We start from the raw sequence: 55,551 nt of genomic DNA on the forward strand, positions 1-55,551 counted from the left end.
CCATATCTCGCTTCGAGGAGTTTACCAGCGCCGTCAGGCAGCTTAAAAGCGCGGGCATCAGCGTGACCATCGATCACTTTGGTGCGGGGTTCGCCGGGCTACAGCTGCTGGCGCAGTTCCAGCCGGACAGAATCAAGATCAACCGCGACTTGATTATGGACGTCCATAAGAGCGGCCCGCGGCAGGCGATTATTCAGGCGATCATCAAGTGCTGCGCGTCGCTGGAAATTCAGTTTTGCGCCGTCGGCGTGGAGAAAGCCGAAGAGTGGATGTGGCTGGAGTCGGCGGGCATTTCTCAGTTTCAGGGCCATCTGTTTGCCAGCCCGCGCCTGGGAGGCATTCCGGCTATAGCCTGGCCCGAGAAAAAGTTCGGATTTTAATGAAGTTGTACACATTGATGACGGCTTAGCTGTACGTGACGTCAAATTTATACAACAATGTATTAACGAGTGAATGGTTTTTTGCACCATTCACTTGTCTCTGAGTGAGGTATTAGTTATACAAAAGCGTTGTACAATCTGATAAGGTTGGTTCGGTTGGGTATGGAAGTGTTAAGCGTGAGGGAGTTAATGGCCTATTACAGTATCGGTGAAGTCGCCGAACGATGCGGTATCAACCCCGTTACGCTGCGTGCCTGGCAGCGTCGCTACGGGTTATTGAAACCCCAGCGCAGCGAGGGGGGCCATCGTCAGTTTGACGATGAGGATATCCTGCGCATTGAAGAGATCAAGCGCCTGATGAAGTCCGGCATATCGGTCGGAAAAGTGAAAGCGCTGTTGGGAAACAGCGAAGTGTTGACCCAGGGCAGCTGGGCAACGCTGCAGGAAGAGATGATGACCGTCCTGCGCTACGCAAACCCTGCGAAGCTTCGCGCGAAGATCGGCGAATTCCGCCGGGACCACGCGATGGATGTGCTTATCGATAACATTATCACCCCGGTTCGTCAGCGAATGAATCAGGACCAGAACACGGTGCGCCACATGGCGAGCCTGCTCGACGGTGTGCTGATTGAGTTTGCCATTGCAAGCCTGACGGAATCACGTAAAAAAGCCGGAAAAGACGCCCTGCTCATCGGCTGGGAGTGCGACGATCGCACGCATCTCTGGCTTGAAGCCGCCCGTCTTGCGCAAAAAGGCTGGCACATCGACGTGCTGGCAGACCCTATTGATTCACCGCGTCCGGAGCTCTTCCCCGGGCAAAAAATCTTCGTCTGGACGGGAAAACCGATGACGCCTCGCCAGCAGGAACAGCTCGACCACTGGCGGGAACAGGGTTTTGCTATAGCGTTTCATCCAGCACTGTAACGGGTCCGAAAGGGCCTTTTGTATTTTTTCCTCTCATTCCCTCATTTCGTGACGTTAACTTTCGCTGCCATCAATCATCTATTTCAAAAATAGGCATTTTCGATGCATATTTTGTCTTTCACCATTACCGTCTCTTTCTGTAAATAAAATACATTATCTATCAATGTATTGAACAAATAATTCCATCCCAGCCTTATCTCCGTACAGGGTCTATGCTTAGTAAAAGGTGCCAAAAAGGGCGGTTAAGCACAAAGCCCCTGCTGTCAGGGGGTTGAAGTGATAATCGTTATCACTAACATGGTGTTATGCCCCTGTGGCTCTCGACATGAGGTGGAACTATGGAATTGCATTCAGAAACCTTTAACCCTGCCGACTTTGCCTGGCGTGGCCTTACGCTCACGCCAGCGGCAGCGGCACATATACACGAGCTGGTGGCGAAGAAGCCGGAGATCCTCGGCGTGCGCCTTGGCGTTAAGCAAACTGGCTGCGCGGGCTTTGGCTATGTTCTTGATACGGTCACCGAGCCTGAAAAAGACGATTTAGTCTTCGAAACCGACGGCGCAAAGCTGTACGTGGCGCTGCAGGCGATGCCTTTCATTGACGGAACCGAAGTCGATTACGTGCGCGAAGGCTTAAATCAGCTTTTCAAATTTCATAACCCGAAAGCCCAGAACGAATGCGGCTGCGGCGAAAGCTTTGGGGTATAGGCGGTACTATGTCTCGACAGACTGAAGCAACTGACGATGTAAACACCTGGAGCGGCGGACACCTCAACTATAAAGAGGGTTTTTTCACGCAGCTGCAAACCGACGAGCTGGCGAAGGGCATTAACGAGGACGTCGTCCGCGCGATTTCGGCCAAGCGCAACGAGCCGGAGTGGATGCTCGAGTTTCGCCTGAGCGCGTTTCGCGCCTGGCTGGAAATGGAAGAGCCCCACTGGCTGAAAGCGCACTACGATAAGCTCAACTATCAGGACTACAGCTATTACTCCGCGCCGTCCTGCGGCAGCTGTGACGATACCTGCGCCTCGCAGCCCGGCGCGATCCAGCAAACGGGCGCCGAGAACAGCTTCCTGAGCAAAGAGGTTGAAGAGGCCTTCAACCAGCTGGGCGTTCCGGTACGTGAAGGCAAAGAAGTCGCGGTAGACGCCATTTTTGACTCCGTGTCGGTGGCGACGACCTATCGAGAAAAGCTGGCGGAGCAGGGGATCATTTTCTGCTCGTTCGGCGAGGCGATCCACGATCACCCCGAGCTGGTGAAAAAGTACATCGGCACCGTGGTGCCGAGCAACGACAACTTCTTCGCGGCGCTCAACGCGGCTGTGGCTTCTGACGGGACGTTTATTTACGTGCCGAAAGGCGTGCGCTGCCCGATGGAGCTTTCCACCTATTTCCGCATCAACGCGGAAAAAACGGGCCAGTTCGAGCGCACGATCCTCGTCGCCGATGAGGGCAGCTACGTGAGCTACATCGAAGGGTGCTCCGCGCCGGTGCGCGACAGCTATCAGCTGCACGCGGCGGTGGTGGAGGTCATCATCCATAAAGATGCCGAAGTGAAATACTCCACTGTGCAGAACTGGTTCCCCGGGGACGGGAATACCGGCGGCATCCTCAACTTCGTCACCAAGCGCGCGCTGTGCGAGGGCGAAAACAGCAAGATGTCCTGGACCCAGTCGGAAACCGGCTCGGCCATTACCTGGAAATACCCGAGCTGTATTCTGCGCGGGGACAATTCCATCGGCGAGTTTTACTCGGTGGCGCTGACCAGCGGCCATCAGCAGGCGGATACCGGCACCAAGATGATCCACATCGGTAAAAACACCAAATCCACGATTATCTCGAAAGGGATCTCCGCCGGGCACAGCCAGAACAGCTATCGCGGGCTGGTGAAAATCATGCCGACGGCCACCAACGCGCGCAACTTTACCCAGTGCGATTCGATGCTGATTGGCGCGGACTGCGGGGCGCATACCTTCCCGTACGTCGAGTGCCGTAATAACACGGCCCAGCTCGAGCACGAGGCCACCACCTCGCGGATTGGGGAAGATCAGCTCTTCTACTGCCTGCAGCGCGGGATCAGCGAAGAAGATGCGATTTCAATGATTGTGAACGGCTTCTGTAAGGACGTGTTCTCTGAACTGCCGCTGGAATTTGCCGTTGAAGCTCAGAAACTCCTCGCCATTAGTCTTGAACACAGCGTCGGTTAAGGAAAGCACATGTTAAGCATTAAAGATTTAGAGGTTGGCGTCGACGATAAAGCGATCCTGCGCGGCCTCAATTTTGACGTTAAGCCGGGCGAAGTCCACGCCATCATGGGGCCAAACGGCTCCGGGAAAAGCACGCTTTCAGCGACCCTGGCGGGACGGGAAGATTACGAAGTGACCGGCGGTTCGGTTGAGTTCAACGGTAAAGATCTGCTGGAGATGTCGCCGGAAGATCGCGCGGGCGAGGGCATTTTTATGGCCTTCCAGTACCCGGTGGAAATTCCCGGCGTCAGCAACCAGTTCTTCCTGCAAACCGCGCTGAACGCGGTGCGCAAATACCGCGGCCTTGAGGCGCTGGACCGCTTTGACTTCCAGGACCTGATGGAAGAGAAGATCGGGCTGCTGAAGATGCCGGAAGATCTGCTGACCCGCTCGGTGAACGTCGGCTTCTCCGGCGGCGAGAAAAAGCGTAACGACATTCTGCAGATGGCGGTGCTGGAGCCTGAGCTGTGCATCCTCGACGAAACCGACTCCGGGCTGGACATCGACGCCCTGAAGATTGTCGCCGATGGCGTAAATTCTCTTCGCGACGGCAAGCGCTCGTTCATTATCGTCACCCACTACCAGCGTATTCTGGACTACATCAAGCCGGACTACGTCCACGTGCTCTACCAGGGCCGCATTGTGAAATCCGGTGATTTTACGCTGGTGAAACAGCTGGAGGAGCAGGGCTATGGCTGGCTTACCGAACAGCAGTAATGCGCTCCAGCAGTGGCACCGCCTGTTTGAAGCGCAGGGCGTTGCCCGTTCTGAACAGGCCCAGCAGCACCTGCAGCAGATGCTGCGTCTGGGCCTGCCCACGCGCAAGCATGAGAACTGGAAATACACGCCGCTGGATGGCCTGCTGAACGGCGAGTTTGTCACCCGGCGGGCAGCGATCGGTTCGGTCCAGCGCGACGCGCTGGCGCTGAACGTGGACGCGGTGCGGCTGGTCTTTGTCGACGGCGTCTATTCCCCCGAGCTGAGCGACGACGCGCGGGAGAGCGGGTTCGAAATTGCGATTAACGACGAGCGCCAGAGCCTGACCGCCGCCGTTCAGCCCGAGGTGTTCCTGCACCTCACCGAGAGCCTCGCGCAGACGGTCACGCATATTTGCGTGAAGCGCAACCAGCGCCCGATGAAGCCGCTGCTGCTGCTGCACATCACGCAGGGGCTGGAGGGCGACGAGATCAACACGGCGCACTATCGCCACCATCTTGAGCTGGCAGAGGGCGCGGAGGCGACGGTGATTGAGCATTACGTCAGCCTCAACGAGGTCCGCCACTTTACCGGTTCGCGTCTCACCATGAACGTGGCGGCCAACGCCCAGCTACACCACATCAAGCTGGCGTTTGAAAACCCGGCGAGCCACCACTTCGCCCACAACGACATCGTGCTGGGCCAGGACGCCGCGGCCTATAGCCACAGCTTCCTGCTCGGCGGCGCGGTGCTGCGCCACAATACCAGCACCCGGCTAAACGGCGAAAACACCACGCTGCGCGTTAACAGCCTGGCGATGCCGGTTAAATCGGAAGTGTGCGACACGCGCACCTGGCTTGAGCACAACAGGGGCTACTGCAACAGCCGCCAGCTGCATAAAACCATCGTCAGCGATAAGGGCCGCGCGGTGTTTAACGGCCTGATCAACGTGGCACAGCACGCCGTTAAAACCGACGGGCAGATGACCAACAACAACCTGCTGCTGGGGCGCCTGGCGGAAGTGGATACTAAACCGCAGCTGGAAATCTACGCCGATGACGTGAAGTGCAGCCACGGCGCAACGGTTGGGCGTATTGACGACGAACAGATGTTCTACCTGCGTTCGCGCGGTATTGACAGGCGGTCGGCGCAGAAGATGATTATCTACGCCTTTGCGGCCGAGCTGACGGAAGCGCTGCGGGACGGCGAGTTGAAACAGCAGGTGCTGGCGCGCATTGGCCAGCGTCTGCCTGGAGGCGATGCATGAGTTTTCCGGTAGAGAAAGTCCGGGCAGATTTTCCGGTTCTGGCCCGTGAGGTAAACGGCCTGCCGCTGGCGTATCTCGACAGCGCGGCCAGCGCGCAGAAGCCGAATCAGGTGATAGAGGCGGAAGCGGAGTTTTATCGCCACGGCTATGCCGCGGTGCACCGGGGCATTCACACCTTGAGCGCCGAGGCGACCCGGCGCATGGAGAACGTGCGTACTCAGGCGGCGACTTTCCTCAACGCGCGCTCGCCGGAGGAGCTGGTTTTCGTGCGCGGCACCACGGAGGGCATCAACCTGGTGGCCAACAGCTGGGGCAGCGCGCAGGTCCGCGCGGGCGATAACATCATCATCACCCAGATGGAGCACCACGCGAACATCGTTCCGTGGCAGATGCTCTGCGAACGCACTGGCGCGCAGCTGCGAGCGATCTCGCTGAATCAGGACGGCACGCTGCAGCTTGAGCAGCTTGATGCCCTGCTGGACGAGCGTACGCGGCTGGTTGCCGTGACGCAGGTCTCTAACGTGCTGGGCACCGAAAACCCGGTGGCGGAGATTATCGATAAAGCACACCGGGCGGGCGCGAAGGTGCTGATTGACGGCGCGCAGGCGGTGATGCACCACGCGGTGGACGTTCAGGCGCTGGACTGTGATTTTTACCTCTTCTCCGGGCATAAGCTCTACGGGCCGACCGGCATCGGCGTGCTCTACGTGAAGGAAGATATTCTCCAGGCCATGCCGCCGTGGGAAGGGGGCGGCTCGATGATTGCCACCGTCAGCCTGACCGAGGGCACCACCTACGCGCGTGCGCCGTGGCGCTTTGAGGCCGGTACGCCAAACACCGGCGGCATTATCGGGCTCGGCTCGGCGCTGTCTTACGTCTCCGCGATTGGCCTTGACGCCATTCAGGCGTACGAACAGCAGCTGATGCGTTACGCGCTGCAGGCGCTGGCCAGCGTGCCGGATCTGACCCTCTACGGCCCGCAGGATCGCCAGGGCGTCATTGCCTTCAATCTGGGGAAACATCACGCCTATGACGTTGGCAGTTTCCTTGATAACTACGGCGTCGCCGTGCGCACCGGACACCACTGCGCGATGCCGCTGATGGCGTTTTACCAGGTGCCGGCAATGTGCCGCGCGTCGCTGGTGATGTACAACACGACGGAAGAGGTCGACAGGCTGGTGGCAGGGCTGAAGCGCATTCACCAGCTGCTGGGCTAAGGGAGAGCAAGAGATGGCAGAGCTGCCGGACAAAGAAAAACTGCTGCGCAACTTTGGGCGTTGCGCAAACTGGGAAGAGAAGTACCTCTACATCATCGAGCTGGGGCAGCGTTTACCGCCGCTCGGCGCTGAAGCGCACAGCCCGGAGAACATTATTCAGGGCTGTCAGAGCCAGGTGTGGATTGTGATGAAGCAATCTGACGACGGGACCATTGAACTGCGCGGCGACAGCGACGCCGCGATTGTCAAAGGCCTTATCGCCGTTGTGTTCATCCTTTACCATCAGATGTCGGCGCAGGACATCGTCGCGTTCGACGTGCGGCCGTGGTTTGAAAAAATGGCTCTGACCCAGCATCTTACGCCGTCCCGATCGCAGGGGCTCGAAGCAATGATTCGCGCCATTCGCGCCAAAGCCGCAATCCTTAGCTAGACTTAAAAGACAGCATTCATTCTGTTCCGCGAGGTGGTTCCTGCCTCGCTGGTTTTTCAGCTTTCTGGCGTCCTGTCAGTGAATAAGGAATCTCAGCATGAAGCGCGCGTCTCTTATAACTCTATTACTCCTTGGTTCGCTCAACGCCCTTCATTCGGCCTGGGCGGTGGATTATCCTTTGCCCCCTGCGGGCAGCCGGCTAATTGGTCAAAACCAAACCTATACGGTGCAGGAGGGGGACAATAAGCTGCAAACGATCGCTCGCCGGTTTAATACGGCCGCGCAGCTTATTCTCGAAGCCAATAACACCATTGCGCCGGTTAATCCCGCGCCCGGTACAGCGATCGTCATTCCTTCGCAGATGCTGCTGCCCGATACCCCGCGCGAAGGCATCGTCGTCAACCTGGCGGAGCTGCGGCTCTATTATTTCCCGCCGGGCGAGAATATCGTTCAGGTTTATCCGCTGGGCATTGGACAGCTGGGGCTTGAAACGCCGGTGACGACGACGCGCGTCAGCCAGAAGATCCCCAACCCGACCTGGACACCAACGGCGGGCATCAGGGCGCGTTCTCTGGCGCAGGGGATTAAGCTGCCCCCTGTGGTGCCAGCGGGGCCGAATAACCCGCTAGGGCGCTTCGCGCTGCGTTTAGGCGTGGGAAATGGGGAATATCTTATCCACGGGACCAGCGCGCCGGACAGCGTTGGGCTGCGCGTGAGCTCCGGCTGCATGCGGATGAACGCCCCGGACATTCAGGCGCTGTTTGCGCAGGTGCGCGTTGGTACGCGCGTGCAGATTATCAATGAGCCGGTGAAATATGCCGTCGAGCCGGACGGTAGGCGCTATATCGAAGTGCACAGGCCGCTGGCGCAGGAGGAGGGAGAAAATCCTCAAACCTCGCCAATTACGCACTCGGCGGCGTTTGCGTCGTTTGTTTCGCAATCCGGGAGCGATAAAGCGCTTATCGATAAAGCCCTGTCTCGCCGGGCGGGTATTCCCGTGGCGGTGAATGCGCAGAGCGGCGCATCGGCCAGCACGAGCGTGCAGTCGGTGCAAAACAGTCGGATATCGGACGCTATTGCAGAAAACGAAGGGGAAAAGGTCACGCAGTAAATGTCAGCGGAATGAGATAAAAAAAATGGCGCACAATGTGCGCCATTTTATTAACAGGTACTATTACTTACGGTATTTAGTAGCCTGGTTGTCCAGACGCTGGTTAGCGCGAGCTGCGTCGTCTTTAGCAGCCTGAACGTCGGAACGCATTGCGTTCACGTCGTTGCTCAGCTGGTCAACTTTAGCGTTCAGAGTCTGAACGTCAGAAGACAGCTGATCGATTTTAGCGTTGCTGGAGCAACCTGCCAGCAGAGTAGAACCCAGGATTACCGCGCCCAGTACCAGTTTAGTACGATTCATTATTAATACCCTCTAGATTGAGTTAATCTCCATGTAGCGTTACAAGTATTACACAAAGTTTTTTAGGTTGAGAATATTTTTTTGATGGGAATACGCCTATTTTTGATCGTTCGCTCAAAGAAGCATCGTATTCGGCGTTTTTGAACAAAAAGCTATGTTAAAAAAGGCATTTTTCATCGGATTCATCTTAGATAAATCGCAATTAAATAGAAAAACCCGATTTGCTTTTTGAATGAAATTGGCTATTACCGGAAATAAAAAAAGCGCCCACAGGGCGCTTTTCGCAAAATTAATTCGTTCAGGAATTATTACAGTACGTGAACAGATGCAGTATTGGTTGTTCCGCTTGGTACCAGCGCGCCGGAAACCATCACGACAACGTCACCTTTCTGAGCCAGGCCGCTTTCCAGCGCCAGCGCTTTACCCTGAATGTAGAAATCGTCAGTAGAGGCGATCTCTTTGACCAGATGAGCCACAACGCCTTTGCTCAGCACCAGCTGACGCGCGGTAGTCTCGTTAGTGGTCAGCGCCAGGATGGTGGCATCTGGGAAGTATTTACGCACGGCGCGAGCTGATTTACCGCCCTGGGTCGCAACCACGATCAGCGGCGCGTCCAGTTTTTCTGCGGTTTCAACTGCACCACGGCACACGGCTTCGGTGATACGCAGCTTGCGGCTGTCGTTGTTGAAGTCCAGACGGCTGGTCATCACGCGGTCAGTACGCTCACAGATGGTTGCCATGATGCTAACGGCTTCCAGCGGGTACTTACCTTTAGCGGATTCGCCGGACAGCATAACCGCATCGGTACCGTCGAGGATGGCGTTCGCCACGTCGCCTGCTTCTGCGCGGGTAGGACGTGGGTTTTTGATCATGGAGTCCAGCATCTGCGTCGCGGTGATAACCACCTTACGCGCGCGAACGCATTTCTCGATCATCATCTTCTGCGCGAAGATTACTTCTTCAACCGGGATTTCAACGCCCAGGTCACCACGTGCAACCATGATGCCGTCAGACGCTTCGAGGATTTCGTCGAAGTTGTTCAGGCCTTCCTGGTTTTCAATTTTGGAGATGATCTGGATCTTCTCGCCGCCGTGGGCCTTCAGGTGCTCACGGATTTCCACCACGTCGGAACGCTTACGGATGAAGGAGGCTGCCACGAAATCAACGCCTTGCTCGCAGCCGAAGATCAGGTCCTGCTTGTCTTTTTCAGCCAGTGCTGGCAGTGCGATGGAAACGCCCGGCAGGTTAACGCCTTTGTTTTCGCCCAGGTCGCCGTTGTTCAGCACTTTACAGATAACTTTATTACCTTCGATCGCGGTCACTTCCATGCCGATCAGACCATCGTCTACCAGCACGGTGTTGCCTACGGACAGGTCGCTGGTGAAGCCTTCATAGGTCACTGCAACGATTTCGCTGTTACCGACGACGGATTTGTCGGTGGTGAAGGTGAAGGTCTGGCCCGCTTTCAGAGAGACGTCGTTGCCGCCTTCCAGCTTGATGGTGCGGATTTCAGGTCCTTTGGTATCCAGCAGGATAGCGGCTTTTTTGCCGGTCTTGCTCATCACGTTGCGCAAGTTCTGGATACGCTGGCCGTGTTCTGCGTAATCACCGTGGGAGAAGTTCAGACGCATAACGTTCATGCCGGCATCCAGCATTTTGCTCAGCATCTCTTCGGATTCGGTTTTTGGGCCGATGGTACAAACAATTTTCGTCTTTTTCATGACAGTCTTAGTCTTTAAGTTGGGAAGGATATGGAAATCTCGCTCCGGGGGCGCACCGCCGCAGAGCCAAACCTGTGTTGCAAAATTGACTATGGCACGCAGTAAGGATAGGTGACATCAAATGAGCGTGCAGAAGAAAGTGTGCCTGAGTTTCAGCCCAAGGAGAGAGAGCAGAGTGTGTACGTTGTTTTTTATAGTCCAAGCGCTGAAACCATTCACCAGGGATTAGGCGCGCATTATACGCCGATTTCGAGATAAAAGGAAAATGGAAACAGCGTTTCAAAAACAATCTGTGCAGAACCTCACAATATTGTTATCAAGGCGTTAAGGTAGATTGAAATCTTATCGCGGCGTAAGAATGACCCGCCGCGTTTTGCTCATTAATCCAGCGCTTGAAGAAGCTCGGCAATCAGGTCGCGGCTATCCTCAATGCCCACAGAGAGACGGATTGGCTCAGGCACGATGCCGCTAGCAAGACGTTGCTCCAGCGGAACAGGCGCGTGGGTTAACGCTGTGGGAATATTCATACCCGGTATGCTCCCCCGTGCGAGTTGCGCAAACGTCGAGGTCGGATAATCATTGCCGAAATTCTTCTATTGGCTTCTCGCCGCAGAATTCGCTTCTTATTCCCGGGCGCTATAAGACATGCCTTTTTGTTCATTTAATTCCGTAGATAGCCTGATTAGTATCGTTTGGACATCCATACTGCTAAACCGCTATATGTACTACGGATATTAATAAGAATGATTGAACTCAGGAATATTTCGAAGGTTTTTGACAACGGCAAAGTCGCGCTGACCGCTGTCGACAACGCGAATTTAACGGTTGAGCAGGGACAGATTTACGGAATTATTGGCTACAGCGGGGCGGGGAAAAGCACCCTCATCCGGCTGCTGAACGGCCTGGAGAAACCAAGCACTGGTAGCGTGACCATTAACGGGCACAACATCTCGGCCGCGAAGGGCGAGGCGCTGCGTCAGGCGCGTCTTAAAATCAGCATGGTGTTCCAGCACTTCAACCTGCTGTGGTCGCGCACGGTGAACGAGAACATCGCCTTTTCGATGCAAATCGCGGGCGTACCTAAAGCGAAAATTAAGGCGCGGGTGGCCGAGCTGGTGGATCTGGTCGGCCTGAAGGGGCGCGAAAATGCCTATCCGTCGCAGCTGAGCGGCGGGCAAAAGCAGCGCGTGGGCATTGCGCGCGCGCTGGCCAACAGCCCGGACGTGCTGCTCTGCGATGAAGCGACCTCTGCGCTTGACCCGCAAACCACCGATCAGATCCTTGATCTGCTGCTGGACGTTAACCGTCGCTTTCAGCTGACCATCGTTTTGATTACCCACGAAATGCACGTGGTGCGCAAAATCTGCGACCGCGTGGCGGTGATGGAGAACGGAAAAGTCGTGGAAGAGGGCGACGTGCTGCGCGTCTTTACCCATCCGCAGCAGCCGATCACGCAGCAGTTTGTCCGCCAGGTTAGCCAGTACGCCGAAGAGGAAACGTTTAACACGGAGCTGGCAAACGACCTGGAAGGCGCGGTGATCAGGCTGACGTTTACCGGGCACAGTACGCACCGGCCGATCGTAGGGGAGCTTACGCTGCGCTACGGCCTGCCGTTTAACATCCTGCACGGAAAAATGACGCAAACCGCCCACGGCGTTTTCGGACAGCTTTGGGTCCACGTCGTGGCATCAGATGAGCAACTGAACAATATCCTCGCCGACCTGAAGCAAAGCGATATTGACGGCGAGGTAATTAAGCATGGCTGAGAATCTTTTTCCGCACCTGAAGTGGGACCAGCTGTGGTCGGCCACCCAGGAGACGCTGTACATGACCGCGCTTTCCGGCGTGGCGACCTTTGTGCTCGGCATCGTGCTGGGGCTGGCGCTGTTTTTAACCGCCCGCGGCGGTCTGTTCCAGAACCGCACGGTCTACAGCGTGATGTCGATCGTGGTGAACGTGTTCCGCTCCATCCCGTTCATTATCCTGATCGTCCTGCTGATCCCGTTCACCAAGACTATCGTCGGGACCATTCTCGGCGCAAACGCGGCGCTGCCGGCGCTGATTGTCGGTGCGGCGCCGTTCTACGCTCGCCTGGTCGAGATCGCCCTGCGCGAAGTCGACAAAGGGGTTATCGAGGCCACGCGCTCAATGGGCGCGCGGCTGAGCACGCTCGTATTTCGGGTTTTACTGCCGGAATCATCACCTGCACTGGTTTCAGGTATTACTGTGACGCTCATTGCGCTGGTCAGCTACAGCGCCATGGCGGGGGTGATTGGCGCCGGCGGGTTGGGAAATCTGGCTTATCTGGAAGGATTCCAGCGCAACCACGGTGACGTCACGCTGGTGGCAACGGTGACCATTTTAATCATCGTTTTCATTATCCAGTTCTGCGGCGATGTCATTACTTCACTGTTAGACAAAAGATAATCTCTAATAACACACGGGAACCATCATCATGAAAAAAACGCTGACGCTGATCGCCGCCGCAACCCTGAGCGCCCTGAGCTTTGCCGCCTGGGCCGACACCCTGACCGTGGGGGCGTCCAACACGCCGCACGCGGAAATTCTCGAGCAGGCGAAGCCGATTCTGGCGAAGCAGGGGATCGACCTGGAGATCAAGCCGTTCCAGGACTACATCCTGCCGAACACCGCGCTGGCGGGCCGCGACATCGACGCCAACTACTTCCAGCACATTCCCTACCTGAACAGCGTGCTGAAGGATCACGCGGGTGATAAGGATTACGATTTCGTCAGCGCGGGCGCGATCCACATTGAGCCAATCGGCATCTACTCGAAAAAATACAAGTCGCTGAAGGATCTGCCGGAAGGCGGAAAAATCATCATGCGCGACGCGGTGTCCGAAGAGGGGCGTATCCTCTCCATCTTCGAGAAAGAGGGCGTGATCACGCTGAAGCCGGGCATCGACAAAGTGACCGCGCGCATCAGCGACATCGTCGAGAACCCGAAAAAGCTGCAGTTTACGCCTAACGTCGAGGCCTCCCTGCTGCCCCAGATGTATAACAACGACGAAGGCGCGGCGGTGGTGATTAACGCCAACTACGCGATTGACGCCGGTCTGGACCCGGTTCACGACCCGATTGCGGTCGAGAGCGGTGAAAACAACCCGTACGCCAACATCATTACCGTGCACCGCGGTGACGAGAAGAAAAAAGATATCGTCGCGCTGGTAAACGTCCTGCACTCGAAAGAGATTCAGGACTGGATCCGCACCAAATATAAAGGCGCGGTGATCCCGGTAAATAATTAATTAGCTGATTTACAAGATGAAGCCCGGCGAGACTCTCGTCGGGCTTCTTTTTTGTATACCGCCAGCGAATGAATTAAGCTGAGTTTTTCGGGCAATGGAGCGATGGCAATGGGCAATGTAACGAAAGACGAAGCGCTGTATCAGGAGATGTGCCGGGTCGTTGGCAAGGTGGTGCTGGAGATGCGCGATTTAGGCCAGGAGCCAAAGCATATCGTGATTGCGGGCGTGGTGCGGACCGCGCTGGCAAACCAGCGGATTAAACGCAGCGAACTCACCACCCAGGCGATGGAAACGGTGGTGAAAGCGCTGGCCGGGTAGGCCCTGCGGCCATTTGCTTATCCTGCGCTGGCTGGAACGAGAGGTCTGCCGTCGGTGTAAAGTCTTTTTAAACGGAAAATGAGGCAATGAACGACTCGGAGAGTTGATGCGCTTTTGTTACCAATGTGTCCTTTCATATCATGGAGAAAATGATGAAACGGACCATGCTAACTACCGCGCTCGCGTGCCCGGTTTTACTGTTTGCTATGCAGGCGGCACACGCCGCGCCGCAGGCCCACGTGGTGTGCGGCTACTCCCATACCCTCGGCGATGACGCCATCATGATGTATGGCATGCCCAACCATGCCATGCTGCACGACTTCTTTGGCAATGCCCATACCGATGCCGATTCCACCCGGGAAAGCCTGCGCAGGCTTGAACGCACCACCTGCGACAACAAAGCCGACAGCTCCGCCTACTGGGCGCCGTCGCTGCGCCTGCCCGACGGCACGGTGGTAAAACCGGCCTATCAGAAAACCTACTATCAGGCGTCTCACGTGGATACCGCGCCGCTAACGCCTTTCCCGGCCGGGCTGGCGCTGCTGGCGGGGGATCACCACGGGACGGCGCCAAACCCGCATATCACGTTTTTGTGCGCGAACGGCAAAGGCTACACCTCCAAAGTGGGGGAGGTATGCGGGCTGCGTAAGGCAAAAGACGCGGTGCAGTTTAATATCGGCATTCAGTTCCCGAACTGCTGGGACGGCGTTAACCTCAAGCCCGCTCACGGCCTCGCCAACGCTACCTACGACGTTAAAGGCGTGTGTCCGGACGCATTTCCGGTGAAAATCCCGACCGTGAATATGAACGTTGCCTACGTGCTGCCGATGATATCATCGCTGGATACCGGCAAAGCCCAGCTTTCGCTCGATCCGCTGATGCACGGCGACGAACGCGAGGAGCGCTGGGGCAGCCTGTATACGGCGCACGCCGACTTTATGAACGGCTGGACGGAGGACGCGGCCCGGTTTATGACCGACCTGTGCATGAACCGCGGGATGGACTGCGGCACGACCGTTCCTTACGGCTATGAAAAAGCGAAGGCGAACGTCTGGCTAAGCAGCCGGGAACCAGACGCCTCTCACGCGAACGCGCAGAGTCTGCTGGTGGAGGATAACTGGCAAAACGGCGGGCGCACGAAAAACGGCGAAACCCTGTCGCTGGTGAAATTCAAGATCCCCGCGCTGCCTGCCGGACAGGATCCGTCGCTATTTAAATATCGCGTGCGTATCTACGGTGGGAAAGTGGAAACCGACGGGGCCGACCAGATCTTCTTCTATCCGGCCAGCAGCGACTGGGATCCGACCAGCGTGAGCTGGAATGCCCGTCCGGCCTGTAGCTATAAATCCGATGCCGTGCTGTACCTCAACCACAAGCGTGAATACCGGATGGTCGATGTCGATAAGGCCGTGCGCAAGGCGCTGGCGCAGGGGAAAACGCAAATCTCATGGTACATCGGCGGCGATCGTCAGGGGAATCATTATCAGTTCGAGCCGGCCTCATCTCCAGAAAGCCTGATTCTGATGCTGTCTGGGTTCCAAAAGACGCCTGAAATTTAAAGCCAGCGGAGGTGAGGCGAAAAAAAAGCACCGGTAACCGGTGCTTTTTCTTTAGATTTTGCAGGCATCGCCGCAGTCGTCGTCGGCGATAACCGCCTGAGCTTTCTTGTCTGCGTCTTCCAGACGTTCCGCGTTACGCTCTTCTGCTTCGTCCAGGCCGCTAAAGACCAGGTTATCGAGATCAATTTCCATAGTACACCCGCTATATTCAGTTTTTGATACCGGCACAGTATAGGGGAAAAAACGGAGACAATGTACCTCGCAGCACATAAGGATAATCCCTGCCATACTCAGTGATTTAGCGCTGAGGAAAGCCGATGATTATTCTGTGTAAAACCTGCGGGACCTCCTACGACCATCAGCCTGACCGCTGCCCCATTTGCGAGGATGAACGCCAGTACGTTCCGGCCACCGGTCAGGCGTGGACCGATTTTGAAACCGTAACCGCGACCCACGCCAACAAATGGCAACAGCTTGAGCCAGATTTGTTTAGCCTCAAAACCGTGCCCGCGTTTGCCATCAACCAGCGCGCGCTGCTTTTACGCACCCCGAACGGCAACGTGCTGTGGGACTGCATCGCCAACCTGGATGCGGCAACCAAAATGCTGATCGCGGCGCTGGGCGGCATCAGCGCTATCGCCATTTCGCATCCGCACTATTACACCACGCTGCAGGACTGGGCAGACGCGTTCGATGCTCCCGTTTATCTCCACGCCAGCGATCGCGAGTGGGTGATGCGCGAAAGCCCGGCGATCCGCTTCTGGGAGGGCGATGCGCTGGATATCCTGCCTGCGGTAACGCTGCTGCGGCTCGGGGGCCATTTCGCGGGTGGAACGGTGCTTCACTGGCAGAAGGGCGAGGGCGTGCTGCTGGCGGGCGATATTCTGCAGGTGACGCCGGGGAAGGATGCCGTCTCGTTTATGTGGAGCTATCCGAACATGCTCCCGCTGCCCGCGCGCACGGTGGAGCAGGTGACGGCGCGGCTTGAGGGCAGAGCGTACGCGCGTCTCTACGGCGCGTTTGAAGGTCAGAATATCCTCGCGGAGGCTAGCGAGATCGTGCGCCGGTCGGGCCAGAAATATATTGCTTGTATGAAGTAAAGCGTGGTGGGTAAACTTTAAGAGCGTGATCTCGATCATGTCTAAACTAAAACAGATAAAAGAGATATTGCTATGCAACATATCATTGAAGGTTTTCTCAGCTTTCAAAAAGAGATTTTCCCGCAACGTAAAGAGCTCTTCCGCAGCCTGGCGTCCAGCCAGAATCCCAAAGCGTTGTTTATTTCCTGCTCCGACAGCCGCCTGGTTCCAGAGCTGGTGACGCAGCAGGAGCCAGGACAGCTCTTTGTCATTCGCAATGCTGGCAACATCGTGCCGCCTTTCGGGCCTGAGCCGGGCGGCGTTTCCGCAACGATTGAATACGCCGTTGTGGCGCTGGGCGTGACCGATATCGTCATCTGCGGCCACTCTAACTGCGGCGCGATGAAAGCGATCGCTGACGACGCTGACCTGGGCCCGATGCCCGCCGTCTCCCACTGGCTGCGCTACGCCGACGCGGCGAAAGCGGTCGTTGAGAAGAAAGCGTGGGAGAAGCCGATCGACAAAGTGAACGCGATGGTGCAGGAAAACGTATTTGCCCAGCTGAGCAACATCAAAACTCACCCGTCCGTTGCGGTAGGCCTTCGCAACAACGCCATCCGCCTGCACGGCTGGGTATACGACATTGAAAGCGGCGAGATTCGCGCGCTGGACAAAGAGACAAAAACCTTTATCTCCCTGTCTGAAAATCCTGGCGTGTTCTTCGAGTAACGCACGCCGAGGGCAGGGAAGCCCGTCAGCCCTCCACCCACGGCAGCTTTCTGCGTGCCCCAGCAGCAGGCTGATGCACTCCTTTCGCGATAGCGTCCCCTATCTCCGCGCATTCGATGATCCCCTGTACGAAGGGGTGGTCGTGCATGAGCCACGGAATGGCACCAAATGCAATGCGTCCACGAATCGATTCGGGGCTTCTTAACGTATAGTCTGCGCTGACGTCCGGTATGTCATCGCCCGTTTCCATCAGCTGTTTGCGCAGCGTGGGGAAAGGCAGATCTTTCGTTTTAAGCGGCTTCTGCCCGCGGGCGTCGATAAAAACGTCGAAGCGCAGGGTGTGGCCGTGATGGGTGATTACCGTTTGACCGCTACCGATGTCCATATCATAGTCGTCCCCCAGGGCGGCGACGCTCACGATGCCCGCCTCGCGTAGCGCCAGCAGTCGGCGAATAGACTGCGGTGGGATCGCTGCATAGTTATCAATAAACACGCGCGCCAGCCCCGCCTGGAACCGCGCCCTGTCGCGCTCGTTCAGCGCAGGGACAATCTCTGATACCACGTCGTGCAGCCGAAGCACGGCGTAGCGCCACGCCACCGTGCGCCGCTCGCGCTTGTTGCGCTCGACCTCTTTCAGGTTCTCTTCTGCCCAGGTAAACGGGCCGTGCCGTTTGCGATCCTCGTACCAGGCCTCCAGCAGGTTGTCCGCATTCAGGTCGTGCAGCGAGATCGCCTGACACCACTCGGGGTCGGCCAGTTCCAGCTCTTTCACCATCAGTGCAAAAACGCGATCGAGGAGCCCGTCTGCGCCTTTGGCGATTTCAGACTCGACGGCAGATTCAGTCAAAATCGAGAGCGGCTCATAGGGGATAGGACAGTAAAAATCCGCCTCAGGCAGAATTCCCGTTCGGGACATCAGGACGATACGTAACGCCTCGCTGCCTTTATCAAGAATAAACTGTTGGTCAGCGAAATGACCGTGCTGCATCACCACCGCCATCGCGGCATCCAGCCCGCTCAGGGAGGTGCCCATAATGCCGACGCGGCAGGCGGGGATGCGCGCGTCCATGAGCCCGGACCAGGGGCTTGGAAAGAAGCTGCGCGTGGCTTCATCTTCATCCGGCCAGACGTGCCCCGTGGCGACGACAACCCGGTCAAACCGCGCAGGATGCGGCTTACCGTTGACCGAGAGCATTACGCCTTCTGGCGCCGCGTCAATGTCGGTGACCCGAGCGGATTCATGGACATTGACCTCAAACCCCTGCGTTTTGGCTTCTTTAACAAGGGTTAAAAAGCCGTCGCGAAAGTATTCTCCCAGCAGCAGCCGCGGCAAAAACTGGCGATCGTGCAGGCTGGCTTTATCGACCTTGAAGCGCGCAAGATAGGCTTGGTCCTGGCGCCTGAGCCAGTCAAGGTACGTGATGAACAGTGGGGGTATTTCAATACTGGCAATATTGGCCAGCATAAAGCGCGCGTTTTCATCATCGCTGTAGGGCATGCCCACGCCGGCTTCGTCAGCCTGTTCAAAAACGGAAACGGCCAGAGGGATTTTAGTTTTCAGAAGGGAATAAAAGGTGTAAATCCCGGTCGGGCCGGAGCCGATAATGGCGATTTTCTTCATCGACAGTCTCCCTGCGTTTTTTTCCATACGATAAGCGTAGCAGGTGACGGCTTCAGGGTTTGGAATGCGGGGAGAATTCGGATATTAACGAGAGGACCGACGCGAACGGTGAGCGCCAGTCTGCTGGCGCTTATTGTCCTGTTGAGGTTTATCTTACGCCTGCAGCGCTTTTGTGAAGATCACTTTATCTTCATTAGGAGCATAGTAGTGACGTATTCTCGCCTCATTGATAAAACCTTGCTTACCGTAAAACGCGCGGGCCGCGCTAAAATCGTCAAGGCTGGAGGTCTCAACCAGCAGCAGCCTTGCCTGCTTATTTCTCAACTCCTTTTCAACCTCGTCGATCAGGGCCTGTCCGATACCCTGCCGCTGGCGGGAAGGGCAGATCCATAGCATCAGTAAGTTCCAGACGCTGTTGGTCATCACTTCGGGGGCGCAATAGGCAACACCCACCAGACCTTGCTGGTCTGCGCTAAACCATATTTCATCCGATTTACCAGAAAAGTAGGTATCAAGCGTGTCCTGCACATGCAAGAGCCCTTCACGATCGAACTGTCCGCTCGCTTCTAACATCGCGAGTAAGGGTTCTGAATCGGAGGGAGTGGTGGGGCGAATAAGCATAGAAATTCCTTTTTTACGCTGGAGATCGAAAGCTCACGGCTTGAGTGAGTAACGAATGTATAAGCAGAAATCGCAAGACGCGTGGTTGTTTTAATGAATTTTCGTATTGAAAATAGGAAGGAATACAGAGAAGAAATAGAATGGTGCGTCTGAATGGACTCGAACCATCGACCCCCACCATGTCAAGGTGGTGCTCTAACCAACTGAGCTACAGACGCAAAATGGTGCGTTCAATTGGACTCGAACCAACGACCCCCACCATGTCAAGGTGGTGCTCTAACCAACTGAGCTATGAACGCAACGTGTTGTCGGCGACAACGGGGACGAATATTAGCGGCACAGCCCGGCTGAGGCAAGAGGGAAAATGCAATTTTCTCTCTGATTTCACGCGATTGCTTCATTACCGCGCAAAGTGTAGAGAAAGTAGCCGCCAGCAGGCGGCTACCGCCTGATTAACGCGCAGCGCGCTGCAAAATCACCGTGGACGGCTGACGCTGCAGGAAGCGCATCCGCAGCATCATCATGATGGCCGCCGAGGTCAGGCCGATGATAAAGCCCATCCAGAATCCGGCCGGCCCCATGCGGTCCACCACCAGATCGGTCAGCGCCAGCACGTAGCCCGTCGGCAGGCCGAGCACCCAGTAGGCGATGAAGGTGATAAAGAAGATGGAGCGCGTATCTTTATACCCGCGCAGCACGCCGCTGCCGATGACCTGGATAGAGTCCGATATCTGGTAGACCGCCGCCAGCAGCATCAGGTGAGACGCAAGCAATACCACCTGCGGATTGTCGTTGTAGAGCAGGGCGATTTGCTCGCGTAGCGTAACGGTAAATAGCGCCGTGCAGACGGCCATGCACACCCCGACGCCCAGCCCGGTCCGCGCGGCGGTTTGCGCATCCAGCGTGGAGCCCTGTCCCAGGCGGAAGCCCACCCGGATCGTCACCGCGGCGGCCAGCGACATCGGCAGAACGAACATCAGCGAGCTGAAGTTGAGTGCAATCTGGTGTCCAGCCACGTCAATAATCCCCAGCGGGGAGACGAGCAGTGCCACCACGGCAAACAGCGTGACTTCAAAAAACAGCGCCAGCGCAATGGGCAGGCCGAGCTGGATGAGCCGCGTCATCACGTTCCAGTCCGGCGTGCTGAATCTCGTCGCGTTGCGAATATCGCGCATTGATCGCGCGCGCTTCACGAACGTAATCATGCTGAAGAACATCACCCAGTAAACCGCTGCCGTTGCCACGCCACAGCCTACGCCGCCCAGCTCCGGCATGCCGAAGTGGCCATAGATAAAGACGTAGTTTACCGGAATGTTGACCAGCAGGCCGATAAAGCCCATCACCATGCCCGGCTTGGTTTTCGCCAGCCCCTCGCACTGGTTACGCGCGACCTGGAAAAAGAGGTAGCCCGGGGCGCCCCAGAGCAGCGCGCGAAGATAGCCGACGGCTTTGTCGGCCAGGACAGGATCGATGTTGTGCATCGCGCGGATGATGTGGCCCGCGTTCCACAGCACGACCATGATCAGAATTGACACAAAACCCGCGAGCCAAAAGCCCTGGCGAACCTGATGGGCGATGCGATCGCGACGGCCAGAACCGTTAAGCTGCGCGATGACCGGGGTTAGGGCCAGCAGCAGGCCGTGACCGAACAGGATCGCCGGCAGCCAGATAGAGGTACCAATCGCGACGGCGGCCATATCAGTGGCGCTATAGCCACCCGCCATCACCGTATCCACAAATCCCATTGCGGTCTGAGCGACCTGCGCGACGATCACGGGTATCGCCAGTGCCAATAATTGACGCGCTTCAATCATGTACTTCTGCACGTGAACACCTTTGTATTGTTGTTATTTGAGAGACAAAAAAGCCGCCGAAACTGGCAGCAAGAAGAAAATGAAGGGAGATGCCAGCTATTGTAGCGGGGTTTAACTAATTATCTAGTGAAAAAATCGCCAGAAAATGCGCTTCGCTGGCAACCTCTTTTTCCAACTGTTATTGTGGTGAGATTAAACGGTGTCGCCACCGTAAGAAATGAACAGGAGCTGTAGGCATGTTTACTGGTATTGTGCAGGGCACTGCGAAAGTGGTGTCTATTGATGAAAAACCTAATTTTCGTACCCACGTGGTCGAGCTTCCGGAATATATGCTGGACGGCATTGAAACCGGTGCCTCGATTGCGCATAACGGCTGTTGCCTGACGGTGACCGAAATAAACGGCAATCAGATTAGCTTCGATTTAATGAAAGAGACGCTGCGCATCACCAACCTCGGCGAGCTGGCGGTGGGTGACGTTGTCAACGTTGAGCGCGCGGCGAAATTCAGCGATGAGATTGGCGGGCATTTGATGTCCGGCCATATTATGACTACCGCTGAGGTAGCGAAGATTGTGACCTCAGAAAATAACCGCCAAATCTGGTTTAAAGTGCAGGACCCGGCCCTCATGAAATACATCCTGTATAAAGGATTTATTGGCATTGATGGGATTAGCCTGACGGTCGGTGAAGTGACGCCAACGCGTTTTTGCGTACATCTGATCCCCGAAACGCTGCAGCGCACGACGCTGGGCGCGAAAAAACTGGGCCATCGGGTAAATATTGAAATCGATCCGCAAACCCAGGCGGTGGTTGATACCGTTGAGCGCGTGCTGGCCGCAAAAGAGGCGGCGATAATAAAAGCGGCAGAAGACGAATAAAAATAACCCCGGCGAGCCGGGGTTATTTTTTTATCGCGCGACGCGAAGCCCGTTCTCAATTCCGCGGCTAAACACCACCTGCCAGAGCTGAATATCGCGCGCGCGGAAAGCACCCGCGCAGGCGTTCAGATAATAGGTGAACATCCGTTTAAAGCGTTCGGAATAGTTGTCGGCAATGTCCGGCCACGCGGCCAGGAAGCGTGCGTACCAGGCCATCAGCGTGGTGTCGTAATCCGCACCGAAATTATGCCAGTCTTCGACAAGGAAATGCGGCTCGCTGGCGTTCGCAATATGGCGGACAGAGGGTAAACAGCCGTTAGGGAATATGTACTTATTGATCCACGGGTCGACGTTATTGTCGGTCCGCTTTGAGCCGATGGTGTGGAGCAGGAAGATGCCGTCCGGCTTGAGGTTACGGTCGGCAACGGTGAAATAGGTATCATAATTTTTCGGCCCTACATGCTCGAACATCCCGACGGAAACAATGCGATCGAACTGCTCGTTGAGGTCGCGATAGTCCTGAAGGCGAATATCCACGTCCAGATCCTGGCACCGTTCCTGCGCCATTTTCCGCTGTTCAGCAGAGATGGTCACGCCTACAACGCTCACGCCATAGTGTTTCGCCATAAACCAGGCAAGCCCGCCCCAGCCGCAGCCGATATCCAGCACGCGCATGCCGGGCTGGAGCTGCAGTTTTTCGCAGATCAAACGGAGCTTATCCTGTTGGGCCTCTTCCAGGGTGGTGGCCTTTTTCCAGTAGCCGCAGGAGTATTGCATCAGCGGGTCCAGCATGCGGCTAAACAGATCGTTGCCAAGATCGTAATGCTCTTTGCCAACGATCCACGCGCGCTTCTTGCTTTGCAGGTTGAACAAACGCGCAGATGCGATGCGCAGCGTGTCTTTGAGATGATGCGGAAGCTGTTTTTCCAGCCCCGCGCGCAGCACGCTGGTGAAGAACACGTCCAGGCGCTCGCACTCCCACCAGCCGTCCATATAGCTTTCGCCCAGGCCGAGAGACCCTTCCTGCAGCACGCGTTTAAAAAAATCGGGATGTTTGACCTGTGGGTCCGCAGGAGACGGTCCGTTAATCGTAATGCCGGCTCGACCCAACAGTTCACTGACGATCCGGGACCAGTTATCGTCCGGAACGCTGACTTCTTCTATACACGATGAACTCATAGCTTCTCCATCACCTTGCTGTGATCAGAACCTTCAAACAGCGTAGACGCTTTTTATGGTTTGTGAGAAATCTCACGGTTAATCCCGCGAGGCTAGTATCCGACGTAGAACAGAGGAAGGGAGATAGCCCTTGCCGAAAAGCCTTCCATGGTAAAACGGGAGCACTCCGGCTCCCGTTAACGCTTAATATTTATCGTGTTTATTGAACCAAATTTAGTATAGGCCTCAAAAATGGCTGATTCAATATAAAATTCTTAGCAACCTAATCACTGATGCCTAACATAATTACGGCCGCGATTAGGCATGCGAACGCTCAGCTTCGCTGCGCTCATCCTGAACGGTTTGCGCTGAAGATTGCATCCGGTAGCCCACGCCAGCCAGAAGAACCGTTGCCAGCATCACGCTGGTGGTGGTCAGCAGTGGCGTAGCAATCAGCGCGGAGACCACGAGGCTTGCCAGGAAGCACAGGCCCAGCTGCAGGGTGTTTTGCAATGCGGCTGCGCGACCCGTAGCATGAGGGAACGGGCGCAATGCCTGGGCCACCACGATAGGGTAAATGGCGCCGTTAGCGACCGCCATAACGCAGAACGGAATCAAAATTTCTGCCAGCCCCGCCCCGGGGATAAAGCCTACTGCCCAGGTTCCAACGACGCTAAGGGCGTACAGCACCAGCAGCCACGGCAGCATCTGCTGGCCTTCCCATTTTTGCAGCGCGGCGCGACAGCCGTAGCCGCCGACCAGGAAAGCGATGGTCTGTGGGACATAGCTTAGGCCAATCGCCGCTGGGCTATAGCCCATATCGTGCAGAATAAACGGCGAGCCGGTCAGCCAGGCAAAGAAGCTTGCGGAGCAGGCGGCGTAGATCAGTACGTTGCCGCGGTAAGCTTTGGCCTTCAGCAGGGAGATGAAGGTGATCGGCTTCGCGTCAGCGTGCTCTATTTTTTTATGCGCGGGCTTAAGCGCGAAGGCGGGCAGCATCAGTACCAGCGTAATCGCAAACAGCGTGGCAAAAATCGCCTGCCAGTCAAAATGCGCCAGGATCCAGCTGCCCAGCAGCGGGGCCAGGGCAGGCGAAAGGCCAACCAGCGGCATGATGGTGGCAAAAATTCGGTTCGTGCGCGACGCTGGATAGTAATCGGTCACCAGCGCCTGCCAGGTCACCGCCGCGGCGCAAACGCCCACCGCCTGAATGAAGCGAAGCACCAGCAGCCAGGCGGCATCGCGCACCCACAGCATGCCCAAACAGCCGACGGCGAAAATGGCCAGGCCGAGCAGCAGAACCGGCTTGCGGCCAAAGCGGTCGGAGAGGGGCCCCCACAGCAGCTGTGCGAAGGCAAAGCCTGCCAGGAACAGGCTCAGGCTCGCGCTGATGGCGGCAGCAGGCGTTTGCAGATCTTCCTGCATGGCGGCAAACGCGGGCAAATACATGTCGGTCGCTAAAAAGCCCAGCACGCTCAGGCCGCCGAGCCAGACTAAAAATCCTTTCCTGGGTTGCACTCTTTTTTCTCCTCAAGGAGGCAGGTATACGGTGGCGAAGAGTGTAGGGAGTGCAAAGCAGCTTGTGAAACGCTAATATTTGGCTGTTGCAATCAAAAATTTTGCAGGCAGAAAATGTGGTCAGATTATTCTCTTGAAGTGATTGATGCCGTTGCGCGCAACGGCAGCTTTAGCGGTGCCGCACAGGAGCTGCATCGCGTCCCCTCGGCGATAAGCTATACGGTTCGGCAGCTGGAGGAGTGGCTCGCCGTTCCGCTCTTTGAGCGACGGCATCGGGATGTGGAACTGACGCCAGCTGGGGCGTGGTTTTTGAAAGAAGGGCGTTCTGTTATCAAAAAAATGCAGATCACCCGCGAACAGTGCCAGCAGATTGCCAACGGCTGGCGCGGGCATCTCTCCATCGCCGTAGATAACATCGTCAGGCCGGAGCGCACGCGGCAGATGATCGTCGATTTCTACCGTCACTTCTCGGACGTCGAGCTTAGGGTATCGCAGGAGGTGTTCAACGGCGTATGGGACGCGCTGGCGGACGGCAGGGTAGAGATGGCTATCGGCGCGACCCAGGCAATCCCCGTGGGCGGGCGCTACGCCTTTCGGGACATGGGCATGCTGAGCTGGATCTGCGTGGTCGCGCGCCATCATCCGCTGGCGGCGATGGAAGGACCGCTGAGCGATGACGCGTTGCGCAACTGGCCGTCGCTGGTGCTGGAAGATACGTCGCGATCGCTGCCCAAGCGTATTACCTGGCTGCTGGACAACCAGCGGCGCGTGGTGGCGCCCGACTGGGACTCTTCAGCAACCTGCCTGAGCGCGGGGCTGTGCGTGGGTATGGTGCCCGTCCACTTTGCGCGTCCGCGAATTGACGCCGGAGAGTGGGTTGCCCTGGCGCTGGAAAATCCCTTTCCTGACGCGGCGTGCTGCCTGACCTGGCAGCAAAATGACGTCTCGCCCGCCATGGCCTGGCTGCTGGAGTATCTGGGAGATAGCGAAACGCTGAACAGGGAGTGGCTGCGGGAGCCAGCGTAGCTGGCCCCGAAGAGGTTTAACGGCGGTAGTCGCGGAAAGGACCGTCCGCAACGGAGCGGCGCTCAATCAGGCGAGGGTGAACCTCAATTGACTGCGACTCTTCGCGCTTGCTGACGATCCTGTCCATCAGCATGTTAAACGCCGTTTCGCCCAGCGAGTCTTTCGGCTGGTGAATGGTCGTCAGCGCCGGGGTGAAGAAGCGCGCGTTGCGCACGTTGTCATACCCGATCACCGAAATGTCCTGCGGCACGCGCAGGCCGAGCTCGTCTGCCGCACAGAGCGCGCCCATCGCCATAATGTCGCCGCCGCAGAAGACGGCGGTAGGGCGGTGCTGCTGGGAGACGATCTGCTGCATCGCGCGGTAGCCGGATTCCGGCTCAAAGTCGCCCTGAACTATCCAGTTTTCCGGCACGTTAATCAGCGCTTCTTCCATGGCTTTCATGAACCCGGCCAGGCGTCCCGCGCCGGTGTTGCGCTCCAGCGGGCCCGGGATGACGCCGATATCGCGGTGGCCGCGCTCGATCAAATAGCGCCCTGCCATATAGCCGCCTTCAAAGGCGTTATCGATAACCGAGTCGGTGAAATCGGCACGCGCTTCGCCCCAGTCCATGACCACCATCGGAATATGGCGATACTCTTCCAGCATGGAGAGAACGGACTCCGGGTACTCGGAGCACATGACCAGCAGGCCATCTACGCGCTTTTGCGCCATCATCGACAGATAGGCGCGCTGTTTTTCAATATTGTTCCACGCGTTGCCCAGAATGAGGGTATAGCCTTTCTGGAAGCAGTTTTTCTCAACGGCTTCAATAATTTCGGCAAAGTAGGCCGCTTCGCTGCTGGTCGCCAACAGGCCGATAGACTTGGTGTGATTAACCTTCAGGCTGCGCGCAACCGCACTCGGTGAATAGTGCAGTTCTTTGATCGCGGCCCAGACGGCGTTGCGCGTCTCTTCCGCCACGAAGCGGGTTTTGTTAATAACATGTGATACGGTTGTAGTGGAAACGTTTGCGCGTTTTGCTACGTCTTTAATTGTTGCCATTAAATGTCACTCCAGACCCTATCCTAATATCCTGAAAAATGGGGAGGTAAACGTTTGCCTTCTCTCACCCTTATTACGCAATGTTGAATTGCGACACGCCGGGAAAACGACACAGGACGTCAGGAGGGGGTCAATGGCCGGTACGCTAATAAATTTAGCGTGGAATTTTGTCCTATCTTGAGGAAAAGGGGAAGAGCAAAAGTGGTTATCATTTTAAATCCGGGAAGATTTTTGACGTAAACTGTGCAAAAATGAGCAAGCTCACTTTCCGTGTGGGGATTAAAAGGAGAAAAATTGATGAGTTCCGATCTTAAGTTTTCGCTGATGACCACCGTTATTGTGCTGGCGCTGATTGTTGCCGGCGGGCTGACGGCTGCACTGCACTGATTTTGAGGGGGGGAGAGTCCTCTCCCTCCTGCTCGTCTCTAGATTGTTACTTCTGTGGCAAAAATCTTTTGCCAAATTGTTAACTTCTCATTTTTTGTGATTGATGTCATGCTTTTGACTTCTTTGTTCTGTGTCGTGCTATGACGCGGCATCCGGAGTAAACGCATGAAAATCAATTTTCCCCTGCTGGCCCTCGCCATTGGCGCGTTTGGGATCGGCACCACTGAATTTTCCCCGATGGGGCTCTTACCCGTTATCGCCCGGGGCGTGGACGTCTCGATCCCGGCGGCGGGGATGCTGATTAGCGCCTACGCGATCGGCGTAATGGTCGGGGCTCCGCTGATGACGCTGCTGCTTTCCCATCGCGGGCGCCGCAACGCGCTGATTTTCCTGATGGCTATCTTCACTCTCGGCAACGTGCTGTCGGCGATTGCACCCGATTACACCACGCTGATGCTGTCACGCATTCTGACGAGCCTTAACCACGGCGCGTTCTTCGGCCTGGGCTCCGTTGTAGCCGCAAGCGTTGTGCCTAAGCACAAGCAGGCCAGCGCGGTCGCCACCATGTTTATGGGGCTGACGATTGCGAACATTGGCGGCGTACCGGCTGCGACATGGCTTGGCGAAGCGATTGGCTGGCGAATGTCCTTCTTAGCGACGGCCGGACTGGGCGTGGTCGCCATGGTGGCGCTGTTCTTCTCGCTGCCGAAGGGCGGGGCGGGCGAGCGGCCAGAGGTGCGCAAAGAGCTGTCGGTACTAGCGCGCCCGCAGGTGCTTTCCGCGCTGCTCACCACGGTGCTGGGCGCGGGCGCCATGTTCACGCTTTACACCTATATTGCCCCCGTCCTGCACGATATCACCCGTGCGACGCCGGCGTTCGTTACGGCGATGCTGGTATTGATTGGCGTGGGCTTTTCCATCGGCAACTATCTCGGCGGCAGGCTTGCCGACCGTTCGGTCAGCGGAACCCTGAAGGGCTTTTTAACTCTGCTGATTGCCATCATGGTGGCCATACCGTGGCTCGCGCAAAGCCAGGCGGGTGCCGCCGTGGCAATGGTCGTTTGGGGAGCCGCGACCTTTGCGGTCGTTCCGCCGCTGCAGATGCGCGTGATGCGCGTTGCGCACGAGGCGCCGGGGCTGTCGTCTTCGGTGAATATCGGGGCGTTTAATCTGGGGAATGCGCTAGGTGCCGCAGCGGGAGGGGCGGTGATTTCAGGTGGTCTGGGATACGGCTTTGTGCCGGTGATGGGCGCGATCATCGCGGCCCTGGGGCTGCTGCTGGTGCTGATGTCCGGTCGTAAACAGCCGGAAACGGCCTGCGCCGTAGATTAAATAAAAACGCAGAAGGGCGGTCCCTTCTGCGTGTGATTTATGCGGCGAAGTTCTTCGCCACAAATTCCCAGTTTACCAGCGCCCAGAAGTGCTCCAGGTAGTTCGGACGGGCGTTACGGTAATCGATATAGTACGCGTGCTCCCACACGTCCACGGTCATCAGCGGCGCTGCGCTGGTGGTCAGCGGCGTACCGGCGTTCGAAGTCGATACGATAGCCAGCTTGCCATCCGCCTCTTTTACCAGCCAGGTCCATCCGGAACCGAAGTTTTTCACTGCGGCATCGGTAAACTTCGCTTTGAACTCTGCGAAGCTGCCAAATGACGAAGTGATAGCGCTCGCCAGCTCGCCGGTCGGTTCTCCGCCTGCGTTCGGTGCCAGGCAGTGCCAGTAGAAGGTGTGGTTCCATACCTGCGCGGCGTTATTGAAAATACCGCCTTCTGAGCTGCGCACGATCTCTTCCAGCGTTTTGCCTTCAAAGTCGGTGCCCTTAATCAGGTTATTCAGGTTGGTGACGTAGGTCTGGTGGTGTTTGCCGTAGTGGTATTCCAGGGTCTCCGCGGAAATGTGCGGGGCCAGGGCGTCTTTTGCATATGGTAGTGCAGGTAATTCGAACGACATTGCTACTCTCCTTATTGTTTTTACGTTGCCAATAGCCTTACAGACAACAGGGATAGAGTAGCAAATTGAAAGGGTATGCAAAAGAGGAACTTACCCTGCCGCCGGAGCGGCAGGGCAGGGTTTAGCGGATCGTTTTCGGCGTCATAACGCGGCGTGCGCCGACGTAGTGGCGGACCCAATACTCTTCGCTAAGCGAGGTAATCTGAATGTCGCGCCCGCTGCGCGGTGACTGAATAAACTTACCGTTGCCGACGTAGACGCCAACGTGGTCCGCCGTGCCGCGTCCCTGGGTGCGGAAGAAGACCAGATCGCCGTTTTCCAGTTCGCCGCGGTTAACCGGAGATGCGTCGCGCAGGTGGTACATTTCATTCGCCGTACGCGGAATGCGGAACTTCACCAAATCTTTATAGGCATAATAGACCAGGCCGCTGCAGTCAAAGCCGGTGCGCGGAGAGGTCCCCCCCCAGCGGTACGGTTTGCCGATTTGCCCCATCAGCTTATTCATCGCCGTTTTTTGCGCTTTCTGCATGCGAACCTTGTGTATGTCGGCCAGCTTCGCGGATTTAACGCATTTTGTTTTACGCCCTTTACGGACGGTACATTTTTCCGTGGTGAGGTTGGCGGCGGTTTTTTGCGCTTTAAGCTTGCTTGATTGAGCTGTTCGGGAGGATTTGACGCTGGTCTTGCTGGATGCGGTTTGCTTTGCTTGCGTGCTGTTTTTTTTCTTTGCTGTTTTGCTGCTGGTTTTTTTCTTACGTTCGGTGCTTTTCGCCAGATGCGTTTTTTGTACGGCAGAATGCCGCGCCTGCTGAGATGCGTTCGCCGCTGGCGTGAGAGAAAGAGTGGTAAACAGTAAAGCACAGAGCGTGATCGAGATTTTATTTATCCGCGCCACTGGGCAGTCCCCTGGTAAATGCAGGCTTTCTATAATACCCGCGTGTGATTTACAAAACCTGTCGATTCTAATCTATATAAAGCAGATAAGTTAATAGCATTTTTCAATCTAAAAATGTGTTTCGTTAGCAAGTGCAAAAAAATTCACCGTTCTGTCGCACTATTGGTCACTCCCTAAGCAAAACCTTATAGGGAATAGGGTTAAGCTACATTTCCAATGCAACTTATAGCCGCACGCGTTAAAATATATAACGTGACTAAAATGTTATTTTCCGATGTCTGCCTGAACCGCTACAATGTCAGACGATTGCCGTAACAGAAGTTTAAGGAAGCAAGATATGAGCACCACTATTGAAAAAATTCAGCGCCAGATCGCTGAAAACCCGATTCTCCTGTACATGAAAGGTTCTCCGAAGCTGCCAAGCTGCGGTTTCTCTGCACAAGCGGTTCAGGCGCTCTCTGCCTGTGGCGAGCGTTTTGCTTATGTTGATATCCTGCAAAACCCGGATATCCGCGCCGAGCTGCCAAAATACGCAAACTGGCCGACGTTCCCGCAGCTGTGGGTTGACGGCGAGCTGGTTGGCGGCTGCGACATCCTGATTGAAATGTATCAGCGTGGCGAACTGCAGCAGCTGATCAAAGAGACCGCGGCTAAGTACAAAACCGAAGAGCCGGACGCAGAATAATTTTCTGCTCAAATAAAAAAGCGACCTGAAAAGGTCGCTTTTTTTTATTCTTCGCTGTCGCCCATCGGCAGCGGCCAACCGCCCAGGCGCTTCCAGCGATTGACTATCTCACAGAACAGCTCGGCGGTGCGCTCGGTGTCGTAGAGCGCCGAGTGCGCCTGCGTGCCGTCAAACTCGATGCCCGCCGTAATGCAGGCCTTGGACAGGACCGTCTGTCCCAGCGCCAGCCCGCTGAGCGCGGCGGTATCGAAGGTCACAAACGGATGGAAGGGGTTACGTTTCAGGGACGCTCGCTCGGCGGCGGCCATCGTAAAGCTGTGGTCGAAGGTCGCATTGTGGGCCACCATGATGGCGCGGCTACAGTCGTTGTCCTTCATGCCTTTACGCACCATTTTGAAGATGGCGTGAAGCGCATCATATTCGCTCACCGCGCCGCGAAGCGGGTTTTTCGGATCGATACCGTTAAACGCCAGCGCTTCCGGCTGCAGGTTTGCGCCTTCAAAAGGTTCTACGTTAAAATGCAGCGTGGTGTCCGGTGTAAGCCAGCCCTGTTCATCCATCTTCAGCGTGATGGCGGCAATCTCAAGCAGCGCATCGGTTTTAGCGTTAAATCCGGCTGTTTCTACATCAATGACAACGGGATAAAAACCACGAAAACGGTCGCACAGACCGGTAAGTTGAGCGTTATCGGACATCAGGGTCTCTTACAAGGGGAAAAAAGCAGTGCGTATTATGGCAAATTTTAACAGGGGATGCAGTAAAACTACGGGCGCATAGCGCGCCCTGCGGGATCAGTTGCCCAGACCGCGACCGGCGTCTTTGGCTTCAATCAGCTCGATTTTGTAACCGTCCGGATCTTCAACGAAGGCAATGACGGTGGTGCCGCCCTTAACCGGACCGGCTTCGCGGGTCACGTTGCCGCCGTTGCTGCGGATGCGCTCGCACGCCTCGGCAGCGTTGTCCACTTCAAGCGCAATATGGCCGTACGCGGTGCCCAGCTCGTACTTATCTACGCCCCAGTTATAGGTCAGCTCGATAACCGCTTCCTCGCTTTCCGGGCCGTAGCCCACGAACGCCAGCGAATATTTGTATTCCGGGTTTTCGCTGGTACGCAGCAGCTTCATGCCCAGCACGTTGGTGTAGAACTCGATGGAACGTTGCAGGTCGCCAACGCGCAGCATGGTGTGAAGTAGGCGCATAATTTCCTCTTAACCAGTGGAATGGATTAACTTTTTTAACAGAAACGATGTTTGAGTATAGCGGCGAAACATCGCCGCTATCAATCACTATGGCAGGGATTACAGAGAAGGGTAGTCGGTATAACCTTCCGCGCCGCCGCCGTAGAAGCTTTCCGGACGCTGTGGGTTCAGCTCTGCTTTTTTCTGCAGGCGCGCAACCAGATCCGGGTTAGCAATGTAGTCTCGGCCGAACGCCACGGCGTCGATGAGACCTTTACCAATCAGGTCTTCCGCTTTCTCTGGCGTATAAGCGCCGGCACCGATGATCACGCCGTGGAAGCGCTCGCGCACTTTCTGGCGGAAGCTTTCCGTGTAAGGCTGGCCGCCGGCCCAGTCCGGCTCGGACATGTGCAGGTAGGCGATGCCGCGTTTTGCCAGCTCTTCAATCAGGTACAGCGCATCGGCTTCTTCATTCGGGCCGTTATCCACGTTCTGGAAAGAGCCGATCGGAGAAACGCGGATGCCGATGCGGTCCGGGCTCCATTCCTGGCAAACGGCATCCACCACTTCCAGCACCAGGCGGGCGCGGTTTTCAACGCTGCCGCCGTACTGGTCGGTACGATGGTTAGAAGACGGTGACAGGAACTGGTGCAGCAGGTAGCCGTGAGCGGAGTGCAGCTCAATCAGGTCGAAACCGGCTTCGCGCGCGTTTGCGACCGCCTGGCGGAAATCATTAACGATGCCGGGGATTTCGTTCAGCTCCAGCGCGCGAGGCATAGAGGTGTCAACGCGGATGGCGTTGCCGTTTTCATCGCGCAGGGAGGTGCGGGTATTCGCGCTCAGGGCAGAGGCGGAAACCGGGGCTTGACCGCCGGGCTGGATGCTGCTGTGTGAGATGCGGCCGGTGTGCCACAGCTGAACCGCAATACGGCCGTCTTCAGCATGCACGCCCGCGGTGATTTTTTTCCACGCGGCGATCTGTTCCGGGCTGTGCAGCCCCGGCGCGCCAGCGTAGCCTTTCGCCTGTGCGGAAATTTGCGTGGCTTCTGTGATAATCAGGCCCGAGCTTGCGCGCTGGCGATAATATTCACCCATCAGAGGCGTAGGGATGTCACCCGGCTCGATGCTGCGCAGGCGGGTAAGGGGAGCCATAAATACGCGGTTTGGCGCGGTAACGGCACCCACTTTCAGTGGGGTAAATAGTTTTTCAGCGGACATAAAGACTCCTGAGTAGACCAGTCGACTAGTAATGGATTAAATAAAAACGCCTGCTACACGCGAGGCGCTGTGATACTGCTTTTTACATGTGCCAGCGCGCTTTCCAGCGGCACGGCACTGCGAGAAATTTTGGCCTGCAGGTTTGCACCCAGCCAAAGGGAGTACAAAACCTGCGCCTGCGTCAGGGGATCACCCGTGAAGCTGAGCGTTTTCTCCTCGCGGCCTTTATCAAGCGCCTGCGCCAGAAGGGCAATCACGCCGCTGGCGCCTTTATCCATGGCAGTACGCATATCTTCAGAAAGATCGCAGACTTCGGCAGAAAGCTTTACCGTCAGGCAGCCGCTGATGATGCCCTGCTGACAGAACTGCGTCAGCGTCTCCTGATAGTAGTTCAGAACGCGATCGCGGAAGTTGCCTTCACCGCGGGCAAAGTGAACGGCCAGGCGCTGGTGGTAGCCAGCATAGTGCCGCTCCAGCATCGCCACGCCGAAGGCCTCTTTGGACCGAAAATAGTGATAGAACGACCCCTTTGGCACTTCAGCGGTTTTTAACAGCTCGCTCAGTCCCATACCGGTAAACCCGCGATGCATGCAGAGCCGCTCGCCGGTTTCCAGTAGATGTTCGCGCGTATCGTGTTCTGTATTTCTGCTCATGCCGTCACTCTAATAGACCATTCGGTCTAATTCAAGCCCGTTATGATCGACATTGCGCCAGAATATCCAGCTGCTGCTGATAAACGCTTGTTTTTATGTCCATCATTCCCAATACGGTGGAGAACAGATTATCCTGTGAAACCGCATTTTTTGCTGCACGGTCGCGCAGGCACTGCTCGTTGACGCCAAAGTTTTTCGCATAGTCCGGGGACAGCCAGAACATAAATGGAATATGCGTTTGCTGCTCCGGTGCCAGCATATACGGCGTACCGTGAAGGTAGATACCGCTTTCCCCCAGCGATTCACCGTGATCTGACAGATAGACCAGCGCGGTATTCATGCTTCCCTGACGCGCCTTCAGCGCATCGATGGTTTGACTGACCATGCTGTCGGTGTACAGAATCGTGTTGTCATAGGTATTCATCAGCGCCTGGCGATCGCAATCCTGGATTTCGTTGGTATCGCAGGTCGGCGTGAACCGGCGGAAGTTCTCCGGGTAGCGGCGATAGTAGGCAGGTCCGTGGCTCCCCATCAGGTGAATGACCAGCACCGTATCCTGCTTAAGCCCGTCCAGCACGTTGTCCAGCCGATAGAAGTTCACGTCGTCAATGCACGATTTATCCTTACAGAACTGATCCAGGTTCCACTGGGTCATGTCCGTGTGCGGGATACGGTCACAGGCGCCTTTGCATCCGCCGTCGTTGTCGCGCCAGAGAAGATTCACGCCCGCGTGCTTAAGCACATCGAGCAGGCCTTCCTGGTGACGCGCAAGATCGGCATCGTAATGCTGACGCGTCATCCCGGAGAACATGCACGGAACGGAAACGGCCGTTTCGGTGCCGCAGGAGGTTGCCTGCGGGAAGTTAATCACGTTCTGTTTTTTCAGCTGTGGATTCGTTTCGCGCCCATAGCCGTTCAGCGAATAGTTCGCCGCGCGGGATGCTTCCCCCACGACCAGCACCAGCACGGTTTTCTTCTGCTGGCCCGCAATCAGCGGGCCTTTATGGGCGTCTTCCCCAATGCGCACCAGCGTTTGATCGCCGGCAAACCAGCGCGTTTTGCTGTATTTCATGAGGGCGCTGACGTAGTTCGCCGGGGTCACCATCTTGACGATGGCCTTGTTATTGCGAAACAGTGACGCGTAATCTTTATAGAATACGGAGGCAACAAGGATAATCACCAGCAGCGCGCCCAGCATCGCGGCAACGCGCGTCAGCAGCGCGTACCACCATTTACCGGTACGAATGCGCGTCAGCGCCAGCATTACAGAGGGCACCAGACCCGCACCCACAATCCACAGAATCATCTGCGGCGTGACCAGCGCGGTGGCTTCCTGCGAGTTGGTCTCAAAGACGTTAACCATCATGTTCTGATCGATAACCGCGCCGTAGGCGTACATAAACCAGGTCGCTGCGGCGCATCCCATCGTCAGCACAATCAGCAGCGGCTTGCGAATATACGGGATATTGAGCAGGCTAAAGACAACCACCCAGCCGCAGAACAGCACCAGCGGTACCGAGGCGGCGAAAAGGACGTCATGCAGCTGCGATGGCGCGATGATCGCCCAGCTGCGTTGAATGAAAAGCGCATTGAGCCCCGTAAAGAAAAGGGCGCAAACCAGAGTGAATTTCGTATCGTTACACTGTAACTTTTTAATAGACCACATTTTCAAAAAAAACCATTCTTTATAGTGATAGCGTCAGTATAGGGAGGGAAGATTAGTGAAACCTTAATGCCATAATTCTGTGCTAATCCTCTTGCATGCTGGCCATTTAGCGTCTTCACTGTAGTTGAATATTGGCCTTTTGGAGGTATTTGTGGCAGAGCAGCTGGAATTTTTCCCCATCCAGAGCCCGTGCCGGGGTATTTGTCAGGTTGACGAGCGCGGTTACTGCCGCGGGTGCATGCGTACCCGCGAGGAGCGTTTTAACTGGCAAAACTTTAGCGACACGCAAAAGCAAGAGGTGATTCGCCTCTGCCGGCAGCGTCTGTTGCGTAAATTACGCGCAAACAAAGCCGATCAAACCGAAGAACCTCAGCAACCCTCACTGTTTTAATCCGCTAATTGCGTATACTCAGGGCATGACTTCCTTGAGGAAAATGTAATGGTTCAGCGTATTACCCTTGCCCCGCAGGGCCCGGAATTTTCACGTTTTGTCATGGGCTACTGGCGTTTAATGGACTGGAACATGTCCGCCCAACAGCTTGCCAGCTTTATTGAAGAACATCTCGACCTGGGCATTACGACGGTCGACCACGCCGATATTTATGGCGCCTATCAGTGCGAGGCGGCCTTCGGTGAAGCCCTCAGGCTAGCGCCTGCGCTTCGCGATCGTATGGAGATCGTGACGAAGTGTGGTATCGCTACGACGGCCAGGCCTGAAAACGCGCTGGGCCACTACATTACCGATCGCAACCATATTATTGAGAGCGCCGAACGGTCGCTGGCGAACCTGGCAACCGACCGTATCGATCTGCTGCTCATTCACCGCCCGGATCCGCTGATGGACGCGGATGAGGTTGCGCAGGCGTTTCTTGAGCTGCACCAGAGCGGCAAGGTCCGGCACTTCGGCGTGTCGAACTTTACGCCAGCCCAGTTTGCGCTTCTCCAGTCTCGTCTGCCGTTTACGCTGGCGACGAACCAGGTTGAAATCTCCCCTGTACATCAGCCGCTGCTGCTGGACGGCACGCTCGACCAGCTGCAGCAGCTGCGCATTCGCCCGATGGCCTGGTCGTGCCTCGGCGGCGGCCGGCTGTTCAATGACGATGAGTTCCAGCCGCTGCGCGATGAGTTAGAGGCCGTTGCGCGCGAGCTGAATGCCGAAAGCATCGAGCAGGTGGTTTATGCCTGGATCCTTCGCCTGCCGTCAAAACCGCTGCCTATCATTGGCTCCGGCAAAATTGAGCGCGTCCGCTCCGCGCTGGCTGCGGAAGCGCTGCAGATGACCCGCCAGCAGTGGTTCCGCATCCGCAAGGCTGCGCTGGGCTACGACGTGCCGTAATCTAAAAAAGGGTGACTTTCCGGTGAGTTCTTCGGCCCTGGTATACACTTAAGAGGCTAAAAAATAACCCGGGAGGTCACATGAAGCGTTTTGTTCTGTCTGTAGTTGCATTGGCTTTTTGCGCAGGGGCGCAGGCGGCCAGTGATGAAGTAGAAATGAATCTCGTCACGTCTCAGGGAATCGGCCAGTCTATCGGGACGGTAACCATCACCGAAACCGATAAAGGGCTGGAATTTTCGCCCAATCTCAAAGCACGTCCTCCCGGCGAGCATGGCTTTCACGTTCACGCCAAAGGCAGCTGTCAGCCCGCAATGAAGGAGGGCAAAGCCTCTGCGGCGGAAGCGGCGGGCGGCCACCTCGATCCGCAAAAATCGGGCAAGCATGAAGGGCCGGAAGGCATGGGGCATCTTGGCGATCTGCCCGTACTGGTGGTCAATAACGACGGCAAGGCCACGGATGCGGTTGTTGCTCCGCGGCTGAAAAAGCTGGATGAGGTTAAAGGCAAAGCGCTGATGATCCACGTCGGCGGGGACAATATGTCCGACAGCCCTAAACCGCTCGGGGGCGGCGGGGCGCGCTACGCCTGCGGGGTGATCTGATCCCCAATCGTTCCCGGTGGCGGAGCCTGTTCCAGCTGCGACAGCGAGCAGTGCAACCGCCAGACGATTGACGCTAAATCGCGCGCGGCAGGAAGGTGATGGCGCGCGAGGCTATCGCAAATTCGCTGCAGTTCGGCAAGCGTCGCGCTGAGCGGGCGCTGCTGAACGCCGCGCTCGCTCATCACGTCTCTCAGCAATGCAATACAGATATCACGCACCTGCGAAAGCGGGTCTGAGCGCGTTTCCCAGGCGCGCAGCTGCCACACCACGTGCGAGCAGTTAAGCAGCACTACGCCCCAGCGCAGCAGCCAGCGGCGGGACAGGGAGTCCTGACTGGTGTTGAGCTGGCTTACGTGATGATAAACCAGCGACTCATACTCGTTTTCGCTCAGGTGGGGCTTACGGCTGAGCTGATCGACAAAGCCCCGGCGCAGCTCGCGAATATGGCGTCGGCTCTTGCGGGCGTCCGAGCCCGGGCGCAGGACCGCAAACGCCAGCCACGCCAGCCCGACGCCGAGGATCTTCGCCAGGTTGTCGTTGAGGAAATCAGCGTAATCATAAATCGGCGGGTTGGTGACGGAGATGAACGAGCCCATAAAGACGATCAGCTGCCCCCAAAGCCCCGCCAGCTTTGGCATTTGCAGCTTCAGCAGCTGCATGGTGGTTAACAGCGGGAAGAGAAACAGCAGGAATTGCCACAGGTCGCTAATCTGTACCATCAGTCCGAATTTCACCACGAAGCTGAACAGCGAGAGCAGCACCAGCGTGCGCAGCAGCAGCGTCAGGGAGTTGAACGGCGACGCGGCGACGGAGTAGAGCACGCAGCTGATGGCCGCCAGGGTCAGCGCGGCGCTTCCGGCGTCCCACTGGGTGGTAATCGCCCACGCGCCCACGAGCGTGAGCGCGCAAAAGGTGCGAAAGCCGCTCCACAACGCCTCCATGTAGTCCGTGTGCCTCGTTAGCGCAGGGCTGGCGGGTACCGCAAATTCCGTTATCGGCGTGGCGTTCTCAACGGCCTTTATCCAGCGGCTGCTGCGCAAATAGAGGCGGCAAAAATAGTTCAGGCGCTGCCAGAAAGCGCGATGGCGGTAGTCGTATTCGTCCGTAGGGGCGAGCGGGGCGATAATGCGCGCCACGGTGTAGATGTCCGCGTCGGGGCGCGCGAGCGCGGCCAGGAGCGCATCGATCGCCTCTCGGGTTTGCGCCGGAGGCGTTGGCCAACTGAGCAGCATGCGCCGCAGGCTGGAGATGGCGCTGGTCATGCGCAGCTGCTGGTGAAGCAGATAGTTAAGCAGCCGGTTCTGGCGACGGAAGCGGTAATGACTCCAGAAGGCCTGGATGCGCAGAAGGTTCATGGTCAGGATCTGGGCGATGACTTTCTCATGCGCAATGCGGATGTCGTCATTGGTATCCGGCTGCCAGAGAAGGCTGGCGTGCTCAAGCAGGCGGGTATGCATCGTTTTGAGGGCCGTGATGAGCGCCGTGCCATCGGACGTGCTGGGCAGTACCATCATCATCACGCCGCCGCTCAGGATACCGACGATCACCTCACAAACGCGGGCCTGCGCAATGTCCCACAGTTCCGTCGTGTCCAGCACGTTGACCACCGGAAAGGCGATGATCGCGGCGGTGTAGCCCGCCAGCTGAAAGGCGTAGGCGACGTTATTGGTAAAATGGGCGCAGGCCCAGGTGCAGAACCCCAGCCAGGCCGCCATGCTCAATAAGAATAGCCACGGATCGTTGAGGGTATGTCCCGCAATAATCAGCGCCGCCGTAGCTCCCAGCAGGCTACCGGCGACGCGCCCCAGGCTTTTACTGATCACGCCGCCGACGGTGGGGAAGCTCACGACCGCCGCAGAGGTCATTGCCCAGTAGGGCTGATCCAGGTTGAGGTAGTAGGCGACGGTCAGCGCAAGGCACATCGCAATGCCGTTACGCAGCGCATAGCGCCACTGGGGGCGCGTCGCTTTAAGCCACGGCGTATTGCGCCAGGAAAAGGCCTGTAGGTTCATCAAGGCGTACCGATGGAAACGGTACAGGTTGTCCCGGAGACCAGCGTAATGGCCTCCGGCAGCTTATCAAATTCGACCCGCACCGGGATGCGCTGCGCCAGACGCACCCACGGCACGTTCGGTTTGATGTCGGGGACGAGGCCTGAATCCGTTTCAACGCTCTGGTCGTAAATGGCGCGACCAATACTGGAAACGTGACCCTGTAACGTTTGCGAGCCGCTATAGAGCGTAATGGTGGCAGGGGCGCCTTGCTGAATGTGGCGCAGCTTGGTCTCTTCGAAATAGCCCACCACGTGGAAAGAGTGGCTGTCCACCAGCGCGAAGACCGGCTGCCCCGTGGTCGCATAGTTGCCCACGCGCGTTGAAAGGTTTGTTACCCAGCCGTCAACCGGGGCCTTCACCACCGTTTGCGTCAGCTGCCACTCGGCCTGCTTGAGCGTGGCTTCTGCCACGTTGACGCTGGCCTGCATCGCCTTCACGTTAATGTTTGCGGTGTCTAAATCTTCTGCGGAAATGTAGTTTTGCGATAAATGACGGCGGCGGTTGGCCTCGTTATTGGCTTTCGCCAGATCGGACTGGGCCTTAGCGAGCTGGGCCTGCGCGTTGAGAACCGCGATATGGAAAGGCGTTTCGTCGATACGAAACAGGACATCCCCCTGCTTAACAAACTGGTTATCCTTCACCAGAAGCGAGGTGATACTGCCTGATACCTGAGGCGTTATGCTGACCTGCTCCGCGCGGATTTTGCCGTCGCGCGTCCAGGGAGACTGCATATAATAATTCCACAGCCACCAGCCCGCGATCAGCGCCAGAGCAAGTACCATCAGGGTGGAAAAATATTTCAACGTTTTCATAGACATATTCACCAGACAATCAATACGGCAAGGCCCAGACACACGGACAGCGCAAACAGGGAGAGATCCATCAGCATGGGATGCCAGATATCGCCGGAATACATCCAGTCGCGCAATACGCGATGCGCAACGAGCCAGATCAAAAAGCCCAGCAGAACGGCCTTAAACAGCGGGGGAAAATAGACTGAAGCACCGACGATCAGGTCCTGAAGGGGAAGCCCCGTCGAGCTGTAAGAAAACGTCACGAGCAGTGATCCTTTGCTATGGGTAGAATGTTTTTTCTTAACACACCGAGGCGTCAGCTTTCAGTGTAAGTCATACTTTGTGCGTCGACGAATGCAGTATTGCATTTGTTTTGGCAATACAAATGCTGCACACTATTCTAAAATCAGTATAATAACTTAGCAAGCTAATTATAAGGAGATGAAATTGGAATCGCCATTAGGTTCTGATCTGGCAAGGTTGGTACGCATCTGGCGTGCTCTGATTGACCATCGCCTGAAACCTCTGGAACTCACGCAGACGCATTGGGTCACGCTGCACAACATTCACCAGCTGCCGCCCGAGCAGTCGCAGATTCAGCTGGCAAAAGCGATAGGCATCGAGCAGCCTTCGCTGGTGCGTACGCTCGACCAGCTTGAGGAGAAAGGGCTCATCTCCCGGCAAACCTGCGCCAGCGATCGTCGCGCCAAGCGGATTAAGCTTACGGAAAAAGCGGAACCGATCATCACCGAAATGGAAACGGTGATCAGCAAGACGCGAGGGGAGATCCTTGCGGGAATTTCTCCTGCTGAACTTGAGATGCTCATCGGGCTTATCGCGCGTCTTGAGCAAAATATTCACGAACTGCAGGCTCGTGACTAGCAGTATTGAAAAAGGCCTTGCACCCGCAAGGCCTTTTGTTAGTGAAAGACCACGACCCGGTTTCGCCCCGTTTCTTTGGCCTCATACATTGCTTTGTCCGCACACTCCACGCACCCTTCAGGTGACATCGCGCCTGACTCTGCGGTGAACACCCCCATACTGATGGTGATCGTCTCCGGCAGTTGACCGCCGCTGCTGGCCTTGTCAAAGCTGCTCAGATGCAGGCGGATACGCTCAGCCACCTGCCTCGCCGCGTCGGACGGCGTGTTAGCCAGCATCAGTACAAACTCCTCGCCGCCGATGCGCGCAGCAATGTCATGCGGGCGCACGGAGTCCATTAACAGATTGGCGACAAACATTAATACCTTGTCGCCCTGCAAATGTCCGTAGCAATCGTTAATGCGCTTGAAACGATCCAGGTCGCTCACAATTACGGAGACAGGATGGTTAGCGTTTGCCTTCGTCAGCGCCTGGGTTAACGATTCATAAAAATAGCTGCGGTTATAGAGCCGCGTGAGCGGATCGCGAATAGAGTTCTGGTATGACTGTTGATATTTTAACGTAGATGCGCGATAGAGATTGAATACATCATAGAGCAGCACAAAAATAATCAATAACGTTGCCACGGTTTCAAATAAACGGGCGCGATACCAGGAAAAATCTTCTGCGTGCCCGCCAAATAACAGCATGGTCAACGTCACGATATAACAGACGCATAAAAAATTACCGGCGTGCCAGAACAGATCGCGCACGCGCGTAATAATCATCAGGGCTAACAGGGTGCCCGTCCAGAGGATAATTAATATGATATTAATGACCTGACTCCAGAGCGTCATAAACTGCAGCGTTTCATTGTCGATCAGGTCAACCCTGAATAAGGGAGATTTGCTGGAGTACAGCCAGGCCAGCGTCACTATGCTGGCGGTAAACAGTACCACGCCCGAGACAACGGCGACATGGAACATCTTTGAGAGCGGACGATGGCGCAGCGTGTAGAGTACGGATGACGCCGTGAACAGGACGGACATCAGTAGGTGGCGGAACGAGAAAAAAACCATTGCGTCGTTGTAGTTAATCGCGTCACGCTTGTAGTAATGCAGCCAGGCCGGGAAGCTGGAAAGTGTTCCCACCATCAGCAATGCCGAACCGACGAATGCAAATGCAATGGCGATCAGATAAAGACGTCTTCTGTCGCATCCGTATCTCATTACCATAAAACAGGCAATAAACAGATGAAATACCAGTAAAAAAATCGTCAGCGTTGGGAAAAGTAATGGTGAAAATGAAGGTACCCACTCGGCGAGTTTTAAATACAAGGCGTTCAAAATACCAATAACCAGTATGCAGCCCATGCAGAAGCAAACATAGCGGTTCTTAATATAGCGATTAATCAATATCATAGGTGTTTTGTAACAAAATAAATTTAATTCATCATTTTTGACATTGTGCGAAGTTTACCAATTTAAAAACGGGATGTTTTGCGCAGAAACAATATATAGGGCTTATGCCGGAAGTATTATGGGCTTAGATATAAATGGCGTGAATGTATTTGGTGGGGTTATATATTTGAATGATGAATACAATAAAAGGTGTAGCCAAAAGGCTACACCTTTTAAACATTAACGCGGAGAAACGGTAACCTGGCTACCGTTGCTGGCAAGCACGACGCGCTGACCGGCGGAGAAGCGGGTGTTGCCCTGTTTCTGCACAACCATAATGGTGCTGCCGTCGTCCTTACGGATTTCCAGCTCTACGCCCTGAGTTTTGTTCATTGCACCCTGAACGCCCTGACCGGCTACGCCACCAGCAACCGCGCCAGCCGCGGTAGCCAGCGAACGGCCCGTGCCGCCCCCGATAGTGTTCCCCAGGAAGCCACCCAGCACTGCACCGCCAATAGCGCCAACGACGTTGCTATCATCACCACCCTGGATTTGAACAGGACGTGCATTAACAATCGTACCGTAAGTAACGTTCTGAACCTGTTTAGCTTCAGACGCGCTGTATACGTCGCCAGAAAGAGAGCTGTCATTAACGCAGCCCGCCAGTGTTAAACCAATCAGTGAAACGCCCAGTACACGTAAAATCATTTGAATCTCCTGTTCACCAAAAACGCCCGCGTCGGGCATCCGTCATGGCTAAATTATATGGCATAAAAAGCCATCATTCCCATCTTTGCACTACCAATAGGAAAATTGTACTTGAATTTCACTTAACGGCGCATCAACAAATGCGCCTCTGTGGTACATCCCTGAGATTGTTAAAAATTATTATTGGCGCATAGCAAAGCACCGCTGTTTATGGTGGAGTGTCTATCCTTAGCCCACATAACGTAAGGAAAGCGCATGAAATCGGGTCGCTATATCGGTGTGATGTCAGGCACCAGCCTTGATGGCGTTGATGTTGTTCTGGCCGCAATTGATGAAACCATGGTGGCACAGCAGGCGAGCCTGACCTGGCCGATCCCCGTCTCGCTGAAAGAAGATATTTTGAATATCTGTCAGGGGCAGCAGTTAACGCTTTCGCAGCTTGGGCAGCTGGACGTGCGGTTGGGCGCATTGTTCGCCGATGCGGTACAGGCGCTGATGGACCGGGAAAAGCTGAAGCCGCAGGATATCGTGGCGATTGGATGCCACGGTCAAACGGTCTGGCATGAGCCGACCGGTGAAGCCCCGCATACGATGCAAATTGGCGATAATAATCAGATTGTGGCGAAGACGGGCGTGACGGTGGTAGGCGATTTTCGTCGTCGCGACATTGCGCTTGGCGGGCAGGGCGCGCCGCTGGTGCCCGCGTTTCATCAGGCGCTGCTGGCACACCCGACGGAGCGTCGCATGGTGCTTAATATCGGCGGGATTGCGAACCTGTCCATGCTCATCCCAGGACAGCCGGTGCGCGGCTACGATACCGGGCCGGGCAATATGCTGATGGACGCCTGGATCTGGCGTCAGTGCGGTAAGCCCTACGATAAGGATGCACGCTGGGCCAGCGAAGGAAAAGTCATTCTGCCGCTGCTTCAGTCCATGCTGAGCGATCCTTATTTCGCGGAGCCCGCACCGAAAAGCACCGGGCGCGAGTACTTCAACTACGCCTGGCTTGAGCGCCAGCTGCAGCCGTTCCCGGCCCTGGCGGCACGGGACGTTCAGGCTACTTTGGCGGAGTTAACGGCCGTGTCCATTTCAGAGCAGGTGCTGCTGAGCGGCGGGTGCGAGCGTCTGCTGGTCTGCGGCGGGGGTAGTCGAAACCCGCTGGTGATGGCGCGTCTGGCAGCGCTGTTGCCGGGGACTGAAGTCACCATCACGGATGAAGCCGGGATCAGCGGTGACGATATGGAAGCGTTGGCCTTTGCCTGGCTCGCCTGGCGGACCGTTGCGGGATTACCGGGCAATTTGCCCTCGGTGACCGGCGCGCGTGAGGCAAGCGTTCTTGGAGCAATATTCCCGGCGAACCCGCGACATAATCAGAGTTAACTGACATTCAGCCTAATGCGAAGTCGTTACTATGGAAGAGAAACGGGAGGGCAGCCATGTCCTCCAGGACCAGGAAAGTCTTTGGAACACGCCCATGAAAAAATATCTTCTTATCGCACTCCCTTTATTGCTGTCCGGGTGCAGCGCCTACAATCAGCTCGTTGAGCGCATGCAGACCGATACGCTGGAGTATCGCTGCGATGAAAAACCGTTGACCGTTAAGATCAATAACCCGCGCCAGGAAGCAAGCTTCGTATACGACAATAAATTGCTCACCCTGAAGCAGGGCATGTCGGCCTCCGGCGCGCGCTACACGGACGGGATCTACGTCTTTTGGTCAAAAGGTGACGAAGCCACGGTGTATAAACGCGACAACATCGTGCTGAACAATTGCCATCTCGAAAATCCGAAGCGTTGAGATTTTCACAGGGGCGGCGCACAATAGCGCCACCCAATGTCTATTTCAGCTAACGCCATGTCAGATAACGACGAACTGCAGCAAATTGCGCACCTGCGCCGTGAATACACCAAGGGCGGTCTGCGCCGCCAGGATCTTCCCGCCGAACCGCTGGTGCTTTTTGAACGCTGGCTGAAACAGGCCTGCGAAGCGAAGCTTGCCGATCCTACGGCGATGGTTGTCGCGACGGTTGATGAAAACGGCCAGCCCTATCAGCGCATCGTGCTGCTCAAGCATTATGATGAAAAAGGGCTGGTGTTCTACACCAACCTCGGCAGCCGCAAGGCCCACCACCTGGAAAATAACCCGCGCATTAGCCTGCTTTTTCCGTGGCATATGCTGGAACGCCAGGTGATGGTGACAGGCAAGGCAGAACGGCTCTCCACGCTGGAAGTGGTTAAATATTTCCACAGCCGTCCGCGCGACAGCCAGATTGGCGCCTGGGTTTCAAAACAGTCCAGCCGAATTTCCGCTCGCGGCGTGCTCGAAAGTAAATTCCTCGAGCTCAAGCAGAAGTTCCAACAGGGAGAGGTGCCGCTGCCGAGCTTCTGGGGCGGATTCCGCATCCCCATTGAGCAGATGGAGTTCTGGCAGGGAGGCGAGCATCGCCTTCATGACCGCTTTTTATACCAGCGCGAGGACGGCGGCTGGAAAATCGACAGACTGGCACCCTAATCCCCGAAATTTGTTGTGTTAAGCGCTAGCGCTACGTGCGCCAGCGCTTTATTCTATGTTCCTTTCGCACCAGGCGAAAAGTCGTGTACCGGCAAAGGTGCAGTCGTTTATACATGGAGAATTTGATGGCAAGCAGTAACTTGATTAAACAATTGCAAGAGCGGGGCCTCGTGGCCCAGGTGACGGACGAAGAAGCGTTAGCAGAGCGACTGGCGCAAGGCCCGATCGCGCTCTATTGCGGCTTCGATCCCACCGCTGACAGCTTGCACTTGGGGCATCTTGTTCCATTGTTGTGCCTGAAACGCTTCCAGCAGGCGGGCCATAAGCCTGTCGCACTGGTCGGCGGCGCTACCGGTCTGATTGGTGACCCAAGCTTCAAAGCCGCCGAGCGTAAACTGAACACCGAAGACACCGTGCAGGAGTGGGTGGATAAGATCCGCAAACAGGTTGCGCCTTTCCTCGACTTCAACTGCGGCGATAACGCTGCCATTGCCGCGAACAACTACGACTGGTTTGGCGGCATGAACGTGCTGACCTTCCTGCGCGACATCGGCAAGCACTTCTCCGTTAACCAGATGATTAACAAAGAAGCCGTGAAGCAGCGCCTGAACCGCGACGACCAGGGGATCTCCTTTACCGAGTTCTCCTATAACCTGCTGCAGGGCTATGACTTTGCCTGCCTGAACAAGCTGCACGGCGTTTCCCTGCAGATTGGCGGTTCTGACCAGTGGGGCAACATCACCTCCGGTATCGATCTGACCCGTCGCCTGCACCAGAACCAGGTCTTTGGCCTGACCGTTCCGCTGATCACCAAAGCGGACGGTACCAAGTTTGGTAAAACTGAAGGCGGCGCGGTTTGGCTCGATCCAAAGAAAACCAGCCCGTACAAATTCTACCAGTTCTGGATCAACACCGCGGACGCCGACGTTTACCGCTTCCTGAAGTTCTTCACCTTCATGGACATTGAAGCCATCAATGCCCTGGAAGAAGAAGACAAAAACAGCGGTAAAGCGCCTCGTGCTCAGTACGTGCTGGCAGACGAAGTGACCAAACTGGTTCACGGCGAAGAAGGCCTGGCGGCAGCAAAGCGCATTACCGCAAGCCTGTTTAACGGCACGCTGAGCGACCTGAGCGAAGAAGATTTCGAGCAGCTGGCGCAGGACGGCGTGCCGATGGTCGAGATGGAAAAAGGTGCCGACCTGATGCAGGCGCTGGTGGACTCCGAACTCCAGCCTTCCCGCGGCCAGGCGCGTAAAACAATCGCTTCGAACGCGATCACCATTAACGGTGAAAAGCAGGCCGACCCGGAATATACCTTCGCTGACAGCGATCGCCTGTATGGCCGCTACACGCTGCTGCGTCGCGGTAAGAAAAACTACTGTCTGGTTTGCTGGAAGTAAGTCAACGTAGCCAGGGGCGTGGGAAACCACGCCCCTTTTGTATTTTCAGGGTGTGGTAAGCAAAAAATGAAGAATATTCTCGCCATCCAGTCCCATGTTGTTTTTGGGCATGCTGGCAATAGCGCAGCGGAATTTCCCATGCGCCGCCTCGGTGCCAACGTCTGGCCCCTCAATACGGTACAGTTCTCTAACCATACGCAATACGGAAAATGGACCGGCTGCGTTATGCCGCCATCTCATCTCACGGAGATTGTGCAGGGCATTGCGGATATCGATCAGCTTAAGCGCTGCGACGCGGTGCTGAGCGGCTACCTCGGCTCGGCGGAGCAGGGCGAACATATCCTGGGCATCGTTCGTCAGGTGAAAGCGGCAAATCCTGCGGCCAAGTTTTTTTGTGACCCGGTGATGGGCCACCCGGAGAAGGGCTGCATCGTGGCGCCCGGCGTGGCGGAGTTCCACGTTCGTCATGCGCTTCCTGCGAGCGATATTATCGCGCCGAACCTGATTGAGCTGGAAATTCTCTGTGAGCACCCGGTCAACAGCGTAGAGGAGGCCGTAAGCGCCTCTCGCGAGCTTATCGCGCAGGGGCCCGAAATTGTGCTGGTCAAGCACCTGGCGCGCGCAGGGCTGAGCCAGGACCGTTTTGAGATGCTGCTGGTGACCAAAAGCGAAGCGTGGCACATTAGCCGCCCGCTGGTTGATTTTGGCACCCGTCAGCCGGTTGGCGTGGGCGATGTCACCAGCGGCCTGCTGCTGGTCAAGCTGCTGCAGGGCGCAACCCTGCGCGACGCGCTTGAGCACGTGACTGCGGCAGTGTATGAAATTATGATTGCAACGAAAGACATGCAGGAATACGAACTGCAGGTGGTGGCGGCGCAGGATCGTATTGCGAAGCCGGAACACTACTTTAGCGCGACGCAGCGTTAACTCCCTCCCCGGCGCTGCGCTTGCACGGGCCTACGAATGGGTAGGCCGGGTAAGCGTCAGCGCCACCCGGCAATACAGGCCGCTCGGTTAGTTCAAACCTTCCGCCTTCAGCGCCGCAGCAACCGCAGGGCGTGCCGCTACGCGATCCATATAAGACGCGATATGGTTTAACCCTTCCAGATTCAGCTTAACCGAACGCGCCCAGCGCAGGACGGTAAACAAATACGCATCGGCGATGGTGAATCGCGCGCCGCAGATCCACTGCTCGTCCTTCAGCGCATCGTCAACGTACTTCAGCTTTTTCTCCAGCAGCGCGCGCACGGTGGGTTTGTACTCCTCCGGCGTGTCCGGGCGGAACAGCGGCGTAAAGCCTTTATGCAGTTCGGTTGCGATAAAGTTCAGCCACTCCAGCGTCTTATAGCGCGCTACGCTGCTGGTGGGCGCCAGCAGCTGGCGGTCAGGCACGGTGTCGGCCAGGTATTGCATAATTGCCACGCCTTCGGTCAGAAGCGTACCGTCGTCCAGCAGCAGGGCGGGCACTTGTCCTTTCGGGTTAATGGCAAAAAAGTCATCGCCGTTTTCCAGGCGTTTTTTCATCAGATCAACGCCATCAAGCGTAAAATCTTTGCCGCTGTCGCGAAGGGTAATATGGGAAGCAAGAGAGCACGCGCCCGGTTTATAGAACAGTTTCATCGGTAACTCCTTTTTGCTGAGGTTCCAGCTATGTTAGTGCGCGTTCGAATAAAAAAAAAGCCGCTAATGCATTAGCGGCTTTCGTTCAGTCGTTTCCCGAAGACATTACGCGGTAGCGGTTTCTTTCGCTTTCACGTCGTTATCGTCGTCCTGAGTCATGCGGTTCAGCTTAGGCGCAGTCAGCAGCATCAGCGCGGCGATAACCGCAGTGGCGATACCAATCTGCATAAATACGGTGCCGTACACGTTCAACGAGACCAGCGGATCGGTCACGTTTTCTGGAACCGCCATCAGGTTTGCAATCTTACCGGCGATGATAGCCGCGCCAGCGGTGGTCAAGAACCAGCTGCCCATGATGAAGCCCATCAGGCGCTGTGGAACCAGCTGCGCAACCATTGCCAGGCCCAGGCCAGAGATCATCAGCTCACCGATGGACTGCAGGGCATAGCTCAGGATCAGCCAGTTAACGGAGACAATACCCGCGTCGGTCGCGAACTTCGCACCCAGCGGCAGCACCAGGAACGCGCCGGAGCACAGCACCATGCCGATGGCGAATTTGTGCGGCATTGGCAGGCGGTCACCCATCTTGTTATAGATGGCGGCCAGAATCGGGCTACCGATCATGATCCAGAACGGGTTCAGCGCCTGATACTGCTCCGGCTCGAACGCGATACCCAGAATTGAGTGCTCAACGTTACGGATAGCGAAGAAGTTCAGCGAGGTTGGCATCTGGCTGTAGAGCACGAAGAAGACAATCGCTTCTACCATCAGGATAAATGCAACAATCATCTTACGGCGAGCGGCACCCTTCATAGCAAAGGCTTCTTTACCAAAGATAATCACGATACCGAGTGCGACAACGCCCAGCACGGCGCGCGCGATGCCCTGGTTGTGCAGCAGCCAGGTTGCGATAGCGACCAGCACCACTACGCCCGCGATCGTTGCCAGCAGTTTGCCCATGTGTACCGGTGCGAAGTCGGGTTTAGAACCGTAGTCTTTCACCCAGCTGCGGCAGAACAGGAAGTTCACCACGGTGATCAGCATGCCCACAAAGCTCAGCGCGAAAGCCACGCTCCAGCCGAACTTCGCCGCCAGCCATGGCGTTGCCAGCATGGAGAAGAAGGAACCGATGTTGATGGACATGTAGTACATGGTGAATGCACCGTCCAGACGCGGATCGTCTTTGCTGTAGCAGGTAGAGAGCAGGGAAGACGGGTTGGCTTTGAACAGGCCGTTACCTACGGCGATAGTCGCCATACCCATATAAACAACCGCAGCATCGTGTCCAGACCATGCAACCAGCCCGTAGCCAATGGCCAGAACAATGGCACCTAACATAATAACGCGTTTAGTACCGAGCACTTTATCGCCCAGCCAGCCGCCGATAGCGACCAGACCGTAGACCAAAGCACTAAAGGAAGAGAACAGCGTGATGGAATCGGCTTCTGACATACCCAGCTGTTTTACCAGGTAAACCGCCATAATCCCTTGCAGGCCGTAGTAACCAAAACGCTCCCATAACTCAATAGAGAAGATGAGATAAAACGCTTTAGGCTGTTTAAAAGCGTTCATGCTCACGCTTTCATCTGTTGGTTTATTGTTTGCAGTAGACACATATACCTCTTTTTTTACATCCCATATTAACGGGGGTGTTCACAGCGTGATGACCGTAGTCCATCCGCCTTATAGTTATATTGGGAGGGGGAAACGGCAGGTAATGTTCACTATCCTGAACGTTCTGGCAATACGTTTGACATACTCTGTTACATATAACCATGGCGCTATAATCCACCCGTCATCTAAATGTTATTCAGCGTTAAATTTCGATGGTGGATTTTTAGCAGTTTTTTTCACTACTAAAGCCCCGGTGAAACCGCTGTATGGCGATATCTTCTGCTCTTTGTCCTTAATGGCAGTGATATAGCCTGTATTCTGAAAAATGACTGGTCTTATCTGCGGTGCAAAATGACTTTGGACCTGTCTGGATAAAGGGTTAACGGGCTTTTGCCAACAAAAAATCAACATGACGTTATCAGAGTGATCTCGATCACATATGTATAGAAATTTTTGGTGATGAAAAAACAATTAACCTGTTTGAGCGTTAAATAGCCGCACGATCGGGCAGTGGGTAGACGAAGCAGGCGTACAGAGTGCGGTGAAAAGGAAGGTTATTAGTTGGCCTTCCTTAAGTAAGGTTTTGATTAGCGGGCAGACGTTTGCAAGCTGCGATCAGTCATAGACCTTTTCTTTGTATTCGCATAGATCTTCTATGATGCAGGAACCGCAGCGCGGCTTGCGCGCAATGCAGGTGTAGCGTCCGTGCAGAATCAGCCAGTGGTGGCAGTCTACCTTAAACTCTGCGGGAACCACTTTAAGCAGCTTCTCTTCAACCTGCTCCACGTTCTTGCCCGGGGCGAAGTTTGTTCGGTTTGAGACGCGGAAAATATGGGTGTCAACCGCAATGGTTGGCCAGCCAAACGCGGTATTAAGCACCACGTTAGCGGTTTTACGCCCCACGCCGGGCAGCGCCTCTAGCGCCGCGCGATCTTCCGGAACTTCTCCACCGTGCTGTTCCAGCAGAATGCGGCAGGTTTTAATAACGTTCTCTGCTTTGCTATTAAACAGGCCGATAGTTTTGATGTACGACTTCACGCCGTCAACGCCCAGTTCGAGCATCGCCTGCGGCGTATTCGCGACGGGGTAGAGCAGCGCCGTTGCCTTGTTAACGCTCACGTCCGTCGCCTGCGCGGAGAGCAGCACCGCGATCAGCAGTTCGAACGGTGAGGTGAAGTTGAGCTCCGTCGTGGGATGGGGATTCTCATCCCGCAGCCGGGACAGGATCGCGACGCGTTTCTCTTTATTCATACAGCCTTCTCGGGTATCCCTTCCTGAACGCTGCGCTCGGCGGCGCGGCGCTTGCGTTTTTCATCAATGAGGTATTTTACCGCCAGCATCATGCCCAGGCCAATAAACGCGCCCGGCGGCAGCATCGCCAGCAGGAACGGCGTGTCGGTGTGGAAAACTTCAATGCGCAGGGATTTCGCCCAGCCGCCCAGCAGCGCATCCGCACCGTCAAACAGCGTGCCGTTGCCCAGAATCTCGCGCATTGAGCCCAGTACAAACATCGCGCCGGTGGCGCCCATTCCGATAGAAAAACCGTCTAGCGCCGACATGGCCGGGCTATTCTTCACCGCAAAGGCCTCGGCGCGACCGACCACGATGCAGTTGGTCACGATGAGGGGGATAAAAATCCCCAGAGACTGATACAGACCGAACGCGTAGGCGTTAATTAGCATCTGCACGATACTCACTACCGAGGCGATGATCATCACGTAAATCGGAATACGGATTTCCGTCGGCGTCCAGCGGCGCAGGGCAGAGATGGACAGGTTGGTCAGGGTCAGCACCAGCGTGGTTGCCAGCCCAAGGCCAAGCGCGTTCGTTGCGGTGGAGGTCACCGCCAGCAGCGGACACATCCCCAGCAGCTGTACCAGGGCGGAGTTGTTTTTCCAGAGCCCCTGAACGATAACCTCTTTAACCTGGCTCATGATTACTCCTCACAGGGGGTAAGATTGTTAATCTGCGCGGGCAGGGTTTCTGCGTACAGCCCGGCGCGCTTAACGGCGTTAACGACCGCGCGCGGCGTGATCGTGGCACCGGTGAACTGGTCGAACTCACCGCCGTCTTTCTTCACCGCAAACGCGGCGTCATTTTCGCCGTGAATTACCTTGCCGGCAAAGTGCAAAATCCAGTCGCTCAGGCGAGGTTCAATTTTGTCCCCGAGGCCTGGCGTTTCGTGATGTTCGGTGACGCGGGTGCCCAGTACGGTACCGGAAAAATCCGTACCGACCAGCAGCTGAATCGCGCCCGAATAGCCGTCCGGCGCCGTTGCTTCCATGACCGCACCGACGGGGGCATCGCCTTTGCGGGCGATAAAGATCCTGTGCGAGCCTTTGCCGAGCTGTGGCGCCTCTACGACAAAGCAGCTTTTCTGCAGGTCATTGTCGTAGAAGTCCGAGGGGATCACCTGATCGAACAGCGCCTTTTGCTGCTTAACCGCCTGCTCGTCGATAGTGGTTTTCGTGAGCTCGTTTACCAGCGCGGTTAATCCCGTCAGGGCTGCGGCGAAAATGGCCAGCGTGACGCCGTGTTTCTGCATTGTTTTTAGCATGACGAGCCCCTTAGCGATGACCGTACACGCGCGGACGCGTGTAGTAGTCGATAAGCGGAACGGTGATATTCGCCAGCAGGACCGCGAAGGCCACGCCGTCAGGGTAGCCGCCGAAGCTGCGGATCAGCCAGACCAGCAGCCCCGCAAGCGCGCCGAAAATCAGACGACCGCGGTTGGTTGTCGACGCGGTGACCGGATCGGTCAGTATAAAGAACGCGCCGAGCATGGTTGCGCCGGAGAGCAGATGCATCTGCGGGCTCGCCAGCGATTCAGGCGAGAAGAGCCAGCCAAGCGTCGAACACGCCGCGAGCGTAACGATAAAGCTGACCGGAATATGCCAGCGAATCGCCTTTTTCCACAGCAGGAATACGCCACCCAGCAGATACGCGAGGTTGACCCACTGCCAGCCTGCGCCCGCCAGCACGCCGCTGTAAATCGCGGATTTCATGATCTGCTCAACGCTCTGTCCGGCGTGAAGAGACGTTTTAAAGGTATCCAGCGGCGTCGCCTGGCTAATGCCGTCTATGCCCATACGCAGCGCGTTCATGTCCGCGCCGAGCGCCGTGTGGCCGGTAAAAATCACCTGCAGCGCGTCCATAAAGCCCGGCACCGTTGCGGCGATGTCATGCGGCGGCAGCCAGCTGGTCATCTGGACCGGGAAGGAGATAAGCAGCACCACGTAGCCAATCATCGCCGGGTTAAAGGGATTATGGCCCAGCCCGCCGTAAAGCTGCTTGGCGATAATGACCGCGAATACGGTACCCAGCACCACCATCCACCACGGCGCAAACGGCGGAATACTGATGGCCAGCAGCAGGCCGGTGAGCAGCGCGGAGTTATCGCCAAGGACGCGGGTAACGTGCATTTTGCGCAACTTGAGCACGGCCGCCTCGGCCGCAAGGGCGCTGGCGCAGCCAAGGACGAGCTGAATAAGCGTACCCCAGCCAAAAAACCAGAACTGTACGGCGATGCCGGGTAAGGCCGCCAGGCAGACCAGCATCATGATGCGCGATGTCTGGCGCTGGTTATGGGTATAAGGGGAACTTGCGATTCTGAAAACCATTTAATCCTCGTTAACTGCTTGCTGCGCGGCTTTCTTTGCCTGAACGCGCGCAATCGCGGCAGCGACTGCGGCCTTGCGCGGGTCATCGTTAGCGGCCAGTTCTTGCTCTTCCTGCTGCGCCGCTTTGCGCGCTTTGGCGCGAGCGATAGCGGCCTCTACCGCGGCTTTGCGCGGGTCAACCGGCGCAGGCGTCTCTTCCGCGGGGGCCGACTGGGCCGCTTTTCGGGCCTTGGCGCGGGCAATGGCGGCTTCAACCGCCGCCTTGCGAGGATCGACCGGTTCGGCCTCAATCACCACGTCCTGCTGCGTAGCTTTACGGGCTTTAGCGCGGGCGATAGCCGCTTCCACCGCGGCTTTACGCGGATCGACGTCCGTTTCAGCCTGCGCGAGCTGCGCTTTCTCAGCCTGGCGAGCGCGGGCCTCGGCCTTACGCGCTTCACGGGCGGCAATCGCTTCGCTGTTGTCCGGCTTTGCGCCTGCAGGGATCACCACGGCCTGCGCCGCGTTGGCCTTTTTCTCACGCACGCGCGCCAGAGCGGCGTTAATCGCATCCTGATCTTTTTCAGCAGGCTGAACGGCGGCCTGCTTATGCCGCTCCTGCCGGGCAAGCTTCTCGCGCTCCAAACGCGCCTGGCGCGCTTCAAAGCGGGCTTTTGCTTCGGCAGCGCGCTTCTCTTCCATGGAGATAGCGTAAATCTCGGCTTTCTCCTGGCGGAAGTATTGCACCAGCGGAATATTGCTCGGGCAAACCCACGCGCAGGCACCGCACTCAATGCAGTCGGCAAGGTTATGCGCCTGTGCTTTATCGTGAAGCTGGCCTTTGCTGTACCAGTAGAGCTGCTGCGGCAGCAGATCCGCCGGACAGGCGTCCGCGCAGGCGCTGCAGCGGATACAGCCTTTCTCCTCCTGCTCTTCGCCCATCTCGGTTGGGGACGGCGCAAGCAGGCAGTTGGTGATCTTAACGACGGGTACGTCCAGCCAGGGCAGGGTAAAGCCCATCAGCGGGCCGCCCATGATGACCATCTGCTCGCTGCCGGGGCAGAATCCTGCCTGCTCAAGCAGATGACGAACCGGCGTGCCGAGACGCGCCCAGACGTTGCCCGGGCGGGAGACGGATTCGCCCGTCAGGGTCACCACGCGTTCCGTTAAGGGTTCTCCGTCCACCACGGCGCGCTTCACCGCATAGGCGGTACCGACGTTCTGCATCAGCACGCCGATATCCGAGGAGCGCCCGCCGTGCGGCACCTGCTTACCGGTCAGGATCTGCGTCAGCTGCTTTGCGCCGCCCGAAGGGTATTTGGTTGGGATCACGCGCAGGCTAATGTCGTGGCTGCCCGCCAGCACCGCGCGCAGCATCGAGATGGCCTGCGGCTTGTTGTCCTCAATGCCGATCAGCACCTCGCGGGGCTGGAGGATGTGCGCAAGAATGCGAATGCCTTCCACCACCTGCGCCGCGCAGTCCTGCATTAAGCGGTCGT

The 55,551-nt window shown here is 56.4% G+C and carries 58 protein-coding genes, 2 tRNA genes and 1 pseudogene (2 of these 61 cut by a window edge); 30 read left to right on the forward strand and 31 right to left on the reverse strand.

The genetic code is table 11. From position 1 onward, the window contains the following. The 9 genes from DBY73_RS01695 to DBY73_RS01740 all read left to right on the forward strand — a co-directional run. Window positions 1-380, forward strand: partial view of a diguanylate phosphodiesterase gene (locus DBY73_RS01695; RefSeq protein WP_112009489.1) — the 3' portion only. The gene continues 841 nt to the left of window position 1, outside the view; the window shows 380 of its 1,221 coding nt (coding positions 842-1,221); the start codon falls outside the window, past its left edge; it ends in the stop codon at window positions 378-380. 189 nt (window positions 381-569) lie between these two features. Continuing rightward, on the forward strand, window positions 570-1,304 hold the full coding sequence (locus tag DBY73_RS01700) for a MerR family transcriptional regulator (RefSeq protein ID WP_112009490.1): 735 nt from the start codon (window positions 570-572) through the stop codon (window positions 1,302-1,304). A gap of 338 nt (window positions 1,305-1,642) precedes the next feature. After that, the gene (gene sufA / locus DBY73_RS01710) at window positions 1,643-2,011 is read left to right on the forward strand and encodes a Fe-S cluster assembly scaffold SufA (protein WP_008500631.1); all 369 of its coding nucleotides are present in this window, start codon (window positions 1,643-1,645) and stop codon (window positions 2,009-2,011) included. Between the two features lie 8 nt (window positions 2,012-2,019). Then, entirely contained in the window at window positions 2,020-3,510 is a 1,491-nt protein-coding gene (gene sufB / locus DBY73_RS01715) for a Fe-S cluster assembly protein SufB (protein WP_112009491.1), read from the forward strand. Window positions 3,511-3,519: 9 nt separating this feature from the next. Further along, window positions 3,520-4,266 carry a Fe-S cluster assembly ATPase SufC gene (gene sufC, locus DBY73_RS01720; RefSeq protein WP_112009492.1) on the forward strand — a complete coding sequence of 249 codons (747 nt, stop codon included), beginning with the start codon at window positions 3,520-3,522 and terminating at the stop codon, window positions 4,264-4,266. Then, the gene (gene sufD / locus DBY73_RS01725; protein ID WP_112009493.1) at window positions 4,241-5,512 is read left to right on the forward strand and encodes a Fe-S cluster assembly protein SufD; all 1,272 of its coding nucleotides are present in this window, start codon (window positions 4,241-4,243) and stop codon (window positions 5,510-5,512) included. Before sufC ends, sufD begins: the two co-directional genes overlap by 26 nt. Continuing rightward, window positions 5,509-6,729 carry a cysteine desulfurase SufS gene (gene sufS / locus DBY73_RS01730; RefSeq protein ID WP_112009494.1) on the forward strand — a complete coding sequence of 407 codons (1,221 nt, stop codon included), beginning with the start codon at window positions 5,509-5,511 and terminating at the stop codon, window positions 6,727-6,729. The genes sufD and sufS overlap by 4 nt, the downstream gene beginning before the upstream one ends. 13 nt (window positions 6,730-6,742) lie before the next feature. Beyond that, window positions 6,743-7,159 carry a cysteine desulfuration protein SufE gene (gene sufE / locus DBY73_RS01735; protein WP_112009495.1) on the forward strand — a complete coding sequence of 139 codons (417 nt, stop codon included), beginning with the start codon at window positions 6,743-6,745 and terminating at the stop codon, window positions 7,157-7,159. A 97-nt stretch (window positions 7,160-7,256) separates the two neighbouring features. Then, entirely contained in the window at window positions 7,257-8,270 is a 1,014-nt protein-coding gene (locus DBY73_RS01740; protein WP_112009496.1) for a L,D-transpeptidase family protein, read from the forward strand. A 63-nt stretch (window positions 8,271-8,333) separates the two neighbouring features. Here DBY73_RS01740 and lpp read toward each other — a convergent pair whose 3' ends face one another. The 3 genes and pseudogenes from lpp to DBY73_RS01755 all read right to left on the reverse strand — a co-directional run. Further along, the gene (gene lpp / locus DBY73_RS01745) at window positions 8,334-8,570 is read right to left on the reverse strand and encodes a murein lipoprotein Lpp (RefSeq protein ID WP_001082307.1); all 237 of its coding nucleotides are present in this window, start codon (window positions 8,568-8,570) and stop codon (window positions 8,334-8,336) included. A 308-nt stretch (window positions 8,571-8,878) separates the two neighbouring features. Continuing rightward, window positions 8,879-10,291: a pyruvate kinase PykF gene (gene pykF, locus DBY73_RS01750; protein ID WP_112009497.1), complete on the reverse strand. Its 1,413-nt coding sequence runs from the start codon at window positions 10,289-10,291 to the stop codon at window positions 8,879-8,881. Between the two features lie 380 nt (window positions 10,292-10,671). Beyond that, window positions 10,672-10,818, reverse strand: a pseudogene (locus tag DBY73_RS01755) (PLP-dependent transferase); the annotation flags it as partial. A gap of 216 nt (window positions 10,819-11,034) precedes the next feature. On the opposite strand from DBY73_RS01755, the gene DBY73_RS01760 reads away from it, so the two are divergent. The 5 genes from DBY73_RS01760 (at window position 11,035) to DBY73_RS01780 (ending at window position 15,436) form a co-directional block, all read left to right on the forward strand. After that, entirely contained in the window at window positions 11,035-12,057 is a 1,023-nt protein-coding gene (locus DBY73_RS01760) for an ATP-binding cassette domain-containing protein (RefSeq protein ID WP_112009499.1), read from the forward strand. Next, window positions 12,050-12,718, forward strand: a complete 669-nt coding sequence (locus DBY73_RS01765; protein WP_112009500.1) for a methionine ABC transporter permease — start codon at window positions 12,050-12,052, stop codon at window positions 12,716-12,718. Before DBY73_RS01760 ends, DBY73_RS01765 begins: the two co-directional genes overlap by 8 nt. Before the next feature lie 28 nt (window positions 12,719-12,746). Continuing rightward, complete coding sequence (locus DBY73_RS01770) at window positions 12,747-13,559, forward strand: MetQ/NlpA family ABC transporter substrate-binding protein (protein ID WP_112009501.1); 813 nt, start codon at window positions 12,747-12,749, stop codon at window positions 13,557-13,559. A 108-nt stretch (window positions 13,560-13,667) separates the two neighbouring features. Beyond that, window positions 13,668-13,877 carry a fumarate hydratase FumD gene (fumD, locus tag DBY73_RS01775; protein ID WP_112009502.1) on the forward strand — a complete coding sequence of 70 codons (210 nt, stop codon included), beginning with the start codon at window positions 13,668-13,670 and terminating at the stop codon, window positions 13,875-13,877. Window positions 13,878-14,029: 152 nt separating this feature from the next. Continuing rightward, entirely contained in the window at window positions 14,030-15,436 is a 1,407-nt protein-coding gene (locus tag DBY73_RS01780; RefSeq protein WP_112009503.1) for a DUF1996 domain-containing protein, read from the forward strand. A 51-nt stretch (window positions 15,437-15,487) separates the two neighbouring features. Here the strand turns inward: DBY73_RS01780 and DBY73_RS01785 are convergent, their stop codons facing one another. After that, window positions 15,488-15,628, reverse strand: a complete 141-nt coding sequence (locus tag DBY73_RS01785) for a hypothetical protein (protein WP_112009504.1) — start codon at window positions 15,626-15,628, stop codon at window positions 15,488-15,490. A 125-nt stretch (window positions 15,629-15,753) separates the two neighbouring features. On the opposite strand from DBY73_RS01785, the gene DBY73_RS01790 reads away from it, so the two are divergent. Both DBY73_RS01790 and DBY73_RS01795 read left to right on the forward strand, forming a co-directional pair. After that, the gene (locus DBY73_RS01790; protein ID WP_112009505.1) at window positions 15,754-16,536 is read left to right on the forward strand and encodes an MBL fold metallo-hydrolase; all 783 of its coding nucleotides are present in this window, start codon (window positions 15,754-15,756) and stop codon (window positions 16,534-16,536) included. A gap of 72 nt (window positions 16,537-16,608) precedes the next feature. Then, a complete protein-coding gene (locus tag DBY73_RS01795) occupies window positions 16,609-17,244 on the forward strand; it encodes a carbonic anhydrase (RefSeq protein ID WP_112009506.1) in 636 nt (211 codons plus the stop codon). A 25-nt stretch (window positions 17,245-17,269) separates the two neighbouring features. Here the strand turns inward: DBY73_RS01795 and DBY73_RS01800 are convergent, their stop codons facing one another. The 5 genes from DBY73_RS01800 to mdtK all read right to left on the reverse strand — a co-directional run bounded on the left by DBY73_RS01800 (window position 17,270) and on the right by mdtK (window position 21,312). Then, window positions 17,270-18,865, reverse strand: coding sequence for an FAD-NAD(P)-binding protein (locus tag DBY73_RS01800; RefSeq protein ID WP_112009507.1), 1,596 nt, complete (start codon window positions 18,863-18,865; stop codon window positions 17,270-17,272). A 153-nt stretch (window positions 18,866-19,018) separates the two neighbouring features. Beyond that, window positions 19,019-19,486, reverse strand: a complete 468-nt coding sequence (locus DBY73_RS01805; RefSeq protein WP_112009508.1) for a GNAT family N-acetyltransferase — start codon at window positions 19,484-19,486, stop codon at window positions 19,019-19,021. Between the two features lie 141 nt (window positions 19,487-19,627). Further along, window positions 19,628-19,704: transfer RNA gene (locus DBY73_RS01810), tRNA-Val, on the reverse strand. Window positions 19,705-19,708: 4 nt separating this feature from the next. Continuing rightward, a tRNA-Val gene (locus DBY73_RS01815) sits at window positions 19,709-19,785 on the reverse strand. Between the two features lie 153 nt (window positions 19,786-19,938). Then, window positions 19,939-21,312, reverse strand: coding sequence for an MdtK family multidrug efflux MATE transporter (gene mdtK / locus DBY73_RS01820; protein WP_112009509.1), 1,374 nt, complete (start codon window positions 21,310-21,312; stop codon window positions 19,939-19,941). 224 nt (window positions 21,313-21,536) lie between these two features. Between mdtK and DBY73_RS01825 the strand changes: the two genes are divergently transcribed. Then, complete coding sequence (locus tag DBY73_RS01825) at window positions 21,537-22,178, forward strand: riboflavin synthase subunit alpha (protein ID WP_112009510.1); 642 nt, start codon at window positions 21,537-21,539, stop codon at window positions 22,176-22,178. Between the two features lie 30 nt (window positions 22,179-22,208). On the opposite strand, the gene cfa is transcribed toward DBY73_RS01825, so the two are convergent. Next, the gene (gene cfa, locus DBY73_RS01830; RefSeq protein ID WP_112009511.1) at window positions 22,209-23,357 is read right to left on the reverse strand and encodes a cyclopropane fatty acyl phospholipid synthase; all 1,149 of its coding nucleotides are present in this window, start codon (window positions 23,355-23,357) and stop codon (window positions 22,209-22,211) included. A 297-nt stretch (window positions 23,358-23,654) separates the two neighbouring features. Then, on the reverse strand, window positions 23,655-24,854 hold the full coding sequence (gene punC / locus DBY73_RS01835) for a purine nucleoside transporter PunC (protein ID WP_112009512.1): 1,200 nt from the start codon (window positions 24,852-24,854) through the stop codon (window positions 23,655-23,657). 114 nt (window positions 24,855-24,968) lie between these two features. Here punC and punR point away from each other — a divergent pair, with 114 nt between their 5' ends. Continuing rightward, window positions 24,969-25,880: a DNA-binding transcriptional activator PunR gene (gene punR, locus DBY73_RS01840; RefSeq protein ID WP_112009513.1), complete on the forward strand. Its 912-nt coding sequence runs from the start codon at window positions 24,969-24,971 to the stop codon at window positions 25,878-25,880. A gap of 16 nt (window positions 25,881-25,896) precedes the next feature. Here punR and purR read toward each other — a convergent pair whose 3' ends face one another. Beyond that, a complete protein-coding gene (gene purR, locus DBY73_RS01845; protein ID WP_112009514.1) occupies window positions 25,897-26,922 on the reverse strand; it encodes an HTH-type transcriptional repressor PurR in 1,026 nt (341 codons plus the stop codon). 297 nt (window positions 26,923-27,219) lie between these two features. On the opposite strand from purR, the gene DBY73_RS01855 reads away from it, so the two are divergent. After that, window positions 27,220-27,309: a YnhF family membrane protein gene (locus DBY73_RS01855; protein ID WP_112009515.1), complete on the forward strand. Its 90-nt coding sequence runs from the start codon at window positions 27,220-27,222 to the stop codon at window positions 27,307-27,309. Window positions 27,310-27,474: 165 nt separating this feature from the next. Then, the gene (locus DBY73_RS01860; protein WP_112009516.1) at window positions 27,475-28,641 is read left to right on the forward strand and encodes an MFS transporter; all 1,167 of its coding nucleotides are present in this window, start codon (window positions 27,475-27,477) and stop codon (window positions 28,639-28,641) included. Window positions 28,642-28,678: 37 nt separating this feature from the next. On the opposite strand, the gene sodB is transcribed toward DBY73_RS01860, so the two are convergent. Both sodB and DBY73_RS01870 read right to left on the reverse strand, forming a co-directional pair. Beyond that, window positions 28,679-29,260 carry a superoxide dismutase [Fe] gene (gene sodB / locus DBY73_RS01865; protein ID WP_112009517.1) on the reverse strand — a complete coding sequence of 194 codons (582 nt, stop codon included), beginning with the start codon at window positions 29,258-29,260 and terminating at the stop codon, window positions 28,679-28,681. Between the two features lie 121 nt (window positions 29,261-29,381). Beyond that, window positions 29,382-30,155, reverse strand: coding sequence for a C40 family peptidase (locus DBY73_RS01870; RefSeq protein ID WP_112009518.1), 774 nt, complete (start codon window positions 30,153-30,155; stop codon window positions 29,382-29,384). Window positions 30,156-30,492: 337 nt separating this feature from the next. Here DBY73_RS01870 and grxD point away from each other — a divergent pair, with 337 nt between their 5' ends. Beyond that, on the forward strand, window positions 30,493-30,840 hold the full coding sequence (gene grxD, locus DBY73_RS01875) for a monothiol glutaredoxin 4 (RefSeq protein WP_003832760.1): 348 nt from the start codon (window positions 30,493-30,495) through the stop codon (window positions 30,838-30,840). A gap of 44 nt (window positions 30,841-30,884) precedes the next feature. On the opposite strand, the gene rnt is transcribed toward grxD, so the two are convergent. From rnt to eptA, 5 genes are all read right to left on the reverse strand, one after another. After that, on the reverse strand, window positions 30,885-31,535 hold the full coding sequence (gene rnt, locus DBY73_RS01880) for a ribonuclease T (protein ID WP_112009519.1): 651 nt from the start codon (window positions 31,533-31,535) through the stop codon (window positions 30,885-30,887). A 96-nt stretch (window positions 31,536-31,631) separates the two neighbouring features. Next, a complete protein-coding gene (gene gloA / locus DBY73_RS01885; RefSeq protein WP_112009520.1) occupies window positions 31,632-32,039 on the reverse strand; it encodes a lactoylglutathione lyase in 408 nt (135 codons plus the stop codon). A gap of 99 nt (window positions 32,040-32,138) precedes the next feature. Next, the gene (locus DBY73_RS01890) at window positions 32,139-33,236 is read right to left on the reverse strand and encodes an alkene reductase (RefSeq protein WP_112009521.1); all 1,098 of its coding nucleotides are present in this window, start codon (window positions 33,234-33,236) and stop codon (window positions 32,139-32,141) included. Between the two features lie 53 nt (window positions 33,237-33,289). Next, a complete protein-coding gene (locus DBY73_RS01895; RefSeq protein WP_112009522.1) occupies window positions 33,290-33,889 on the reverse strand; it encodes a TetR/AcrR family transcriptional regulator in 600 nt (199 codons plus the stop codon). A 40-nt stretch (window positions 33,890-33,929) separates the two neighbouring features. Then, window positions 33,930-35,555 carry a phosphoethanolamine transferase EptA gene (eptA, locus tag DBY73_RS01900; RefSeq protein ID WP_112009523.1) on the reverse strand — a complete coding sequence of 542 codons (1,626 nt, stop codon included), beginning with the start codon at window positions 35,553-35,555 and terminating at the stop codon, window positions 33,930-33,932. A gap of 151 nt (window positions 35,556-35,706) precedes the next feature. Between eptA and DBY73_RS01905 the strand changes: the two genes are divergently transcribed. The 3 genes from DBY73_RS01905 (at window position 35,707) to sodC (ending at window position 37,490) form a co-directional block, all read left to right on the forward strand. After that, window positions 35,707-35,946, forward strand: a complete 240-nt coding sequence (locus DBY73_RS01905; RefSeq protein ID WP_112009524.1) for a DUF1289 domain-containing protein — start codon at window positions 35,707-35,709, stop codon at window positions 35,944-35,946. Window positions 35,947-35,994: 48 nt separating this feature from the next. After that, window positions 35,995-36,891: an aldo/keto reductase family oxidoreductase gene (locus tag DBY73_RS01910; protein ID WP_112009525.1), complete on the forward strand. Its 897-nt coding sequence runs from the start codon at window positions 35,995-35,997 to the stop codon at window positions 36,889-36,891. A gap of 80 nt (window positions 36,892-36,971) precedes the next feature. Then, the gene (gene sodC, locus DBY73_RS01915; RefSeq protein WP_112009526.1) at window positions 36,972-37,490 is read left to right on the forward strand and encodes a superoxide dismutase [Cu-Zn] SodC; all 519 of its coding nucleotides are present in this window, start codon (window positions 36,972-36,974) and stop codon (window positions 37,488-37,490) included. Here the strand turns inward: sodC and DBY73_RS01920 are convergent. Genes DBY73_RS01920 through DBY73_RS01930 form a run of 3 tightly spaced genes read right to left on the reverse strand, consistent with a single transcriptional unit; the run spans window position 37,469 to window position 40,601 of the window. After that, window positions 37,469-39,502 (reverse strand): FUSC family protein, encoded by a 2,034-nt coding sequence (locus DBY73_RS01920; protein WP_112009527.1) that lies wholly within the window; start codon window positions 39,500-39,502, stop codon window positions 37,469-37,471. The genes sodC and DBY73_RS01920 overlap by 22 nt on opposite strands. Continuing rightward, the gene (locus DBY73_RS01925) at window positions 39,502-40,362 is read right to left on the reverse strand and encodes an HlyD family secretion protein (protein ID WP_112009528.1); all 861 of its coding nucleotides are present in this window, start codon (window positions 40,360-40,362) and stop codon (window positions 39,502-39,504) included. Before DBY73_RS01925 ends, DBY73_RS01920 begins: the two co-directional genes overlap by 1 nt. Before the next feature lie 2 nt (window positions 40,363-40,364). Continuing rightward, on the reverse strand, window positions 40,365-40,601 hold the full coding sequence (locus DBY73_RS01930) for a DUF1656 domain-containing protein (protein ID WP_112009529.1): 237 nt from the start codon (window positions 40,599-40,601) through the stop codon (window positions 40,365-40,367). Between the two features lie 178 nt (window positions 40,602-40,779). On the opposite strand from DBY73_RS01930, the gene slyA reads away from it, so the two are divergent. After that, complete coding sequence (slyA, locus tag DBY73_RS01935; protein WP_112009530.1) at window positions 40,780-41,220, forward strand: transcriptional regulator SlyA; 441 nt, start codon at window positions 40,780-40,782, stop codon at window positions 41,218-41,220. Window positions 41,221-41,258: 38 nt separating this feature from the next. Here the strand turns inward: slyA and DBY73_RS01940 are convergent, their stop codons facing one another. Further along, complete coding sequence (locus DBY73_RS01940) at window positions 41,259-42,620, reverse strand: GGDEF domain-containing protein (protein ID WP_112009531.1); 1,362 nt, start codon at window positions 42,618-42,620, stop codon at window positions 41,259-41,261. Between the two features lie 219 nt (window positions 42,621-42,839). Continuing rightward, window positions 42,840-43,307, reverse strand: a complete 468-nt coding sequence (gene slyB, locus DBY73_RS01945) for an outer membrane lipoprotein SlyB (protein ID WP_112009532.1) — start codon at window positions 43,305-43,307, stop codon at window positions 42,840-42,842. A gap of 255 nt (window positions 43,308-43,562) precedes the next feature. Between slyB and anmK the strand changes: the two genes are divergently transcribed. From anmK to pdxY, 5 genes are all read left to right on the forward strand, one after another. Continuing rightward, a complete protein-coding gene (gene anmK, locus DBY73_RS01950; RefSeq protein ID WP_112009533.1) occupies window positions 43,563-44,687 on the forward strand; it encodes an anhydro-N-acetylmuramic acid kinase in 1,125 nt (374 codons plus the stop codon). 94 nt (window positions 44,688-44,781) lie between these two features. Then, on the forward strand, window positions 44,782-45,105 hold the full coding sequence (mliC, locus tag DBY73_RS01955; RefSeq protein ID WP_112009534.1) for a C-type lysozyme inhibitor: 324 nt from the start codon (window positions 44,782-44,784) through the stop codon (window positions 45,103-45,105). A gap of 57 nt (window positions 45,106-45,162) precedes the next feature. After that, window positions 45,163-45,819 (forward strand): pyridoxamine 5'-phosphate oxidase, encoded by a 657-nt coding sequence (gene pdxH, locus DBY73_RS01960; protein ID WP_112009614.1) that lies wholly within the window; start codon window positions 45,163-45,165, stop codon window positions 45,817-45,819. A gap of 125 nt (window positions 45,820-45,944) precedes the next feature. Further along, a complete protein-coding gene (gene tyrS / locus DBY73_RS01965; RefSeq protein ID WP_112009535.1) occupies window positions 45,945-47,219 on the forward strand; it encodes a tyrosine--tRNA ligase in 1,275 nt (424 codons plus the stop codon). Between the two features lie 66 nt (window positions 47,220-47,285). Next, the gene (gene pdxY, locus DBY73_RS01970) at window positions 47,286-48,146 is read left to right on the forward strand and encodes a pyridoxal kinase PdxY (RefSeq protein ID WP_112009536.1); all 861 of its coding nucleotides are present in this window, start codon (window positions 47,286-47,288) and stop codon (window positions 48,144-48,146) included. A gap of 87 nt (window positions 48,147-48,233) precedes the next feature. On the opposite strand, the gene gstA is transcribed toward pdxY, so the two are convergent. The 7 genes from gstA to rsxC form a co-directional block, all read right to left on the reverse strand. Then, window positions 48,234-48,839, reverse strand: coding sequence for a glutathione transferase GstA (gstA, locus tag DBY73_RS01975; RefSeq protein ID WP_112009537.1), 606 nt, complete (start codon window positions 48,837-48,839; stop codon window positions 48,234-48,236). 105 nt (window positions 48,840-48,944) lie between these two features. Beyond that, window positions 48,945-50,453: a dipeptide/tripeptide permease DtpA gene (gene dtpA, locus DBY73_RS01980; RefSeq protein ID WP_112009538.1), complete on the reverse strand. Its 1,509-nt coding sequence runs from the start codon at window positions 50,451-50,453 to the stop codon at window positions 48,945-48,947. A gap of 615 nt (window positions 50,454-51,068) precedes the next feature. Next, the gene (gene nth / locus DBY73_RS01985; protein WP_112009539.1) at window positions 51,069-51,704 is read right to left on the reverse strand and encodes an endonuclease III; all 636 of its coding nucleotides are present in this window, start codon (window positions 51,702-51,704) and stop codon (window positions 51,069-51,071) included. Beyond that, window positions 51,701-52,387, reverse strand: coding sequence for an electron transport complex subunit E (locus DBY73_RS01990; RefSeq protein ID WP_112009540.1), 687 nt, complete (start codon window positions 52,385-52,387; stop codon window positions 51,701-51,703). Before DBY73_RS01990 ends, nth begins: the two co-directional genes overlap by 4 nt. A 2-nt stretch (window positions 52,388-52,389) precedes the next feature. Further along, window positions 52,390-53,010: an electron transport complex subunit RsxG gene (gene rsxG, locus DBY73_RS01995; RefSeq protein WP_112009541.1), complete on the reverse strand. Its 621-nt coding sequence runs from the start codon at window positions 53,008-53,010 to the stop codon at window positions 52,390-52,392. 10 nt (window positions 53,011-53,020) lie between these two features. Further along, complete coding sequence (rsxD, locus tag DBY73_RS02000; RefSeq protein WP_112009542.1) at window positions 53,021-54,073, reverse strand: electron transport complex subunit RsxD; 1,053 nt, start codon at window positions 54,071-54,073, stop codon at window positions 53,021-53,023. Then, a protein-coding gene (rsxC, locus tag DBY73_RS02005) for an electron transport complex subunit RsxC (RefSeq protein WP_112009543.1) crosses the window boundary here: on the reverse strand, window positions 54,074-55,551 show its 3' portion. Its footprint extends 544 nt past the window's final position; only the last 1,478 of its 2,022 coding nucleotides appear in the window; its start codon lies beyond the right edge, outside the window; it ends in the stop codon at window positions 54,074-54,076.

The sequence above is a fragment of the Enterobacter sp. RIT418 genome, assembly GCF_003057745.1.
GTDB lineage: Bacteria > Pseudomonadota > Gammaproteobacteria > Enterobacterales > Enterobacteriaceae > Enterobacter.

Excerpts from the sequence above, each read along its gene's own strand:
- mliC (WP_112009534.1), top strand. The coding sequence starts at position 44,782 with ATGAAAAAATATCTTCTTATCGCACTCCCTTTATTGCTGTCCGGGTGC.
- fumD (WP_112009502.1), top strand. The coding sequence starts at position 13,668 with ATGGGCAATGTAACGAAAGACGAAGCGCTGTATCAGGAGATGTGCCGG.
- pdxH (WP_112009614.1), top strand. The coding sequence starts at position 45,163 with ATGTCAGATAACGACGAACTGCAGCAAATTGCGCACCTGCGCCGTGAA.
- DBY73_RS01940 (WP_112009531.1), bottom strand. The coding sequence starts at position 42,620 with ATGATATTGATTAATCGCTATATTAAGAACCGCTATGTTTGCTTCTGC.
- sufA (WP_008500631.1), top strand. The coding sequence starts at position 1,643 with ATGGAATTGCATTCAGAAACCTTTAACCCTGCCGACTTTGCCTGGCGT.
- DBY73_RS01770 (WP_112009501.1), top strand. The coding sequence starts at position 12,747 with ATGAAAAAAACGCTGACGCTGATCGCCGCCGCAACCCTGAGCGCCCTG.
- anmK (WP_112009533.1), top strand. The coding sequence starts at position 43,563 with ATGAAATCGGGTCGCTATATCGGTGTGATGTCAGGCACCAGCCTTGAT.
- lpp (WP_001082307.1), bottom strand. The coding sequence starts at position 8,570 with ATGAATCGTACTAAACTGGTACTGGGCGCGGTAATCCTGGGTTCTACT.
- pdxY (WP_112009536.1), top strand. The coding sequence starts at position 47,286 with ATGAAGAATATTCTCGCCATCCAGTCCCATGTTGTTTTTGGGCATGCT.
- eptA (WP_112009523.1), bottom strand. The coding sequence starts at position 35,555 with ATGTGGTCTATTAAAAAGTTACAGTGTAACGATACGAAATTCACTCTG.
- DBY73_RS01805 (WP_112009508.1), bottom strand. The coding sequence starts at position 19,486 with ATGCTTATTCGCCCCACCACTCCCTCCGATTCAGAACCCTTACTCGCG.
- pykF (WP_112009497.1), bottom strand. The coding sequence starts at position 10,291 with ATGAAAAAGACGAAAATTGTTTGTACCATCGGCCCAAAAACCGAATCC.
- gloA (WP_112009520.1), bottom strand. The coding sequence starts at position 32,039 with ATGCGCCTACTTCACACCATGCTGCGCGTTGGCGACCTGCAACGTTCC.
- sufB (WP_112009491.1), top strand. The coding sequence starts at position 2,020 with ATGTCTCGACAGACTGAAGCAACTGACGATGTAAACACCTGGAGCGGC.
- sodC (WP_112009526.1), top strand. The coding sequence starts at position 36,972 with ATGAAGCGTTTTGTTCTGTCTGTAGTTGCATTGGCTTTTTGCGCAGGG.
- DBY73_RS01785 (WP_112009504.1), bottom strand. The coding sequence starts at position 15,628 with ATGGAAATTGATCTCGATAACCTGGTCTTTAGCGGCCTGGACGAAGCA.
- DBY73_RS01790 (WP_112009505.1), top strand. The coding sequence starts at position 15,754 with ATGATTATTCTGTGTAAAACCTGCGGGACCTCCTACGACCATCAGCCT.
- cfa (WP_112009511.1), bottom strand. The coding sequence starts at position 23,357 with ATGAGTTCATCGTGTATAGAAGAAGTCAGCGTTCCGGACGATAACTGG.
- nth (WP_112009539.1), bottom strand. The coding sequence starts at position 51,704 with ATGAATAAAGAGAAACGCGTCGCGATCCTGTCCCGGCTGCGGGATGAG.
- DBY73_RS01760 (WP_112009499.1), top strand. The coding sequence starts at position 11,035 with ATGATTGAACTCAGGAATATTTCGAAGGTTTTTGACAACGGCAAAGTC.
- grxD (WP_003832760.1), top strand. The coding sequence starts at position 30,493 with ATGAGCACCACTATTGAAAAAATTCAGCGCCAGATCGCTGAAAACCCG.
- tyrS (WP_112009535.1), top strand. The coding sequence starts at position 45,945 with ATGGCAAGCAGTAACTTGATTAAACAATTGCAAGAGCGGGGCCTCGTG.
- slyB (WP_112009532.1), bottom strand. The coding sequence starts at position 43,307 with ATGATTTTACGTGTACTGGGCGTTTCACTGATTGGTTTAACACTGGCG.
- DBY73_RS01890 (WP_112009521.1), bottom strand. The coding sequence starts at position 33,236 with ATGTCCGCTGAAAAACTATTTACCCCACTGAAAGTGGGTGCCGTTACC.
- sufS (WP_112009494.1), top strand. The coding sequence starts at position 5,509 with ATGAGTTTTCCGGTAGAGAAAGTCCGGGCAGATTTTCCGGTTCTGGCC.
- sufC (WP_112009492.1), top strand. The coding sequence starts at position 3,520 with ATGTTAAGCATTAAAGATTTAGAGGTTGGCGTCGACGATAAAGCGATC.
- DBY73_RS01925 (WP_112009528.1), bottom strand. The coding sequence starts at position 40,362 with ATGTCTATGAAAACGTTGAAATATTTTTCCACCCTGATGGTACTTGCT.
- rsxG (WP_112009541.1), bottom strand. The coding sequence starts at position 53,010 with ATGCTAAAAACAATGCAGAAACACGGCGTCACGCTGGCCATTTTCGCC.
- purR (WP_112009514.1), bottom strand. The coding sequence starts at position 26,922 with ATGGCAACAATTAAAGACGTAGCAAAACGCGCAAACGTTTCCACTACA.
- sodB (WP_112009517.1), bottom strand. The coding sequence starts at position 29,260 with ATGTCGTTCGAATTACCTGCACTACCATATGCAAAAGACGCCCTGGCC.
- DBY73_RS01795 (WP_112009506.1), top strand. The coding sequence starts at position 16,609 with ATGCAACATATCATTGAAGGTTTTCTCAGCTTTCAAAAAGAGATTTTC.
- DBY73_RS01765 (WP_112009500.1), top strand. The coding sequence starts at position 12,050 with ATGGCTGAGAATCTTTTTCCGCACCTGAAGTGGGACCAGCTGTGGTCG.
- punR (WP_112009513.1), top strand. The coding sequence starts at position 24,969 with ATGTGGTCAGATTATTCTCTTGAAGTGATTGATGCCGTTGCGCGCAAC.
- DBY73_RS01700 (WP_112009490.1), top strand. The coding sequence starts at position 570 with ATGGCCTATTACAGTATCGGTGAAGTCGCCGAACGATGCGGTATCAAC.
- DBY73_RS01855 (WP_112009515.1), top strand. The coding sequence starts at position 27,220 with ATGAGTTCCGATCTTAAGTTTTCGCTGATGACCACCGTTATTGTGCTG.
- rnt (WP_112009519.1), bottom strand. The coding sequence starts at position 31,535 with ATGTCCGATAACGCTCAACTTACCGGTCTGTGCGACCGTTTTCGTGGT.
- sufD (WP_112009493.1), top strand. The coding sequence starts at position 4,241 with ATGGCTGGCTTACCGAACAGCAGTAATGCGCTCCAGCAGTGGCACCGC.
- DBY73_RS01860 (WP_112009516.1), top strand. The coding sequence starts at position 27,475 with ATGAAAATCAATTTTCCCCTGCTGGCCCTCGCCATTGGCGCGTTTGGG.
- DBY73_RS01825 (WP_112009510.1), top strand. The coding sequence starts at position 21,537 with ATGTTTACTGGTATTGTGCAGGGCACTGCGAAAGTGGTGTCTATTGAT.
- slyA (WP_112009530.1), top strand. The coding sequence starts at position 40,780 with ATGAAATTGGAATCGCCATTAGGTTCTGATCTGGCAAGGTTGGTACGC.
- DBY73_RS01910 (WP_112009525.1), top strand. The coding sequence starts at position 35,995 with ATGGTTCAGCGTATTACCCTTGCCCCGCAGGGCCCGGAATTTTCACGT.
- DBY73_RS01895 (WP_112009522.1), bottom strand. The coding sequence starts at position 33,889 with ATGAGCAGAAATACAGAACACGATACGCGCGAACATCTACTGGAAACC.
- DBY73_RS01740 (WP_112009496.1), top strand. The coding sequence starts at position 7,257 with ATGAAGCGCGCGTCTCTTATAACTCTATTACTCCTTGGTTCGCTCAAC.
- sufE (WP_112009495.1), top strand. The coding sequence starts at position 6,743 with ATGGCAGAGCTGCCGGACAAAGAAAAACTGCTGCGCAACTTTGGGCGT.
- DBY73_RS01920 (WP_112009527.1), bottom strand. The coding sequence starts at position 39,502 with ATGAACCTACAGGCCTTTTCCTGGCGCAATACGCCGTGGCTTAAAGCG.
- rsxD (WP_112009542.1), bottom strand. The coding sequence starts at position 54,073 with ATGGTTTTCAGAATCGCAAGTTCCCCTTATACCCATAACCAGCGCCAG.
- DBY73_RS01780 (WP_112009503.1), top strand. The coding sequence starts at position 14,030 with ATGAAACGGACCATGCTAACTACCGCGCTCGCGTGCCCGGTTTTACTG.
- DBY73_RS01800 (WP_112009507.1), bottom strand. The coding sequence starts at position 18,865 with ATGAAGAAAATCGCCATTATCGGCTCCGGCCCGACCGGGATTTACACC.
- DBY73_RS01990 (WP_112009540.1), bottom strand. The coding sequence starts at position 52,387 with ATGAGCCAGGTTAAAGAGGTTATCGTTCAGGGGCTCTGGAAAAACAAC.
- gstA (WP_112009537.1), bottom strand. The coding sequence starts at position 48,839 with ATGAAACTGTTCTATAAACCGGGCGCGTGCTCTCTTGCTTCCCATATT.